This window comes from Kineosporia sp. A_224, assembly GCF_002198655.1.
Taxonomy (GTDB): Bacteria; Actinomycetota; Actinomycetes; order Actinomycetales; family Kineosporiaceae; genus R-H-3.
The window spans coordinates 1-57671 of sequence record NZ_MWLN01000217.1 but is presented as its reverse complement, the minus strand read 5'-3'; the positions used below and the strand labels follow the sequence as shown (position 1 = coordinate 57671).

Below are 57671 nucleotides of genomic sequence, written 5' to 3'. Positions count from 1 at the left end.
CACCCGGAGGAGGGTCCCCGGCGCCGTCGTGCTCGGTGTCGGCGGCGGGGAGCCGGCGCCCGGGTCGCCCCCGGACGCCGCTGCGTCGGTCGTGCCCGTCAGCCCGCGACGCGGGCTGCGAGGGCGTCGCCGATCTCCGCCGTCGACCGGGCTACTCGGCCCTGCGCGCGCTCGGCGAGATCGGCGGCGACGGCCTGCTCGACGCGCGCCGCGGCCTTGTCGAGGCCGAGGTGCTCGAGGAGCATCGCGACGGAGAGCACCGTCGCCGTCGGGTCCGCCTTGCCCTGCCCGGCGATGTCGGGCGCGGAGCCGTGGACGGGCTCGAACATGCTCGGCGCCGTCCGGTCCGGGTTGATGTTGCCGGACGCCGCGAGCCCGATGCCGCCGCAGACCGCGGCGGCGAGGTCGGTGACGATGTCACCGAAGAGGTTGTCGGTGACGATGACGTCGAAGCGCGCCGGGTCGGTGACCATGAAGATCGTCGCGGCGTCGACGTGCTGGTAGTTCGTCGTCACCTCGGGGAACTCGGCCCCGACGGCCTCGACGGTGCGCCGCCACAGGTGCCCGGCGTGCGTGAGGACGTTGTGCTTGTGCACGAGGGTCAGCGTGCGGCGCGGGCGGTTCGCCGCCCGGCGGAAGGCGTCGCGGACGACGCGCTCGACGCCGAACGCGGTGTTGACGCTGACCTCGGTCGCGATCTCCTGCGGGGTGCCGACCCGGATCGCGCCGCCGTTGCCGACGTACGGGCCCTCGGTGCCCTCACGGACGACGACGAAGTCGATGTCGCCCGGGTTCGCGAGCGGGCCCGCGACACCGGGGTAGAGCCGCCCCGGGCGCAGGTTGACGTAGTGGTCGAGCTCGAAGCGCAGGCGCAGCAGCAGGCCACGCTCGAGGACGCCGCTCGGCACGCCGGGGTCGCCGATGGCGCCGAGCAGGATCGCGTCGTGCCCGCGGATCTCGGCGAGCGCGGCGTCCGGCAGCGTCTCCCCCGTCGCGTGCCAGCGCTTCGCGCCGAGGTCGTACTCGGTCGTGGTGAGCGAGACCTCGCCGGCCGTGGCGGTCTGCAGGACCTTGAGGCCCTCGGCGACGACCTCCGGACCGATCCCGTCGCCGGCGACGACGGCGAGGTTGACCGACTGCTGGGGCGACTGCGACATGGTTCCAACCCTACTCTCGGCGTCCCGCATCTCGGGAACGCTGTCTCGCGATGTGGGATGTCAGGCGTAGGCGACGGCACCGGCACGGCGCGGGTCCGCGGCTGCGGTGAGGGTGCCGTCGGGGTCGCGGAGCACCGCGCCGACGCCGCCGAAGTACATCGACGCCGGCTCGTGCTCGCGCCGGGCCATGCCGGCCGTCGCGTCGCCGTCCGGGAGCAGGACGCCGGGCTCGTGGTGCAGCGTCTCGGCGCCGGCGGCGTCGCGGCCGACGTGCAGCCGCGGCCGGTCGACAGCCGTCTGCAGGTCGGCGCCGCCGTGGGCGAACGCGGCCGTCACCTGGAGCAGCGCCGTGGTGATCCGGTCGGCGCCCGGGCTGCCGATCGCCAGCGCGGCGCCGTCCGCGCGCCGCGCGACGGTGGGGGCCATGTTCGACGCGAGCCGCTCCCCCGGCGCCAGGCTGTGCAGCCCGCCGCGGTTCAGCTCGTGCTCGCCGAGGCAGTTGTTGAGCCAGATCCCGGTGCCGGGCACGGCGATCCCGGCGCCGTAGCCGCATGAGGCGGTGACCGCGCACGCGAGGCCGTCGGCGTCGACCGCCGAGACGTGCGCGGTCGACGGCGCGACGCCGAGCCAGGCCTGGCCCTGGGCGAGGACGTCGTCGAGGAGCGCCTGGCCGGCGCTCGCCCGGTCGGGGGCGACGTCCAGCTCGTGCGCCCGGTGCCGCAGGACGGCGCGGACGACGCGCACGAGGTGGTCGACGTCGTCCGGGCCCCAGCCGCCGGAGGGCGTCGGGAGCGGCCGGTCACCGAGGAGCAGGAGCATGGCCGCGAGGACCGGGCCACCGATGGCGGGCGGCGGGTTCGTCGCGAGCCGCCACGCCCCGACCTCGACGGCCAGCGCGGGCCGCACGAGCGGCTCGAACGCGGCGAGGTCCGCCTCGGTGACGAGCCCGCCGTGCTCGGCCATGTCCGCCGCGAGGAGCTTGGCGACGTCCCCGGTGTAGAAGGCGGCGGTGCTCTCCTCGGCCACGCGGTCGAGGAAGTCCGCGAGGTCGGGGATGTGCACCGTCTCCCCGACCCGGACCGGGGAGCCGTCGGGGTGGTGCAGCGCGGCGCGGACGTCGGGGTCGACGCCGAAGAGCGTCTCCCGGACGTAGCCGAAGTAGTAGTCGGACGCCGCACCCATGGGGAAGCCGGCGCGGGCCGCGTCGGTCGCCGGCTCGACGACGACCCGCCACGGCACGCGGCCGAACATCGTGTGCGCCCGTTCGACGGCCGCGAGGACGCCGGGGGTGGCGACCGAGCCGTGGCCGACGGTCATCGCGGTGTGGCCGCCGTACTCGGTGACGAGCTCGCGGACGCCACGGCCGAAGGCCTCGGGCGGCAGCCCGCGGCCGGGCATCTCGACGTAGCCGTCGATCGTCACGGGCGGGCCGTCCGGCGGGCCGACGGTGACGAACGCGCCACCGCCGAGCGAGACGATCCCCGGCTCGGTGACGAGCGCGACCATCATCGCGGCGAGCGCGGTGTCGACGGCGTTGCCGCCCTCGGCGGCGACCCGGGCGCCCGCCTGCGCGGCGAGCGGGCTGGGGCCGGCGACGCCGACCCTCGGCCGCGCGTCAGGGCTGCCGGTCACGGTCTCGTCAGGTCCGACCACCCGGGCATCCTCCCACCGGCGGGCGGCCCGGACGCGCCGGACGCGACGGCCGGCGGCGACGTCCGCGCCGGACGCGGCCCGGGCCGGGGCCGGCGACCGCCCGGCGTCCGGGTCAGCGGCTCTCGCCCTGGTCCCGCCGGTCCATCGACTCCTGCACGGCGCGGCGGGCGTCCGTCTCGTCCATCGGTTCTCCTCGGTCGACGGCGGGCAGCCGGAACCGTTGCGCTGCAACGGGTCCGGGTGGTCCTCGGCGTCGCCGTCGGTCGACGGCCTGCCGGTGTGGCGCCGCCCAGCCGGTGTCCCGTGGTCGGGGCCGGCCGCCGGCAGACGCACGGACGACGGGATCGTGTCGTCCGTCATCCACGGTAACCCCGGCCGCACCCGCCGCCGGGTGCGTCTCACATCGCGGGACCGCCGTCCGGCATGTGGCAACAGAGCGTGCCACCGGACGCAGCAGCGCCGCCCGCCGGTGGCCGGTGGGCGGCGCTGCTCGTCCGCGGGCCAGGGGTCGCCTGGCGCCGGCCGGCACGCGGGGTGGCGCACCGGCCGGGCGGAGCATGGACGGGTCCGGCGTCCGGCCACCCCGCACGGCGGCCGGACGTCGTCCCTCCGTCGGGCCGCCACGGGGCGGCGGCCCTGGTCCTCGGGCGGTCAGTCGTCGAGGGACACGAGGCGGGCCGAGGAGGCCCCGATCTCGCGGGCGATCTCGTCGACGACCGTGGCCGGGGCGGCCGAGTCGAGCGTGAGCACGGAGACGGCGACGCCGCCCTCGGCCGCCCGGCCGACCTGCATCGCGGCGATGTTCACGCCGGCGTCGCCGAGGAGGCGGCCGAGCGCGCCGATGATGCCGGGCCGGTCGGTGTAGCGCAGCACGAGCATGTTCTCCGCGAGCGGCACCTCGAGGTCGAGACCGTCGATGGCCACGAGCTTCTCGACCTGCTTCGGGCCGGTCAGCGTGCCCGCGACCGAGACCCGCGTGCCGTCGGCGAGGCTGCCCGAGAGGGTGACGACGTTGCGGTACTCGGGGCTCTCCGGGTCGGTGAGGAGCCGGACCTCGACGCCACGCTCGGCCGCGAGGACCGGGGCGTTGACGTAGGAGACCTGGCTCTCGACGACGTCGCGGAACATGCCCTTGAGCGCCGCGAGCCGCAGGACCGACACGTCGTTCGCGGTGATCTCGCCGCGGACCTCGACGTCGAGCTGGACCGGCACGCTGCCCGCGATCGCGGTGAAGACCCGGCCGAGCTTCTCGGCGAGCGGGATCCCCGGGCGGACGTCCTCGGCGATGACGCCGCCGGAGACGTTCACGGCGTCCGGCACGAGCTCGCCGGACAGCGCCAGCCGCACCGACCTCGCCACGGCGATGCCGGCCTTCTCCTGGGCCTCGTCGGTCGAGGCACCGAGGTGCGGCAGCGCGACGACGTTGTCCAGCTCGAAGAGCGGGGAGTCCGTGCAGGGCTCCTTCGCGTAGACGTCGAGGCCGGCGCCGGCGAGGCGGCCCTCCTTGAGCGCGGCGAAGAGCGCGGCCTCGTCGACGATCCCGCCGCGGGCGGCGTTGACGAGGACGGCGGTCGGCTTGACCCGGCGCAGCTGCTCCTCGCCGATGAGGCCGACGGTCTCCGGGGTCTTGGGCAGGTGGACGGTGATGAAGTCCGCCTCGGTGAGGAGCTCGTCGAGGCCGACGAGCCGCACGCCCATCTGGCCGGCGCGCGCGCTGCTCACGTAGGGGTCATAGGCGACGACCTTCGTGCCGAACGCCATGAGCCGCTGCGCGACGAGGACGCCGATCCGGCCGAGGCCGACGACGCCGACGGTCTTCTCGTAGACCTCGATGCCGGTGTACTTCGAGCGGGCCCACTTGCCGTCCTTGAGGGCGGCGCTCGCCTGCGGCACGTTGCGGGCGACGGCGAACAGCAGCGCGATCGCGAGCTCGGCGGCCGAGACGATGTTCGACGTCGGCGCGTTGACGACCATGACGCCGGCCTGCGTGGAGGCCTTGACGTCGACGTTGTCGAGGCCGACCCCGGCCCGGGCGACGACCTTGAGGTTCTTCGCCGCGGCGAGCGCCTCGGCGTCGACCTTGGTCGCGGAGCGGATGAGGATCGCATCGACGTCGGCGATCGCGGCGAGGAGCTGACCTCGGTCGGAGCCGTCGCAGGAGCGGATCTCGAAGTCGGGGCCAAGGGCCTCGACGGTGGCCGGCGAGAGCTCCTCGGCGATGAGCACGACGGGCTTGGTCACGACGTCCCTCTCAGGTCTGCCTGTGGCCCGCGGGTGGCTGCGGACCTGACGTCGAGTCTAGGCAGGCTTGTGAACGCCTTCACGAACGTCCACGATGTGGAACGGACGGTCCGGGCGCCGGACTTCGCCCGCAACTGTGCAGGTCAGCGGCCCGCCGCCGACCGTTGAAGGCCCCCGCCGCCGGCTCAGCCCTCCTCGGCCTGCGCCCGCTCGCGCCGTTCCCGCTCGGCCTTGGCCGACGCGGACTCCCCCTCCACGACGAGCGGGCGCAACCGCGCCCAGCCGAGGAAGAAGACGCCGAGAGCGGCCATCCCGAGACCCAGCCACAGGTTCATGTCGAGCCCGTCGGCCTTGCTGTCGTCGACGAAGGGGCTCGCGACCACGAGGACGACGCCGTACAGCGAGAACAGCGCGCCGATGAGGTACCGCAGGTCGAACAGCCCGCCCGAGGCGTCGTTCGCGTCGTTCGCGCCGCCGGACGTCCCGTCGTGCTCAGCCATGATGCGCTCCGCTCAGAGGAAGATGATCGACAGGACGACGGTGACCCCGAGCGCGCCGTACCCGAGCAGCGCGGGCGACTCCCACCAGCTCCGGACCGCGGTCGCGGAGGCGATGTCCGGGGAGTCCGGGTCCGGGTTGCCCCAGACCAGCCCCCGGAGCTGGTCCAGCGGCTTGGCCGGCGTCACGACCGTCACCAGGGCCATGACGACCCAGGCGACGAGCACCGCCGCGATCGCGCCGTAGAAGTTGATCATCTGCGCGTTCTCGGGCTGCGCGAGGTCCTGCCCCGCGTGGAAGTACGCGATCCCCGGGCCGATCTGCTGGAACGTGACGGCGGCCGCGATGCCCGCGAGCTGGCCGAAGACGCCCGCCCACGGCGAGGCCCGCTTCCAGAAGAGCGCGAGGATGAACACCGCGAACAGCGGGGCGTTGAAGTACGAGAACAGCGTCTGGATGTAGTTCATGATGTTGTTGAACTGCGCGGCGATGAACGCCGTGCCGACGCCGATGCCGATCCCGACGACCGTGCTGACCCGGCCGACCTGCAGGTAGTAGTGGTCCTCGCGGTTCTTCACCACGTACGGCCGCCAGATGTCGTACGTGAACACCGTGTTGAAGCCGCTCACGTTGGCCGCCATGCCGGCCATGAAGGCCGCGAGCAGGCCGGTGATGGCCACGCCGAGGACGCCGTTCGGGAGCAGGTCCCGCATGAGGGCGGGGATCGCGTCGTTGTAGTTGGCGTCCTTGCCCTTCATCGCCGGGACGATCGCGAGCGCGATGAGGCCCGGGACGATCGTCAGCGCCGGGATGAAGATCTTCGGGATCGCGCCGATGAGCGGGGTCCTGCGGGCGGCGGAGAGGTCCTTGGCGGACAGCGCGCGCTGCACCTCCGCGAAGTTCGTCGTCCAGTAGCCGAAGGACAGTGCGAAGCCGAGGCCGAAGACGATGCCGACCCAGTCCCCCAACGGGTTCGACCAGCCGCCGACGCCGGTGCCGGTCCACGTCGAGAAGAACCCGGGGTCGTCGATCTTCGCCTGCAGGCCGCTCCACCCGCCGGTCTTGTGCAGGCCGATGACGACGAGCGGGATGAGCCCGGCGAGGATGACGAAGAACTGGAGCACCTCGTTGTAGACCGCGCCCGACAGGCCCCCGAGCGTGATGTACGTGAGGACGAACAGCGCCGAGACGATGACGGAGACGAGCTGCGACCACCCGAGCAGCTGCTCGATGACGATGGAGAGCGCGAAGAGGTTGACACCCGCGGTGAGCAGCTGCGCGACGGCGAAGCTCACGGCGTTGACGAAGTGGCTCGAGGTGTTGAACCGCCGACGCATGTACTCGGGCACGGAGTGCACGCGCGTCGAGTAGTAGAACGGCATCATGAACAGCCCGAGGAAGACCATCGCCGGGACGGCGCCGATCCAGTAGAAGTGCACCGTCGAGATGCCGTACTGGGCACCGTTCGCGGCCATCCCCAGGATCTCGATCGCCCCGAGGTTCGCCGAGATGAACGCCAGCCCGGTGACCCAGGCCGGCAGCGCCCGCCCGGAGAGGAAGAAGTCCTCGCTCGTCGCGATGGACCTGCGCGCCATGACACCGATGCCGATGACGACGGTGAAGTAGACCGCGAGGATCGCGTAGTCGAGGCCGTTGACGTCGAGTCGTAGGTTGCCGCCGCCGGTCGTGGCCGCTGCGAGAAGCATGTCTCCGCCTTCCCGCACCGCGGACGGAGCAGGTCGAACATCACTAATGGAGCAAAAGATGACCAGCGGGACGGACGCTAAACCTGTCCCCGGGAGTCCGCGTTTCGACGTGCCCCTGTCGAGCCGCTGGTCGCCGTCGCCTCCGCAGCCGGGGCGACCGGCACCGCCCGACGGGTCCGTGGCCGATGATCTCCGCGGGTAGGGTGCGCAAGATCGACATCGGCGGACGGCGAGGAGACCACGATGAGCGCAGGGACCAGCTGGAGCCCGGTCAGGGTGCAGGACTCGGCCCGGTCGCTGGCCCTGTTCCTGGCCGCCGTGGCGGTGCTGGGCTGGGTCTGGTTCGTGGTCGCGATCCGCGGCCTGAGCTTCTCCGACGGCCAGCTGTACGCCGGCGGCGTCCCGGTGGCGCTCGCGTTCGCGATCGCCGTCTTCGGGACGGTCTTCTCCGCGGCGATGACCGTCGTCGCGTGGGTCGCCGCCGTCGCGGGCGAGGCCGTCGTCCGCATCGACCAGGACGCGGCACAACGCCTCGCCGACCGGCCCTGATCGCCGTCCGTCGACCGGAGGGCGCTCCCGACCGCTCCTGCGGCGGAGACGCGGTGACCATGCCGGCGTTGGTGGTCGTCGACGGCCGCCGCCGGCGTCCACGATGCGGACCCGCTGTACCGCAGGACGTCACAAGAGCGCTCCGACGCGCGACACGCCGGGTGTCGGCGGCGTTGGTGCGTTCTGCGGTCCGTCCGTCTCAGAGGACGGACGGCGGGCGGAGGTGAGCGTCGGGGCGGACCGCCGGCGCCGCGAACGCCGCGACGCGCAGGGCCCGCGCGCGACGACGGCCGCCCCGGGGGTCCGGGACGGCCGTCGGTCGTGCAGGTGCGGTGTCGTGCTGCCCGCGGGTCAGCGGGCGGCGGTGCCCTCGACGTAGTCGCCGTCGGTCGACTTGACCCAGCTCATGAGCTTGCGGAGCTCGCGGCCGGTCGCCTCGATCGGGTGCTGCTCGCCCTCGGCGCGCAGGCGCTTGAACTCCGGGGCCCCGGCGTCCTGGTCGTCGATGAACCGCTGGGCGAACGCGCCGGACTTGATGTCGGCGAGGACGGCCTGCATGTTCTCCTTGACGTGCGCGTCGATGACCCGAGGGCCGGAGACGTAGTCGCCGTACTCGGCGGTGTCCGAGACGCTCCAGCGCTGCTTCGCGATGCCGCCCTCGTACATGAGGTCGACGATGAGCTTGAGCTCGTGGAGGCACTCGAAGTACGCGACCTCGGGCTGGTAGCCGGCCTCGATGAGGGTCTCGAAGCCGTACTGGACGAGCTTGCTCGCGCCGCCGCAGAGCACGGCCTGCTCGCCGAAGAGGTCGGTCTCGCACTCCTCGGTGAAGGTCGTCTTGATGCCGCCGGCCCGCAGGCCGCCGATGCCCTTGGCGTACGAGAGCGCGAGCTCCCAGGCTTTGCCGGTCTCGTCGTTCTCGACGGCGACGAGCACCGGGACGCCCCGGCCGTCGACGAACTCGCGGCGCACGAGGTGGCCCGGGCCCTTCGGGGCGACCATGGCGACGTCGACGCCCGCGGGCGGGGTGATGTACCCGAAGCGGATGTTGAAGCCGTGGCCGAAGAACAGCGCGTCGCCGTCCACGAGGTTCGGCGCGATGGCCTCGGTGTAGACGTGGCGCTGCACGTGGTCGGGCGTCAGGAGCATGATGACGTCCGCCTCCTCCGCAGCCTGGGCGGGCGTGACGACCCGCAGGCCCTGCGCCTCGGCCTTGGCACGGCTCTTGCTGCCCTCGGGCAGACCGACCCGGACGTCGACACCCGAGTCGCGCAGGCTCAGCGAGTGCGCGTGGCCCTGGCTGCCGTAGCCGATGACGGCCACGTTGCGTCCCTGGATGACGGACAGGTCGGCGTCGGCGTCGTAGAACATCTCGGCCACTGTGGTGCATCTCCTTCGAAGAGGTGGAGCGTTCGCAGGCGACCCTAGCGGCCGCCCGTCGGGGCGTGGATCAGACAGGTCCGACGAATCGGTCGGGATCAGGCGGAGCGCAGCGCGCGGTCGGTGATCGAGCGCGAGCCCCGGCCGACGGCGACCATCCCGGACTGGACGAGCTCCCGGATCCCGAACGGCTCGAGCACCTTGAGCAGCGCCTCGAGCTTCTCGGAGTTGCCCGTCGCCTCGATCGTCACGGCGTCCGGGGCGACGTCGATGACCTTGGCGCGGAACAGCTCGACCGTCTCCAGGACGTGCGTGCGGGTCTGGAGGTCGGCCTTGACCTTGACGAGCATGAGCTCGCGCTGCACCGACGAGGTCGGCTCGAGCTCGACGATCTTGATGACGCTGATGAGCTTGTTGAGCTGCTTGGTGACCTGCTCGAGCGGCAGCTCGTCGACGTCGACGACGACGGTCATCCGGGAGACCGCCGCCACCTCCGTCGGGCCGACGGCGAGCGAGTGGATGTTGAAGCCGCGGCGGGCGAACAGGCCCGCGACGCGGGCGAGGATGCCGGGCCGGTTCTCGACGAGCACCGAGAGGGTGTGCTTGCTCATGACAGGGGTCCTAGTCCTTCGACGGCTGCGGTGGGTGTCGGGGAGGCGGTGGCCGCCGGGTCAGTCCTCGCGGTCCCACGTCGGGGACATGCCGCGCGCGACCTGGATGTCGTCGTTGCTCACGCCGGCGGGGACCATCGGCCACACCATCGCGTCGCGGTGGACGACGAAGTCGACGACGACGGGGACGTCGTTGATGCCCATGGCCTTCTCGATCGTCGCGTCGACGTCCTCGGGCCGCTCGCAGCGCAGGCCGACGCAGCCGTACGCGTCGGCGAGCTTGACGAAGTCCGGGATCCGCTCGCCCTTGTGGGACGTGTGCAGGTCGGTGTTCGAGTACCGCTCGTTGTAGAAGAGCGTCTGCCACTGGCGGACCATGCCGAGGCTCGAGTTGTTGATGACCGCGACCTTGATCGGGATGTCGTTGATCGTGCAGGTCGCGAGCTCCTGGTTGGTCATCTGGAAGCAGCCGTCGCCGTCGATCGACCAGACGGTCTTGTCCGGCTGCCCGACCTTGGCTCCCATCGCGGCCGGCACCGAGAAGCCCATCGTGCCCAGGCCGCCGGAGTTGATCCAGGTGTTCGGGTGCTCGTACTGGATGAACTGCGCGGCCCACATCTGGTGCTGGCCGACGCCCGCGACGTAGAGCGACTCCGGCCCGGAGATCTGGCCGATCCGCTGGATGACGTGCTGCGGCGAGATCTCGCCGGGCGGCGGAGCGGTGTAGCCGAGCGGGTAGCGGGTGCGCAGCGAGTCGAGCTCGGCCCACCAGGCGCCGAGGTCGGGCAGGCGGCCGGCCGCGTTCTCGGCCTGGACGGCGACGACGAGCTCGGAGATGACCTCCTTGGCGTCCCCGACGATCGGGACGTCGGCCACCCGGTTCTTCGAGATCTCCGCGGGGTCGATGTCCGCGTGGACGATCGTCGCGCCGGGCGCGAACGACGACAGCTTGCCGGTGACCCGGTCGTCGAACCGCGCCCCGAGGCTGATGATGAGGTCGGCCTTCTGCAGTGCCGTCACCGCGGCGACGGTGCCGTGCATGCCGGGCATGCCGAGATGCTGCGGGTGCGAGTCCGGCAGCGAGCCGCGGGCCATGAGCGTCGTGACGACGGGCGCCCCGGTGAGGTCGACGAGCCGGCGCAGCTCCTCGCTCGCGCGGGCCCGGATGACGCCGCCGCCCACGTACAGCACGGGCCGCTTGGACTCCACGAGCAGCCGCGCGGCCTCGCGCACCTGCTTGCCGTGCGGGCGCGCGACCGGCCGGTACCCGGGCAGGTCGATCCGGTCGGGCCACTGGAAGCGGGAGACCGCCTGGAGGGCGTCCTTGGAGACGTCGACGAGCACCGGGCCGGGCCGGCCGGTGCCGGCGATGTGGAACGCCTCGGCGATGGCGCGCGGGATGTCCGCGGGGTCCGTCACGAGGAAGTTGTGCTTGGTGATCGGCATCGTGATGCCGGAGATGTCCGCCTCCTGGAAGGCGTCCGTGCCGATCGACGAGCTCGGCACCTGGCCGGTGATCGCGACCATCGGCACCGAGTCCATGTAGGCGTCGGCGATCGGCGTGACGAGGTTCGTCGCGCCCGGGCCGGACGTCGCCATGCAGACCCCGACGCGGCCGGTCGCGTACGCGTAGCCCTCGGCCGCGTGCCCGCCGCCCTGCTCGTGGCGGACGAGGATGTGACGGACGGACGGCGAGTCCATGAGCGGGTCGTAGAGCGGGAGGATCGCACCGCCCGGGATGCCGAAGACCACGTCGACGCCCACCGCCTCGAGGGAGCGGACGAGGCTCGCGGCCCCCGTCATCGACTCCCCGTCGTGCGCGTGCGCGCCCGGCGTGCTCGTCGTCCCGGCATCGTTGCCGCTGCGGTGGCCTGACATCTCGGCCCTCTCCTGTCCCCGTCGTGTCGACGGTCCTGGCTGGCTGACCCGGGCCGGAGTCCCGGCCCGGTCTCCCGGTTCGTGTCACCCGCCGCCCGTGCGGGCGGCGAGGTGGTCGGTGCCCCTCCGGGAGCGTTCGACCCCCGGAGACGAAAAGACCCCTCGGCCCACGAATGGGCATGCGAGGGGTCGCGCGCTCGGCGGGGTCGTGAGGACCTCAGCCGGCGCGCCGTCCGAGTACGAGGGCAAGACGCACACGCTCACACTCTCCGGCGGCACCGGTCGTGTCAATCGGCCGGCGCGCCGGTCTCGCCATCCGAGACGACCCGCGGGGGCAGGACGACGCCCGCCACACCGCCCGTGCCGCCGGTCGACCGGGGCGCCTCGCCGACCGGTCCGGAGGCCCCGAACCGGCGGCCGCCCAGGGAGATCCCCTGGGTCTGCGGAGCGGTCCGGACGTCGCCCGCGGCCGTGGCGTGCGCGGCGCCCGGCACGAGCGGCCCGGAGCCTTCGACGGGGCCGCCGGACGCGGCGGCCAGGGCCGAGTCGGTGACGTCGACGACGTGCGGCGCGGCCGCGCGGACGCCGTTCGCCGGGGTGGGCACGGCCGGTGCACCCGCCGCGGTCGGCACGGACGGCGAGAACGGCACGGACGGCGCAGGCGGCGCGACGGCGGCCGGGGCGCCGTTGAGGTGCCGCCCGCCGGACAGGTCGAGCGGCGCGGCGGACAGGACGTCCAGCAGCTCGTCCTCGCGCAGCGGCGGGTACAGGGCGAAGCCCTGCCCGGCCCAGGCGCCCAGGTCGCGCACGAGGCGCGCGGCGTCGAGGTTCTCCAGCCCCTCCGCGACGACGACGAGACCGAGCGCGCGGGCGACGCCGACGACCGAGCGGGCCAGCGTCGTCGCCCGCGGGTCGGTGCCGATGCCGTCGAGGAGCGTCCGGTCGAGCTTGATCGCCCGCACCGGCATCGTCTTGAGGTAGCTCAGCGACGAGTAGCCGGTGCCGAAGTCGTCGATGACGAACTGGACGCCGTCCCGGCGCAGGTCCTCGATGACGTCCCGGACCGGGTCCTCCTCGCCGACGAGCTGGCCCTCGGTGATCTCGACGACGAGCCGGGCGGGCTCGAGCGTGGAGTCGGCGAGCGCCCGGCGCACGGTGCTCACGAAGTCGGCCTCGGACATCTGCCGCACCGACATGTTCACGGTGACGAAGAGCTCGTGCCCGAGGGCCCGCCACAGCGCCGCGCGCTGCGTCGCCTGCCGCAGCACCCACTGGCCCAGCTCGGTGATCTCACCGGTGTCCTCGGCGACCTCGACGAGCTCGGCGGGGCTGACGAACCCGGACATGGCCGCGAGCGCCCCCGGCTCGTCGTGGCCGCCCTCGACCCGCACGAGCGCCTCGACACCGACGACGACGCCGTCCGACAGTCGGACGAGGGGCTGGTAGGCCAGCGCGAGCCGGCCGGTGTCGAGGGCCTGCCGCAGGCCGATCGCGATGTCGACGCGGCGCAGGGCGCGCTGCGAGACGTCCGGGTCCCAGCGCGCGACCTTCGCCCGGCCGGCGGCCTTGGCCTCGAACATCGCGAGGTCGCCGCGGTGCAGGAGCTCGGCCGCCGGGGTGTCCGCGAGCTCGACCGCGGAGCCGGCGCCGAGCGCCGGGAGCGGCTGCGCGTCGTCCGTGCCGGAGATGCCGATGCTGATGCCGAGCCGCACGGTCCGGTCCCCGACGAGGAAGGTCGGGCGCATCGCGGCGACGAGCCGCTCCCCCGCACCGACCGCCTCCCGGCCGTGCACCCCGCGCAGGGCGACGACGAACTCGTCGCCGCCGATCCGGCCCAGGACGCCCTCGTCGGCGGGCATCCCGCGCACCGCGGTCTCGAGCCGGCGCGCGACCTCGACGAGGACGGCGTCGCCGGCGAGGTGCCCGAACCGGTCGTTGACCGCCTTGTAGCCGTCGAGGTCGCAGTACAGGACGCTCACGGCCGCCCCGCTCGCGAGCCACGTCGCGACGGTGTCGAGGACGACGCCGCGGTTGACCAGGCCGGTCATCCGGTCGTGCCGGGCGAGGAGCTGGAGCCGCTCGCGCAGGAGCACGGCGTCGGTGACGTCGGAGACGACCGCCACCGCGCCGCCGTCGACGACCCGCAGGCGCATCTCGGCGGTGCCGTCGGCGGGGGCGGCGAGCCGCAGCTCGACCTTCGCCGTCGCGCGCCGCCGGTGGACGACGTCCCGCACCGCGTCACGGACGGCGGGCCGGTCGTCGAGGACGGCGATCTCGGCGACGTCGCGGCCCTCGAGGTGCTCGGGACGGCGGGCCAGGAGCCGCTCGACGGCAGCGTTGGCGGCGACGACCCGGCCGCCGGAGTCGAGCCCGAGGATGACGTCCTGGGCGTTCTCCACGAGCGCCTCGAGACGCTGCCGGGACAGCTCGAGGTCGGACAGCAGCTGGGTGCCGGCCCGGACGGCGAAGGCCTGGACGCCCACCACCGAGCAGCCGACGACGGCGACGAGCATCCCCGTCACGGCCCCCGCACGGCCGAGCGCCACCTGGATCCCCACCGCGGTCGCGGCGACCGCGAGGAGCGCGTACGGCAGGACGAGGGCCGCGAACGTCGGGCGCGTGCGGTCGGTCTGCGGGCTGTCGCGTGCGTAGGGCACGAACGCGACGAGGAGGAACCCGCCGCCCGCGAGCAGCATCGTGGGCACGACGGGTACCTGCGCCGGCACCGAGTCGACGAGCCCGGCGAGCAGGAGCAGGGCGAGGCCGCCGGCGGCGACGGTCGCCCGCCGGGTGTGCCGGGCCTCGAGGGTGTGCCCGCGGGCCGTGACCGACATCCGCAGGACGGCGGCGAGCAGGCCCGCGAGCACCGTCGCGACGAGGACGGCGGCCGCGCGTGCCGGGACCGACGCACCGGGCTGCGAGAGCACGGCCCAGACGATCGTCACGGCGCTGGACCCGACGAGCAGGCCCTCGGCGAAGGAGTCGCCGACACCGCCCCGGGGCAGCACGGTCCGCACGATGCCGACGGTGCCGACGCAGCCGAGCAGTGCGGCGACGAGCAGCAGGAGGTGCCCGGCCAGCGGCATGACGTAGGCGCCCGGGTCCGTCGTGAGGACGAGCGGGTAGGCGGCGGCGCACAGCGCCGCGGCACTCGCGACGGCGGCGGCGGCCCGTCGCGGGAAGACCCTCGGACGGCGCGCCTCGGCCAGCCACGACGCCGCGGCGAGCACCGCGCACGTCGCGGCGAGGACGGTCGTCGCCACCGCGATCACGCGGGGAGACTAGCCTCCCGCCGCCTGCGCCTGCGCGGCTTCCCTGCGCGGGACCGGCGCCGCGGGGTCCGGCGAGGCCGCGCCGCGGGCCGGGGGGAAGCCCAGGGACGCCGCCGGGACGGGTCGCTGGAGGTGGAAACCCTGGGCGCGACGGCACCCGAGGGCGGCGAGCGCCCGGGCCTGCTCGGCGGTCTCGACCCCCTCGGCGACGACCGCGAGGCCGAGGTCGGCCGCGAGCCGGAGCACGGCCCGGACGAGGGCGTCGTCCTCGGCCCGGACACCGAGCCCGGCGACGAACCGGCGGTCGATCTTGAGCTCGTCGACGGGCAGCTGCGCGAGGTACCCGAGCGAGGAGAACCCGGTGCCGAAGTCGTCGAGGGAGACGTGGACGCCGAGCGCGCGCAGGCTCTGCAGGCGGGCCCCGGTCCGGGTCATGTCGTCGATCGCGGTCTGCTCGGTGACCTCGAGCGTCAGCCGCGCCGGGTCGACGCCGCTGTCCTCGAGGGCCTCCACCACGCTCGCCGGGAACGCCGGGTCGGCGAGCTGCCGGCCCGCGACGTTCACCGAGACCCCGGCGACCCGGTCGCCGCAACCGGCGAGCCAGCCGAGGGCCTGCCCGAGCACCCAGCGGCCGAGGGGGACGATCTGGCCTGTCTCCTCGGCGACGGAGAGGAAGTCGCGCGGCGTCCGGTGGCCGCCGGGGGCCTCCCAGCGCACGAGCGCCTCGAAGCCCACCCAGTTCCGGTCGGTGAGGTCGACGATCGGCTGGACGTGCAGGGCGAGCCCGGTGCCGGTGCCGAGCGCGGTGTCGAGCGCGGTGACGAGCCGGGACCGCTCGACGACCTCGGTCCGCATCCTCGGCTCGAACGCCACGGCCCGGGCACCGCCCGCCGCCTTGGCGGCGTACATCGCGAGGTCGGCGTCGCCGAGGAGGGACTCGGCGCTGCCGCCGGCCCCGACCGCGACCCCGATGCTCGCGTCGGTCCCGGCGGCGCGCGGGTCCCGCTCCCGGCCGGCCAGCCGCAACGACCGCAGCACCGCGGCGGCCAGCTCGAGGCCGGCCGCGGCCGTCCCGCCCGCGCCGAGGACGGCGAACTCGTCGCCGCCCAGGCGCGCGACGACGTCGTCCGGCCCCGCGGCCCGCTCCAGGGCCGCAGCGACGTCGCGCAGCAGCCGGTCGCCGACGGCGTGCCCGGCGGTGTCGTTGACGGACTTGAAGCCGTCCAGGTCGACGAAGAGCACGACGGCCGGGCCGGCCGCCAGCCGCTCGTCGACCAGGGCGAGGAAGGCGGCGCGGCTCGTCACCCCGGTCAGCGAGTCGGTGCGCGCCTGCCGGCGCACCTCGGCGGCCATCCGCTCCTGGACGGTGGTGTCCCGCAGCGAGATCGTCAGGCCCGGGGTCGCACCGCCGTCACGGAGGCTGACGACGGACTCGGTGTGCCGCCACGTGCCGTCCACGTGCTGCAGGCGCGCGCGGACGACGACGCTGTCTGTGCGGTGCTCGAGCAGCGGCGCGAACGTCTCGCCCGCGCCGTCGAGGGTGTCGTCGTCGGGATGCGCCCGTTCGGCGAGCCGGCCGCCGACGAGCTCGCGCGGGGACACCCCGAGCAGGTCCCGCACGGCCTCGCTGGCGAACTCGACGCGACCGTCCGGCGCGACCTGCAGCAGCGCGTCCCTGCTGTCCGCGAGCAGGTCGTCGAGCCGGCGGGCCTGCAACGCCACCGCGGCCCACAGTGCGAGGTTCTGCCGGTGGACGACCCCGATCTGGAGGGCCAGCGCGGCGAGCAGCACCGCGGTCGCCCCCACGGTCACGACGTCGTGCCGGGCGACCAGGGCGAGCGCGACCGCGGGCGCGCACAGCACCTGCGACAGCCGGCCCGGCCCGACGGGCCGGGAGCCCTCGGGCTCCGCCCGCCAGAGCGGACCACCGACCCGCCCGGCGGCCGCGAGCAGCACCAGGACGGCGACCCAGCCGCCCGTCCCGCTGCCCGGGTACCCGGTGAGGACCCAGGCGGCGTCCGAGGCGGCCGTCCCGACGGCTGCGACGACGACGAGCACCGACGGCACCCGGACGCCGGCACCGGCACGGACGCCCAGGCCGGTGACCAGGCTCGCCGCGACGAGGTCGCCGGGCAGCCACAGCAGCGCCGGGTGGACGCCGTCCCAGTCGCCCGTCGAGGCCGGGCTGCTGCGCAGGACGATCCAGAACACGACGAACGCGGCCAGCCCGACGGCGGAGCCGTCCAGGAGGAGCATCGCCCAGCCCCGCACGCCGCGCCGGGCGCCGCGCGCCAGCAGGACCGCGGCGAGGGTGACGACGAGGGCGGCCCCGCGCAGCCAGCCCCACACCAGGGGCGCGGACCACCCCGACGCCGCACCGAGCAGGGCCAGGACCCACAGCGCGGTCGCGCCCGCCAGGCAGGCCCAGGTCCGGCGGGCGTCCAGTGCGGCGTCCCGCGCCGCACGGACCTGCGCCGCGACGGCGAGCGTCCCGACGACCGCGACGGGCAGGGCGAGCCGGTCCAGCGGGACCAGCTTCGCCGTGACCACCCCGACGGACGCGGCGACGGCCACCCAGCCGAGCACCCGGCCGGCCACCGGCAGTGCGGTGGCGGTACGCGTCGCCGGCGTCAGGAGCACGGCCGGATGATTGCTCACCGTGACGACTGACACGCCGTGCGTCGACAAAGGTGAGCCGATCGGATGACCCCGGCAGGCCTGGCCGGTCCTGCGGGCGGGTCCGGCCCGGCGCTACCGCCGGCTGACCCGCCCGCCGGCGGACCCGCGGCTCAGCCGCAGACCGCCCCGCCCGACGCCGAGCCGACGAGCTTGGCGTACTTCGCGAGGACGCCCCGCGTGTAGCGCGCCGGGAGCGGCTCCCAGCCGACCCGGCGCTTCGCGAGCACCTCGTCGTCGACGAGCAGGTCGACGGTGCCCTGCGCGACGTCGAGCCGGATCCGGTCGCCGTCCTCGACGAAGGCGATCGGGCCGCCGTCCACGGCCTCGGGCGCGACGTGGCCGACGCACAGACCGGTCGTGCCGCCGGAGAACCGGCCGTCGGTGACCAGCAGGACGTCCTTGCCGAGCCCGGCGCCCTTGATCGCCCCGGTGATGGCGAGCATCTCGCGCATCCCCGGGCCACCCTTGGGGCCCTCGTAGCGGATGACGACGACGTCGCCGGCGGTGATCGTGCCGTCCTCGAGGGCGTCGAGGGCGGCGCGCTCGCGGTCGAAGACCCGGGCGGTGCCCTCGAAGACGTCCGAGTCGAAGCCGGCGCTCTTGACGACGGCGCCGTCGGGGGCGAAGGACCCGGACAGCACCGTGATGCCGCCCGAGCGGTGGATCGGCTCGGACAGCGCCCGGACGACCTTGCCGTCGAGGTCCGGCGGGGCGATTTCGGCGAGGTTCTCCGCCATCGTCCTGCCCGTCACGGTGAGGACGTCGCCGTGCAGCAGGCCGGCGTCGAGCAGCGCCTTCATGACGACGGGCACACCGCCCACGCGGTCGACGTCCGTCATGACGTAGCGGCCGAACGGCTTGACGTCGGCGAGGTGCGGGACCTTGTTGCCGATGCGCGTGAAGTCGGCGAGCGTCAGCTCGACCTCCGCCTCGTTCGCGATCGCCAGCAGGTGCAGGACGGCGTTCGTCGAGCCGCCGAACGCCATGACGACGGCGATCGCGTTCTCGAAGGCCTCGCGGGTGAGGATCTGCCGGGCCGTGATGCCCTGCCGGAGCAGGTTGACGACGGCCTCGCCGGACCTGCGGGCGTACCCGTCGCGCCGGCGGTCGGTCGCGGGCGGCGCGGCGCTGCCCGGCAGCGACATGCCGAGGGCCTCGGCGGCGCTGGCCATCGTGTTCGCGGTGTACATGCCGCCGCAGGCACCCTCGCCGGGGCAGATCGCCCGCTCGATGATGTCGACGTCCTCGCGGCTCATGAGCCCGCGGGCGCACGCACCGACGGCCTCGAAGGCGTCGATGATCGTGACTTCCTTCTCCGTGCCGTCGGTGAGCTTGGCCAGGCCCGGGAGGATCGAGCCCGCGTAGAGGAAGACGCTCGCGAGGTCGAGCCGCGCGGCGGCCATGAGCATCCCGGGCAGGGACTTGTCGCAGCCGGCGAGCAGCACCGAGCCGTCGAGGCGCTCGGCCTGCATGACGGTCTCGACACTGTCGGCGATGATCTCGCGGCTCACGAGGGAGAAGTGCATCCCCTCGTGGCCCATGGAGATCCCGTCGCTGACGCTGATCGTCCCGAACTCCAGGGGGTACCCGCCCGCGGCGTGGACGCCGTCCTTGCTCGCCTTCGCGAGCCGGTCCAGCGACAGGTTGCAGGGGGTGATCTCGTTCCACGAGCTGGCCACGCCGATCTGCGGCTTGACCCAGTCCGCGTCACCCATGCCGACGGCGCGGAGCATGCCGCGCGAGGCGGCCTTCTCGAGGCCGTCCGTCACGTCGCGGCTGCGGGGCTTGAGGTCCGGTGTCGTCTCGGTCACGTCGCGAGTCTAGGACGGCGCGACCGGTGCCCGGCGCGCGGTCCGCCACCCGGCGGGGCGCACGGCCGCGGGAACCGCGCGGCAGGCCGCAACACCGCCGAAACACACCCGAGACACGACGGGGCGGCTGCACGCGCACGATGGGCTGGTCGGTCCCGGTCAGGGCGGTCGGCCGCCGTCGGGCGGAGAGGGTGGTGCCGGGTGACGAGGCCGCCGCTCACGGGGTTCTCCGTCATGGTGCTCGGCGCGGCCGCCGGTGACGCCGTCGTCGACGCGTTCGTCGCGGCCGGCGCCCGGACCACCACCTCGCCGGACCAGCGCCCGGCCGGCGCCGCACCGGGCCCGCGGTGGGACGTCGACGCCGTCGTGGTCGGCAACCTCGTCGGCGCACGGATCCTCGTCGACGCGTGCCGGGCCGCACCGCCCGGCGGCGCCCCGGCGCTGCGGCCGGACGACGTCGTCGTCGCCTGCACGGACGCCGCGTCGGTGCGGCACCTCGTCGGTGCCGGTCTCGTCCCGCTGGTCGCGGTCGGCCCGGACGCCGGCCCGGACGCCGGTCCCGACGCCGGCCCCGACGCCGGCACGGTGGCCGGCGCGGTGGCCGAGCACCTGCTCGCGACCCGGCTGCGCCGCGTCCGCACGCACGCCGGGCTCCTCGAGGTGCGCGGTCACGAGGTCCGGCTGGACGGTGCCGCGCTGCCGCTCTCGCCGGTCCCGATGGCGCTGCTCCGGGCGCTGTCCCGCTCCCCCGGCGAGGTCGTCGACCGGCACCGGCTGCTCGCGACGATGCACGGCGCGAGCGACCTGCACGCCGTCGAGGTCGCCGTCGCCCGGCTGCGGGCCGGGATCGGTCGCGCCGGTGTCGTCGAGACCGTCGTCAAGCGCGGCTACCGGCTCGCCGTCGTCGACCGCTGATGCTCGCGCCGAGTACCGGTCCGCGGGCCTGGAAGGCCGCCGGAAGGTCCCCGCGGCGAGCATGAGCGGCACGGTCCGGCGGCATGATGGCGTGGTGACCGCCGCGCCCCCCGACCTCCGGCCCGTGCTCGTGGGCTGCGGGCACGGCACCCGGGACGCCGCCGGCCGCCGGGCGGTCGCACGGCTGCGGCTCGACGTCGCGGCGCTGCGGCCCGGGCTCGAGGTCGTCGCGGCGAGCGTCGACGTCCAGAAGCCGGCACTGCCGGACGTCGTCGCCCGGCTGGCCGCCGCCGGCCGCCGGTGCGTCGTCGTCCCGCTGCTGCTCTCGGCCGGGTACCACGTGCACACCGACGTCGCGCAGGCCGTGGCGGCGTCCGGCGGGCTCGCCGTCGCCGCCGGGGCCCTCGGGCGGGACGACGCGCTCGTCGAGGTGCTCGCGGACCGCTTGCGGGAGAAGGGCTTCCACGCCGGCGCCGACGCGGCCGGGCCGGGCGAGGCGCTCGTGCTCGCCGCCGCCGGGTCGAGCGACCCGCGCGCCCTGGCCGACGTCGAGCAGGTCGGATCACTTCTCGCGCAACGGGTCGGCGCACCGGTGACCGCCGCGTACCTGTCCGCCGCGCAGCCGCGGGTGGCCGACGCCGTCGACGCGCTGCGTTCCGTCGGCCGGCGGGTGACGGTGGCGAGCTACCTGCTCTCCCCCGGTTTCTTCGCCGAGCGGCTGGCCCGGCTCGGTGACCCGGACGTCCGCCCAGACGTCCGGGTCACCGCCCCCCTCGCCCCGCATCCCCTGCTCGCGGGGCTCGCCCTGCGCCGGTACGACGCCGCCGTCGCGGCAGCCGGCTGGGCGCAGGTCAGCTGACCGGGCCGTCCACCTGGAGCCCGAACGGGTCGGCCTGCGGGGCGAACAGCCACGGCTGCGCGGTCGTGGCCCCGTCGCCGTCGCGCAGGACGACGACCGACTCCGGCGTGATCCGCTCCAGCGCCGCGGCCGGTGCCTCCAGCTCGACGAAGCCGTCCCGGTCGGGCCGCCCGGTCGCGAGCACCTCACCGTCCGCGGTCGTACGGACCTCGGCGGTCGCGGCGCCGGGGGCGTGGACGAACCAGCGCGTCGACCCGATCCCGTTCGGAGGCAGGTCCTCGACGACCGCGGGCGTGGTGCGGGCCGCCCCGCGCGGCACGACGACACCCTGGTCGGCGACCGTGGACGACGTCCCGCCGTCGTCTCCGACGAGCACCCGGGTCTGCACCTGGGTGCCGTCCGAGAGGGTCACCGCGAGCAGCCCGAGCCGGCCGCCGCGGACGGCGCGGCACCACAGCGCCTCGAAGGACCGCGGACCGGCCGCAGGGTCGGGGTCGCGGGCGTCGACGACGGTGGAGACGGCGTCGGTGACCTCCTGTGCCGTCAGCGCACCCCGGCACGGGGCGGACGCCACGACCGACCCGACCGTCGCCCGGTCCGGCGCGAAGGCCGGCCGGGACGAGTCGAGCACCTGGACGCCGTCGAGCACCGGCTCCTCGCCCCGCCGCTGCGTCCGCACCGTGATCGCGGTCGCGGCGGCGCGCTCACGGCGGGCGGTCGCGACGCCGCCGACCGCGCGCAGCGCCGTGAACCGGCGCGACGGTGCCGCGGCGTCGTCGTAGTCCGCCTCCCAGGAGACGGCCACCGCGGTGTCGGTGCGGGTCAGGACCAGCAGGTCGGTCGAGCCGTCCGCGGCCTGGAGGGCGACGGTCACCCGGTCGCCGCTGAACTGCGGGGCACCGTCTTCCACGAGTGCGACCCCCTGGGCCGTGGGCCACTGCTGCGGCGGGCCGTCGTCGGCACGGACGACGACGAGCCTGTTGTCCCGGGTCGCGGGGACACCCGTGGCGCCGCCGACGACACCGACGCCGACCGGCCGGCCGCCGAGGTCACCGGCGTACAGCAGGCCGGCCACGACACCCTCGCGGTCCATCGCGGTCCGCAGACCCGCGACGAACGCCTTGTCCCCGGCACGCTCGCCGCGGGTCGGCCAGCTCCCGATGTCCGTGGTGACCTGGACGTCGCGCGGGTCCGCGGGTGCCGCGCGGTCCGCCCGCAGGAAGGGCAGACCGCCCGTCGCCGACCCGACCACGCCCGCCAGGGCCACCGACGCCGCGACCGCGAGGGCCGCCGTCCGCCGCCGGACCCGGGACCGCCGGACGGCTCGGGTCGTGCGGGCCCACGGGTCCGCGGCCGCCGGGACGGCGTCGGCGCCGCGCCGGAAGGCGCCGCGCAGGGCCTGCTCGAGGTCGTCGTCACCGAGCGGGCGCGGGGTGAGGTCCGTGGTCATGCCGGGCTCCCGTTGGTCGTCGGGGCGGTCGTTCGGGAGGTGGCGGGCAGCGCGCCGAGCTCGGCGCGCAGCCGGTCGAGGGCCTTGCTCGTCTGGCTCTTCACGGTGCCGACGCTGATCCCCAGCGCAGCGGCGACGTCGGCCTCGGGCAGGTCCTCGAAGTAGCGCAGGACGAGGACGGCGCGCATCCGCGGCGGCAGCGTCCGGCAGGCCCGGAGCAGCTCGTCGCGCTGGTCGACGGTCGTCGTGTCGTCCGGGGCGCCCGGGCGGGCGGGCTCGGGCGGGGCGTCGGTGAGGTGGTGCGAGATCCGCGTGCGGCGCCAGATCGAGGTGTTGAGGTTGACCATGACCCGCCGCGCGTAGACGTAGGGGGCGTCGCTCCGCTCGATCCGGGTCCAGTGCCGGTGGACCCGCACGAGGGTCGACTGGACGAGGTCCTCGGCGTCCCCGCGGTCCCCGGTAAGCAGGTACGCCGTCCGGGCCAGCGCGTGCCACTGGCCGACGACGAACTCCCGGAAGTCCGCCTCGTCGCTCGCGTCCATCGTCGTCCTCCCCGCCGGTCGCGGCCGGCCCCCTGTGCCGCGACCGTACGGCCGCTGCACCACCACAGAGCACCGGTTCCGCACCCGAGGTTGCCTCGCGCATCGATCTTCTTTCCGGGTGATCAGTACCTTTCGGGTTGTATGACTCGTTTGCGGCTTTAGGCTCCCGGAACGGCAGTGCCGCCGACGACGGGAGCCACCGCATGCTGTCCACCGCCCTGCAGGCCGCGACCACCGCACCCGTACCGCTCGCCGAGGTCTTCGGCTCCGAGGTCGTCGGGACCGCCCTGCTCACCCTCCTCGGCTGCGGCGTCGTCGCGAACGTCGTCCTCACCAAGACCCTCGGCAACGCCGGCGGCTGGCTGCTCGTCAACGTCGGCTGGGGCTTCGCGGTGCTCGCGGGTGTCTACGCGGCGTTCAGGTCCGGAGCCCACATCAACCCCGCCGTCACGGTGGGGATCCTCACCAGCGGCGCGGACGAGTACGCCCCCGGTGTCGCCGTCACGGCGGGCTCGACGTTCACCTACCTCACCGCCCAGATGCTCGGCGCGTTCCTCGGGGCCGTCGCCGCGTGGCTGGCGTACAAGAAGCACTTCGACGAGCACACGGGCGCCGACGAGGTCTCCGACGGCACGGACGGGACGACGATCGACCTGCGCGACGGGTCGTCGCCACGCGGCCGCGGCGCCGGGTCCGAGAGCGGCGGGGGCCGGACGTCGTCCGACTGGCCGCTGCGCGCGGGCGCGTCCGGCGGGTCCGGCGGGTCCGGCGGCTCCGGCTCCGGACGGCGGGCGGCGGGGCTCGACGAGCGCGAGACGCTCACGACGACGTCCCGCGTGGAGACGGTCACGGCCGAGCGCGACCGCTCCCAGGGAGAACCGACGGGCGCCCCGCGGAGCACCCCGGCGGGTGCCGCCGACAAGCTCGGCGTCTTCTGCACAGGGCCGGCCATCCCGGCCCCGGCGTGGAACGTCCTCACCGAGGTCATCGGCACCTTCGCGCTCGTCCTCGTCGTGCTGCTGTTCGGCAGGACGCCGTCCGGCCTCGGCCCGGCCGCCGTCGCCTTCCTCGTCGTCGGCATCGGCGCGAGCCTCGGCGGCCCGACCGGGTACGCCATCAACCCGGCGCGCGACCTCGGCCCGCGGATCGCGCACGCCCTGCTGCCGATCGCCGGCAAGGGGGGCAGCAACTGGGGCTACGCCTGGGTGCCGATCGTCGGCCCGGTCCTCGGAGCCGTCCTCGCCGGGCTGCTCTTCCGCGTGCTCACATGACGCCGTCCCGGCCCGCCGTCCGACCCGTTCCGCAATAGGCTCACGAGCACTCCGCTCACCGGTTCGACGTCAGCTGCTCGAGCCGACCGCCCGACCACCGAGAGGACGAGGATGTCCGACTACGTCGCCGCCATCGACCAGGGAACGACGAGCACCCGCTGCATGCTCTTCGACCGGGCCGGGACCGTCGTCTCGGTCGACCAGATGGAGCACCAGCAGATCTTCCCGCGCGCCGGGTGGGTCGAGCACGACCCGACGGAGATCTGGAACAACACCCGCGAGGTCGTCGCCGGGGCGCTCGCGAAGGCCAACGTGACCGCGACGGACATCGCCGCGGTCGGCATCACGAACCAGCGCGAGACCGCCGTCGTCTGGGACCGGACGACGGGCAAGCCGGTCTACAACGCGGTCGTCTGGCAGGACACCCGCACGCAGAAGATCTGCGACTCGCTCGGGGCGCTCGGCGGCGGGGCGGACCGCTACAAGGACACCGTCGGCCTGCCGCTCGCGACGTACTTCTCCGGGCCGAAGGTGCGCTGGATCCTCGACACCGTCGACGGCGCCCGGGAGGCGGCCGAGCGCGGCGACCTGCTCTTCGGCAACACCGACACGTGGCTGCTGTGGAACATGACCGGCGGCGTCGACGGCGGCCGGCACGTGACCGACGTGACGAACGCGTCGCGGACGATGCTCATGGACCTCGGGACGCTCGACTGGAGCGAGGACATCGCCGCCGAGATGGGCATCCCGATGTCGATGCTCCCGGAGATCAGGTCGTCGTCCGAGGAGTACGGCAAGGGCCGCCGCGGCGGGTTCCTCGAGGGCGTCCCGATCGCGGGCGACCTCGGCGACCAGCAGGCCGCGACGTTCGGCCAGGTCTGCTTCGACGTCGGGATGGCGAAGAACACCTACGGAACCGGCAACTTCCTGCTCCTCAACACCGGGACCGAGCGGGTCAAGAGCGAGAACGGCCTGCTGACGACGGTCTGCTACCGGATCGGCGACGCGGCGCCGGTCTACGCGCTCGAGGGCTCGATCGCGGTCACCGGCTCGCTCATCCAGTGGCTGCGCGACAACCTCGGCATGATCACGTCGGCGCCCGAGATCGAGACGCTCGCGCGGTCGGTCGAGGACAACGGCGGCGCGTACTTCGTGCCGGCGTTCTCGGGCCTGTTCGCGCCCTACTGGCGCTCGGACGCCCGCGGCGCGCTCGTCGGCCTGACCCGCTACGTGAACAAGGGCCACATCGCCCGGGCCGCGCTCGAGGCGACGGCGTTCCAGACCCGGGAGGTCGTCGACGCGATGCGCGCCGACTCGGGGGTCGAGCTCACCGAGCTCAAGGTGGACGGAGGCATGGTCGTCAACGAGACGCTCATGCAGTTCCAGTCGGACATCCTCGGGGTGCCGGTCGTGCGCCCGAAGGTCAACGAGACGACGGCGCTCGGCGCCGCGTACGCCGCGGGTCTGGCCGTCGGGTACTGGAGCGGCGAGGACGACCTGCGCAAGAACTGGTCCGAGGGCGGGCGCTGGGAGCCGGACATGGAGGACGGCGTCCGCGACAAGAAGTACCGGCAGTGGAAGAAGGCCGTCACCCGGACGTTCGACTGGGTGGACGACGACACGGACTGAGGGTCCGCGGTCGAGCCGCCGGCGCCCTGGTGCTGGGGTGACCGACTGAGGTGACCGAATCGATGGCCGTATGGCCGAAGGGGTTGCGACCCCTACGGTGATGCGGTCATCGGTTCGGTCATCAGCGTGTGAGCGTGAGTTCTGGCGCGGGACGTACATCGGTACGACCTCGTCCCGTCCCCCGCCCCACGGAACGTCCCACCGTCCACAGACCGCGCCGCGGCCCGCGCAGCGGGCGAACTCCTCGGGCCAGGCTTTCGGCATGGACCTTCCCGCGGCCCTCGCCGCCGTCGTCGCCGCGCAGGACGGGCTCGTGCACCGGCGTCAGCTCGACGAGCACGGAGTCAGTGCCGAGACGCTGCGCTGGGCGGTCGGTCGCCGCTGGCAGGTGGTGCTGCCCGGTGTCTTCGCGACGTTCACCGGCCGGCTCGACGCGCGGCAGCGTCTCGTCGCCGGCGCCCTGTTCGCCGGCCCGGAGGCAGCGCTGGCCGCGGCGAGCGCCGCCCGGTGGCACGGCCTGACCAGCCTGCCGAGGGCTCACCACCTGCAGTTCCTCGTACCGAGCCGGCTGGCCGCACGACGCCAGGGGCCGGTCGTGCTGCGCCGTACCGATCGGCCCGACGAGCACGCGTGGAACCGGCCCCCGCTGCAGGTCTGCTCGCCCGCCCGGGCGGTGGCGGACGCCGTCCGCGACCTGCGCAACCAGGACGAGGCCACCGCGCTCGTCGTCGAGGCGGTGCAGCGCGGGGTGCTGGGCCTGCAGGCCCTGCGCCACGAGCTCGAGGAGGGGCCGCGACGGTGGAGCCACCTGCTCCGGAACGCCGTCGCCGCCGCGGAGCTCGGCATCTGGTCGGTCCCCGAGAACGACCTCGCGCAGCTCGTGGCGCGCAGCACGTCGCTGCCTCCCATGTGGTCGAACCCGACCGTCCACGGCCCGGACGGCACCCGGCTCCCCACACCCGACGGCTGGCTCGACGACGTGGCACTGGCGATCCAGGTGCACTCGGTCCGTTGGCACGCGATGGGCTCGGACTGGGAGGGCACCGTGCAGAACGACGGGATCTACGCCGAGTACGCGGTCCCCGTCCTGGCGTTCACACCGCAGCGCATCGCGACCGACGCCCGGTGGGTCGTCGAGCGGATCGAGCGGGTGCACGCCGCTCTGCAGGACCGGGGGCGACCTCCGGTGACGGCGACGCCACGGACGCCGCTGCTGGTCCGGGGATGAGGGCCGTCCGGTCCCTCAGCCGAAGTGACCTGACTCGTAGCCGCGGCGCGCGTCCTCGTCCGCGCGGACGGCCACGACCTGGTCCGGGACCAGAAGGCGCTCCACGAGGTCCCGCAGACCCCGCGGGAGCAGGCCGGTGGCGGCACCGAGCGCTCTGACCCGCCCGGGCACGAACACCTCGAACCGCGGACGCTCGACGGTGGCCACAACAGCGGCAGCGACGTCGGCCGGTCTCAGCATCGGGACACCGCCTGGCTTCGTGCCTGCTGCCAGCGCCGTGTCGACGACGGTCGGCAGCACGACGCAGATGTCGACGCCCGTGCCGCGCAGCTCCCGGCGGACCCCCTTGAGGTAGCCGTGGATGCCGTGCTTCGTCGCCGCGTACGTGGACTCCCCCGGCGGAGACACGATGCTCGCCGCCGACGCGACGGTGAGGATGCAGCCCCGGCCACGGGCGACCATCCCGGGAGCGGCGAGCCGGACACCACGCATGGCGCCGAGGAGGTTCACGTCGACCTGACGGCGCGCGACGTGCTCCGGCTCGTCGCCGAAAGGGCCGACCCACATGACGCCCGCGTTGTTCACGAGCACGTCGAGCGGTCCGATCCTGGTCTCCACCTCGTCGAGGAACGCGCTGAACGAGGCCGTATCGGTGACGTCGAGCTCGATGCCGAGGGCCCGACCGCCCAGTCCGTGCGCCGCCGACCGGGCCGCTGCGCCGTCGAGGTCGCCGATCGCCACGGACGCGCCGGCGCGGGCGAACCGGGTCGCGGTCTCGAGGCCGATGCCGTTCGCTGCACCCGTGATCGCCACGACCAGTCCCGAGACCGACCGTCGTCGTCGCACCGCGACCTCCTTTGTCCAGCGCACCATCGCCCCGGTGCCACGCCCGACCGTCCGGCCCTGCTGTGCGAACGCGTGCGCTCGTCGGCGCAGTCTGGCGGAGAGGCTGCACGAGGGAAAGCCCGGCTCCCGAACCGCGGGGCCCTCGTGCGCCCGAACTGATCACCGAGCCGATGACCGAGCCGATGACCGAATGACCGAACGGGGTCCTACCCCTGCGGTGATGCAGTCATCGGTTCGGTCACGCACGAACGGACCGCCGGACCCGCCCGTCAGCCGCCCGCGATGTTCGGCAGCACGACGACCTCGGCGCCGTCCGGCACCGGGGTGTCCTGGCCGAGCAGCGCACGGCAGTCGTCGCCGGCGACGAAGACGTTGACGTGCCGGCGCAGCGTGCCGCGTTCGTCGCGCAGGCGGCGCTCGAGGCGGGGGTGGGCCGCGGCGAGGGCGTCGAGGACGTTCCCGACCGTCACCGCGGCCGCACCGGCCGGAGCCGTCGGGACGGAGACCGTCACCGTCGAGCGGCCGTCCGCCTCGTCGCGCAGGGCGGCGGGGAGCACGACGACGACGGACCGCTCCGGCGGCGGCCCAGCACCGGTCGACCCTTGCACCGCAACGGGTCCGGGGTCCGTCATGCCACCACCGCGGCCCGCACCGAGAGGATGTCGGGCAGGTGCGTGGCGACCTCGACGAAGGTCGTGCCCTCGTCGGTGCTCGCCCAGACGCAGCCGTCGCGGGTGCCGAAGGTGAGCAGCGGCGCGGCGTCGTCGCCGGTACCGACGACGTCGGCGGCGTCGCGCAGCACCGAGGTCCACGACCCGTCGGGCAGGTCGGTGCCGACCTCGGACCAGGTGCGGCCGCCGTCCCGGGTGCGGTGCAGGCGCAGCCGGCCGCCGGGCGGGACCCGCCGGCCGTCCGCCTCGAGCGGGAGCACCCACACCGTGCCGGAGCGCTGCGGGTGGGCGAGCATGACGAAGCCGAAGTCGCTCGGCAGGCCATCGGCGATGGACGTCCACGTCGCCCCCGCGTCGTCCGAGCGGTAGACGCCGTGGTGGTTCTGCGCGTAGAGCACGGCCGGGCCGGCGGCGTCGGCGGCGACCTTGTGCACGCACTGGCCGTACTCCGGGTAGGGGTCGGGCAGGAAGTACGCCGAGATGCCCTTGTTGCTCGGGAGCCAGGTGCCGCCGCCGTCGCGGGTGACGTAGACGCCGCCGCTGCTCATCGCGACGAGCACCCGGCCGTCGTCCTGCGGGTCGGTGACGACGGTGTGGACGGCGGCCCCACCGAAGCCGGGCGCCCACGGCCGGTGCGGGTGGTCCCACAGGCCGCGGACGAGCGAGAACGTCTCGCCCGCGTCGTCGCTGCGCCAGAGCGAGGTCGGCTCGCACCCGGCCCAGACGACGCCCGGCCGCGCCGGGTCGCCCTGGAGCTGCCAGACCCGCTCGAGCGCCGTTTCGGTGTCGTCCGGGAACACGACGGAACCGGCCTCCGCCTCGGCCCAGGTCTCCCCCAGGTCGTCGGAGTGCGAGACGCCCGGCCCCCAGTGCTCGCTGCGGACGCCGGCCAGCAGCCGGGGCGCACCACCCCCGCCGGGCGCGGCGACGAAGCCGACCGCCGCCACCTCCTGCATGAGGAACTGCGGGCCCTCGACCTTCCAGGCCGCGCCGTCCGCGCTGCGGGCGAGGAAGAGCCCCTTGCGGGTTCCGATGGCGAGTACGAGTGTCATGGGTCACATCCAAGTCCTGGGTACCGACAGATCGCCAGAGCGACGGGCCGGGAGAAGCCCCGACCGGTCGCTCGTGTGCACCCTGTGACCGCCTCAGCGCCCCGGACTCACCGGCCGCCCCGATCCCGGGGTCACGGCGTCGTCGGCGGCTGCAGGCCGGCGCCGGCGGCGTCGGGCTGCACGACCTTCGTCGTGGCGACCGTCGCCCCGTCGCCGTCGAGGAACCGCACGGACTGCGCGCCCTCGAGGGTGAGGACCCCCGGGCCACCGCCGGGCAGGTCCACCCGGTGCGTCGCGCCGTCCGTCGTCGTCACCTGCGCCGCCACGGCGTCTGACGGCCCGACGAGCACGACGTGCTGCGGCCCGTTCGTCGTGTACGCGCCGTCGGCGAGCGCCACCGCCTCCTGGAACACCCAGGCCAACGCGGGGGTGGCGGCCGCCCCGTAGGTCGTCACCGCGACCGGCTGGCCGAAACCACCCTGCATCACGGCCGTGTACACGTCCTGGACGGCGACGAGCACCCGCCCGCCGGACGGCGCCGTGACCTCGACGACGTCGAGCGTCGTCCCGTCCACGGTCCCGCTCCAGACGAGCCGGCGCTTCGACGTCGTGACATCCAACGCCGATGCGTACTGCGCCGCGGCGAGCGACCCGGCGAGCCGCTCGGCCGCTGGCGCCGACGACACCACCCGTGCAGGCACGGACCCGGTGCGCACGGCGGGAGTCGCGCCTCGGACGAGCACCGCCTGCTCGGCGTCCGACTCTCCGCCCCACCCGCGTTCGCCGACGGCGACGACGTCCCGCCCCGCGGTCCGCAGGAACACCCGTCCGGACCCGGCAGGCAGGACCAGCTCCCAGACACCCGGCTCGGTCGCCCGGACGGGGGCAGCGGGCCACGACACCGTGCCGTCGGCGGCGATCCTGACCGGCCCGACCTGCTCGACGTCCCGCGCCGGGCCGAGCACGAGCGCCGCGCCCCTCGTCGTCGGGCCGGCCGGGACGCTGCCCGGGCCGAACGTCTCCGACACGAGGTCCTGCGGTCCGTCGCTGCGGCCCTGCTCCATCGCCGCCACCGCGGCACCCTTCTCCCCGAGGTACCAGAGCTGTGCGCGTGCCTCGATCGCGCCCCACCGCAGCGGCGTCTCGACGACCGCGACCCGGAAGTCCCCGAGGTCCCCGGCGTAGATGACGTCGACCCGGTCCGCAGACGGCGCGCGCCAGCGCTCGCCGCCGGACTCGGCCTGGTCGAACGTCGCGACCTTCTCGCGCAGCGCCCTCAGCCAGGCCGCGTCCCCGGCGAGGGACCCCCGCGTCGGGCCGTTCGCGAGTGCCGAGGCTGCGGGCGACGTGATGGGGACGACGGGCGCCCAGGACGGCACCGGCACGACCCCGAGCTGGACGGCGGCCAGCACCGCCGCCACGCCGCCGAGGGCCCCCAGCCCCTTGCCCGCCCGGGCCACCCGGCGACGGCGCCGCACCCGGCGCAGCCCGCGGTCGATCTGCGCCCGGTCCGGCGGCCGGCTGGACACCCGGTCGGCGACGTCGCCGAGCACCTCACGGACCATCGTCAGCTCGTCCATCACCGCTCCTCGTTCGTCATCGGGTCGGGCGTCCGCGGGCCGGCAGCACCCGGCAGCCCGACGGCCTCGCGCAGCGCCGACCGCCCGGCGAGCCGGTCGACGGCCCGCGACAGCTGGCTCTTCACCGCCCCGGTCGAGCAGCCGAGCAGGGCGGCCGTCTCGGCCTCCGACAGGTCCTCCCAGACCCGCAGGACGACGACCGCCCGCATCCGCGGCGGCAGCGAGCGCAGCTCGCGCCAGACCGCCTCCCGCGCTGCCGACGCCTCGGTCGGGTCCGGCGCGGGCGCCTCGACCCGGCTCGTCAGCTCGGCCTCGCGCACCCGGCGCCGCAGCATCCGGCCGCGGGACACCGCACGCCGCGCGATCGCCGTCCGGACGTAGACCTCCGGCCGCTCCGCCCGGACGTGCCGCCAGCGCCGCCAGGTGCCCTCGAGGGCCACCTGGACGAGATCCTCGGCGTGCCCGAGGTCGCCCGTCAGCAGGTACGCGTACCGGACCAGCGCCGACCAGCGCGACTGGACGAACGCATGGAAGTCACCGTCGTCCGCGCCCTCGACGTCCACGTCGGGCACCACCTCGGCCGCCACGTCGGGCACCGCCCACCCCCACCGCGTACCTCACCCGGACCGCCGGCCGGACGGGCCCGCCGTCCGGGCCCACCTCTCAAGACGCCGACCCGCCGCAGCACGTTGAGACGACTTCAGCGCGGCGGACCACCCACGACGTTCGCGAGCGGCTCCCCGGCGGCCCACCGCTCGAGCTGGGCGCGCAGCAGCTTCCTCGCCCGGGGCGGGAAGGCCGCCGTGTCGCCGCCGACGTGCGGGCTGATGAGGACGCCGGGCAGCCGCCACAGCGGGTGGTCGGCGGGCAGCGGCTCGGGGTCGGTGACGTCGAGCGCCGCCGCGATCCGGCCCGTCGACACCTCGGCGACGAGCGCGTCGGTGTCGACGACGCCGCCCCGTGCGACGTTGACGAGCAGCGCGCCGTCCGGCATCGCCGCGAGGAACGCCCCGTCGACGAGCCCGCGCGTGGAGTCGTTGAGCGGCACGACGAGGACGACGACGTCGTGGTCGGGCAGCAGCGCCGGCAGCTCGTCGACGCCGTGGACGTGCCCGCGGTCGTCGTCCCGGGCCCGGCTCGCGACCCGGGTCAGGTGCACCTCGAACGGCGCGAACCGGTCGACGACCGCGCTGCCGACGCTGCCGGTGCCGATGACGAGCACCCGCCGGTCGGCGAGCGCGGGCCGGTAGCCGGACAGCCACTCCCCGCGGACCTGGGCGCGGGCGAAGTCGCCGATCCCGCGCAGCGCCGCGATCGCGAGGCCGACGGCGAGCTCGGCCGTCGAGGCGTCGTGGACGCCCGCCGCGTTGCAGAGGGTCACGCCGTCCGGCAGGTGCGCGAGCACGTTGTCGTAGCCGGCGGTGAGCGTCTGGACGACCTCGAGCCCCTCGATGGACGCCAGCCGCGGGATCGCGCGCGAGGAGTCGAGGTACGGCAGGACGACGAGCGACGGCGCCCGGTCGTCGAGCCCGTCCGGCAGGTCACCCTCGACCGGCCACAGGACGACGTCGAGCGGGGCCTGCCCGTCGGGCCACAGCCCTTCCCACCGCTCGTCGGGGACGGTCACGACCTTGCGGGCATCGCTGGCATCAGGCACCGCCGCAGGCTACCGAGCCGGGCGGACGACGCGCCCCCGGCCCGCCACCGACCCGGACGGCGGCTTGACAGCGTGCTTGACAGAGAATCTGTTTCTGTAAAGTTACTGCCGAGTATTGAGTCAACACCCGTTGGTGTAGTGCAATGCGTCCATGACCCTCGCGCACGACCACGACCACGACGTCGTCGTCATCGGCTCCGGGTTCGGGGGCAGCGTCAGCGCGCTGCGCCTGGCCGAGAAGGGCTACGACGTCCTCGTCCTGGAGTCCGGGCGCCGCTTCGAGGACGCCGACTTCGCCAAGACGTCCTGGGACGTCCGCAAGTACCTGTGGGCGCCGAGGCTGGGGTGCACCGGGATCCAGCGGATCCACCTGCTGCGCGACGTCCTCATCCTCGCCGGGGCCGGCGTCGGCGGCGGTTCGCTCGTCTACGCGAACACCCTCTACGAGCCCCCGGCGCCGTTCTTCACCGACCCGCAGTGGGCCGACGTCACCGACTGGCACGCCGAGCTGCGGCCGCACTACGCCGTCGCGAAGCGGATGCTCGGCGTCGTCGAGGAGAACCCGGTGTGGGGCCCGGTCGAGGAGATGATGAAGGAGACCGCCGAGGCGATGGGCCGCGGCCACACCTTCCGCAAGACACCCGTCGGCGTCTTCTTCGGCCGGGACGACGCGCAGGAGCCGGACGTCACCGTGCCCGACCCGTACTTCGGCGGGGCCGGACCGGCCCGGACCGGCTGCACCGAGTGCGGCAACTGCATGGTCGGCTGCCGGGTCGGCGCGAAGAACACCCTCGTGAAGAACTACCTCGCCCTCGCCGAGGGCCTCGGCGTCCGGGTCGAGGCGCTGCGCACGGTCGTCGACGTCTGCCCGGTCGACCCCCGCGACCCGGCCGCCGGCTGGCGGGTGACGAGCGAGCGCACCGGCGCGTGGGTCCGCAAGGACCGGCGCACGGTGACGTGCGCGCAGGTCGTCGTCTCGGCCGGGACCTGGGGCACGCAGACCCTGCTGCACAACCTCAAGCAGGACGGCACGCTGCCTGCGATCTCCGACCGGCTCGGCACCCTGACCCGCACGAACAGCGAGGCGCTGCTCGGCACGATGACCCGCTGGGTGCCGAAGGAGGACCTCACCCGGGGTCTGGCGATCACGGCGTCCTTCCACCCGGACGACAGCACTCACGTCGAGAACTGCCGCTACGGCAAGGGGTCCAACACCATGGGCGCCCTCGTCATGCTCATGGCGGACGGCGGCCCGCCCGACGCGGCGGACCCCGGCAAGCGCTCGTTCCGCTGGCGCGGGCTGCTCGCCGAGCTGCGCCGGAACCCGTTCGTCGTCCGTTTCCTCCTGCCGCCGCTGGCCTGGAAGTTCTCCCAGCGCGCGATCATCGGCCTCGTCATGCAGCCGGTCGACAACTCGATCACGGTCAAGCCGGCGAAGCGGCGGCTCGGCCGCGGCTGGCGGCTGTCGTCCGGCCCGGGCCACGGGACGCCGAGCCCGCGCTGGATCCCGACCGGGCACCGGACGATGCGCATCCTCGGCGGGATCCTCTCCGCCCGGACCGGGATGGCGACCGCGACCGGCGCCCCGATGACCGACCTCGTCGACATCCCCATGACGGCGCACTTCATCGGCGGCTGCGCGATCGGCTCGACCCCCGAGCGCGGCGTCCTCGACCCGTACCAGCGGGTCTGGGGCTACCCGACGCTGCACGTCGTCGACGGCTCGGCGCTGTCGGCGAACCTCGGCGTCAACCCGTCGCTGAGCATCACGGCGATGTCCGAGCGGGCGATGTCGCTGTGGCCGCGCAAGGGCGATGCCGACCCGCGGCCGGAGCAGGCCCAGGGCTACGCCAGGCTCGAGCCCGTCCCCGCGCTGCGCGAGGCCGTGCCCGCGAGCGTGCGCGAGCGCTGGCGGCTCGACCTGCAGCCGGCCGACCCGCAGCCGGCCGGGTCCGGGTCGGGCGGGTCTCGGCGCGCGGACCCGGTGGCCGCCGTCGTACCGTCGAACGGTGCCTCAGCCGACCACTGACCAGTCCGGACGCCGCCCCGCGCGGCCCGCGTCCGCCGTCCCCGCGCGGGCCCTGGCCCCTGCCCTCGCCCTGACGCTGGCCCTCGCCGGCTGCTCGGGGGCGTCGTCCGGCGGGTCCGATCCGGGGTCGGCCCCCGCGCCGTCCCCGACGGCGACGTCCACCGCCCCGGCGCCCGCGCCGTCCGCGGCCGGCGAACCGGCGGTGCCGGTGCTCGCCGGGGACGTCGCCACCGGGCTGTCCGTGCCGTGGGGCGTCGCGTTCCTCGCCGACGGCTCGGCCCTCGTCGCCGAGCGCACGACGGGGGACGTCGTCCGCGTCCGGCCGGGCGCGGCCCCGGTCGCCGTCGGCCGGGTGCCCGGCGTCGCCGACCTCGGCGAGGGCGGGCTGCTGGGGCTGGCGCTCGCCCCCGGCGACGAGAAGACGCTCTACGCCTACCTGACGACCCGGGACGACAACCGGATCGTCGCGATGGCCCTCGACCCCGACCCGCGCGAGGCGGGCCGCGGCCTCGGCGCACCCCGCGTGCTGCTGTCCGGCATCACGAACGCCGGGCGGCACAACGGCGGGCGGATCGTCGTCGGCCCCGACGGCATGCTGTGGGCCGGGGTGGGCGACGCGGGCGACACCTCGCTCTCCCAGCGCCGGGACTCCCTCAGCGGGAAGATCCTGCGGATCGCGCTCGACGGCTCGGTGCCGGCCGACAACCCGTTCCCCGGGTCGCCGGTCTGGTCGCTCGGGCACCGCAACGTCCAGGGCCTCGCCTTCGACTCCGCGGGCCGGCTCTGGGCGACCGAGTTCGGCCAGAACACCTGGGACGAGCTCAACCTCGTCGAGAAGGGCCGCAACTACGGCTGGCCCGAGGTCGAGGGCAAGGAGGGCAGGGCCGGGTTCGTCGACCCGCAGGTCGTCTGGCGCACCTCGGACGCGTCCCCGAGCGGCCTGGCGATCGTCGACGACGTCGCCTACGTCGCCGCACTGCGCGGAGCCAAGGTCTGGGTCGTGCCGCTGACGGACGGCCGGGCCGGCGAACCCGTCGCGGCCCTCGACGGCGTGCTCGGCCGGATCCGCACCGTCGAGAAGGCGCCCGACGGCACCCTGTGGCTCACGACGTCCAACACCGACGGCCGCGGCGACCCGAAGGCCGGCGACGACCGCGTCGTCCGCGCGACGCTCACGCAGGCCGGCTGACCCGTCCGCGCCCGGCGCGTCGCGCGGTTCCGGTGGAAGACCGGGGGCCTGTCGTGATGTTGTCCTGCCCATGGCCGACGCACGCACCGGGCGCCCGCGCACGACGGACGCCACCCACAAGGTCACGACGCTGGAGCTGTTCTTCGACCTCGTCTTCGTCTTCGCGCTGACCCAGGTCACCGCGCTGCTCGCGGGCTCCCCGGACGCCGAGGGGGCGCTGCGCGGGGTGCTCGTCCTGGGCATCCTCTGGTGGTCCTGGACCGGGTTCGCCTGGCTCGGGAACGTCGTGCGGGCCGACGAGGGCGGCGTCCGGATCGCGCTCGTCGCCGTCATGGGCGCCATGCTCGTCGCGAGCATGGCGATCCCCGAGGCGTTCTCGGACAGCGGGGACGCCACCCTCTCCGGGCCGCTCGTCTTCGCCGCCGCCTACTTCGCGGTCCGGGCGCTCCACGTGCTGCTGTTCGCCCTGGTGTCCCGGGACGACCCCGCGCTGCGGGCCACCGTCGTCCGGTTCACCGTGCCGTTCGCCGTCGGCACCGGCACCCTCGTCGCCGCGTCGTTCACCTCCGGCGCGCTCCAGACGACCCTGTGGGCCCTCGCGCTCGGCCTGGACTACCTGCTCGTCTACCTCATCGGCCCCGGCGGCTGGCGGGTGGACTCCCCCGGGCACTTCACCGAGCGGCACGGGCTCGTCATCATCATCGCGCTCGGCGAGTCGATCGTCGCGATCGGCGTCGGTGCGGGCGGTCTCCCCCTCACGTGGCCGATCGTCATCGGGGCCAACCTCGCCCTCGTCGTGCTCGTCAGCCTGTGGTGGATGTACTTCGACGTCGTCGCGCTCGTCGCCGAGCGCCGGCTGGCGGCCGCCGAGGGCGTCGAGCGGGTCGCACTGGCCCGGGACTCGTACACCTACCTGCACTTCCCGATGGTCGTCGGCATCGTCTTCCTCGCCCTCGGTCTCAAGAAGGCCCTCGGCTACGTCGGCGAGGACGCCGGCAAGGGTCTCGAGGTGCTCACCGGCGGCAAGGGCCTGCACGGCATGCCACTCTGGTCGCTCTACGGCGGGGTGGCGCTGTACCTGCTCGCGCACGTCGCGTTCAGGCTGCGCAACATCGGCTCGCTGAACCGGCAGCGACTGGCGCTCGCCGCCCTGCTGCTGGCGCTCGTGCCCGTCGTCGGGGGGCTGTCGGCGACGCTCCAGGTCGCCGTCCTCGCCCTCGGGGTCCTCGTCGTCGTCGGCTACGAGACCCTGTGGTTCCGCGAGTGGCGGGAGGCCGTGCGTCACGAGGGCTGACCGGGCCCGCCAGATGGGCCGGCCCGGCTCAGGCGCTGCGCCGGCCGAGCCCCGGGCTGCCGGGCGGGACGACGGCCACGGGGCGGGCGGCCGCCGCGACGAGCTCGGCGGCCGGGACGGCGCCGCCGTACATCGAGCCCTGGCCGAAGCCTGCGCCGAGCCGGGTGACGAGCTCGGACACGACGGAGGAGCCGATCCCCTCGACGACGACCTGGACGCCGAGGCTGCGGCCGAGGTCGAGGACGGCGGTGGTGATGGCCCGGGCCTGCGGCTCCTCGACGAGCGAGGCGGTCAGGGACCGGTCGATCTTCAGCACGTGCACGGGCAGCCGGCGCAGGTAGCCGAGCGCCGAGTAGCCGGTGCCGAAGTCGTCGATCGCGATCGTCACCCCCGAGTCGGCGAGCCGGCGCAGGGTCCGGACGGCGGGCGAGTCCTCCTCGATGAAGACCGCCTCGGTCACCTCGACGACGAGCGCCGCAGGCGGGACACCGTGCGCGGACAGCGCCTCCGCGACGACCTGGTGGAAGCCCGGGACCCGCAGCTGGAGCGGTGACACGTTGCAGCTGACCCGGATCCCGAGCCCGTGCAGGTCGTGCCGCGCCACCTCCGCGAGGGTGCGGTGCAGGACGAGCTCGCCGAGGGCGACGACGAGGCCGGACTCCTCCGCCACCGGGATGAACTCGCCCGGGTCGACGACGCCGAGCACGGGGTCGGTCCAGCGGGCGAGCGCCTCGGCGCCGCTGATCCGGTCGCGGTTGAGGTCGACGATCGGCTGGAAGGCGACCTCGACGCGCTCCTGCGAGATCGCGGCCCGCAGCCGCTCCTCGACGAGCAGCCGGCGGTGCCGCACCCGGGCGGCCTCGGCGTCGAAGACCTCGACCCGGTCCCGGCCCAGCCGCTTGGCCGTCCGGAGCGCGGCCCCGGCGGACGACAGCGCCGCGAGCGGGTCGGACGACTCGAGCGCGGAGCCGGGCGCGACCCCGGGCCCGGCGACCGCGGCGATGCCCACGCTCGCCGAGACGCTGAGCCGGTCCACCCCGGGGACGTCGCCCGCGGCCTGCCGGACCGCCGCCACGAGCCGCCCGCCGAGCGTCTGCGCGGTCCGCACGTCCGCCGCGACGAGGACGGCGAACTCGTCGCCGCCGGCCCGGCTCACGAGCGAGCCCGGCGGCACGGCGGCTCCGATCCGGTGGGCAGCGGCCTCGAGGAGCCGGTCCCCGGTCGGGTGGCCGAGGACCGCGTTGACCTCCTTGAAGCCGTCGAGGTCCACGGACAGCAACGACCACTCCTCCTGCGGGCTGACGGCCGCGAGCCGCAGCTCCAGGGTGCGCCGGTTCGGCAGCCCGGTGAGGGGGTCCGTCGTCGCCTCCTCGTGGAGCCGCTCGACGAGCCGGCTGCGCATCCGGGTGTTGAGCCACTCCCGGCCGGCCAGGACGAACAGCGCGACGACGACGAACCACAGCGACACCGGGTCGGCCTGGAGCGTCGTGGAGACGATGACGAGGACGACGCCGAGCGCGAGGAGGCCGAGCGCGGTGTACGTCGTCACCACGACGACGCGGGCGTCCGGCTCGAGCTCGGCCGCGGTGCCCGCACGGGCCCGGGAGCCCCTGGCGTCCTCCGGCCGGTAACGGAGCAGGCCCAGGGCCAGGAGCGGCCAGGCCAGGCACCACAGCATCGCGCCCTGCCAGGGCCACGCCTCCCCGTGGAGGATCGTGTGGAGGGTCACGAGGTCGCCGACGGTGTAGCAGCCGACCCCGACGGACACGAGCAGCATGTTGCGGTCGAGGTCCCGGATCCCGATGAGGAACGACAGGGCCGTGACACCGACGTCCGCGAGCATGACGACGACCGCCGTCACGGTGTCGGGTCGCAGGGCCACCCGGCCGTCGGTCGAGAAGATGTGCAGGAACGCGAACTGCCAGACGAGCAGGGCGGCCGTCACCGAGATGAGGGCGGAGTCGACCGGCAGCCGCCAGCGCGCGGCCGGGTCCGACTGCGGACGGCGCCCGGCGCCGCGCCGCGGGATGAGCAGCGCCCCGACGAACGCCAGCGGCGCCGCGAGCAGGGACAGCAGGTCACCGGCGGTGGGGAACGACGGCGTCCCGTTGATCGCGATGATCCCCTGGACCGCCTGCCCGACCCCCCAGACGGTGACCGCCCAGCCGAGCCAGCGGCGGAACGCCTGGTGCGGCCCGGCGCCCCACGAGCGGACGAGGAGCACCGGACCGCTGAGCAGGGCGGTGAGCCCTGCCGTCGAGGTGCCGACCGGCGTCGCGAGCGGCGACCCGGCCAGGCCGAGCAGGCCGACCAGGGCCGCCGCGACGACGGCGAGCGGGACGAGCGCGAGCGGTGCGGAGGCGAGCGGTACCAGCACGCTGACCCGGCGAAGGGTCACGCTGGTCGGCCACGCCACAGAATCCCCCACCTCTCCCGGCGGGGCCCGCGGGGATCAGCTCGTCGTCACGTCCGTCGTGCTGTCAGCGGGGGCCAACCGCTCGGTCAAGAGAGCCTTGACCTTAGCGGCATCGGCCTGGCCACGCATCTGCTTCATGACGGCACCCACGAGCGCGCCGACCGCCGCGACCTTGCCGCTGCGCACCTTGTCCGCAACGTCCGGGTTGTCGGCGATCGCCTGGTCGACGGCGGCCCCCAGCGCGCCGTCGTCCGACACGACCCGCAGGCCCCGGCTCTCGACCACGTCGGCCGGCTCGCCCTCGCCGGCGAGGACGCCCTCGAGCACCTGCCGGGCGAGCGAGTCGGTGAGCGTGCCCGCGTCGACGAGCCCCTGGAGGGCCGCGACCTGGGCCGGGGTCACGGGCATCGCCGCGAGCTCCACGCCGTCCGCGTTGGCCCGGCGGGCCAGCTCGCCGCTCCACCACTTGCGGGCCGCGGCCGGGGCCGCGCCGGCGGCGACGGTCGCCTCGACGAGCTCGACCGCGCCGGCGTTGACGAGGTCGCGCATCTCGAGGTCGGCGAAGCCCCAGTCGGCCTGCAGGCGCCGGCGGCGCTGCGGCGGCGGCTCGGGGAGCGTGCCGCGCAGCTCGTCGACCCAGGCCGGGTCCGGCGACATCGGCACGAGGTCGGGCTCGGGGAAGTAGCGGTAGTCCTCGGCGTCCGACTTCTCCCGGCCGGACGTCGTGATGCCGGTGTCCTCGTGCCAGTGCCGGGTCTCCTGGACGATCCTCAGGCCGGCGGCGAGCCGCGCGGCGTGCCGCGTCATCTCGTACCGGACGGCGCGCTCGACGCTGCGCAGCGAGTTGACGTTCTTCGTCTCGCTGCGGGTGCCGAGCGGGACGGCGCGCTGCTCGGCCGACCCGGGCGCGGTGCCCGGGACCTTCGCGCGCAGCGAGAGGTTCGCGTCGCAGCGGAGCGACCCCTGCTCCATGCGGACGTCGCTGACGCCGAGGGCGCGCAGCAGGTCGCGCAGGGCCGAGACGTACGCGCGCGCGATCTCCGGCGCCCGCTCCCCCGCACCCTCGACCGGCTTGGTGACGATCTCGATGAGCGGGATGCCGGCGCGGTTGTAGTCGACGAGCGAGTGGTCGGCGCCGTGGATCCGCCCGGTGGAGCCGCCGACGTGCGTCGACTTGCCCGTGTCCTCCTCCATGTGGGCGCGCTCGATCTCGACCCGGAAGGTGCTGCCGTCGTCCAGCTCGACGTCGAGGAAGCCGTTGAACGCGATCGGCTCGTCGTACTGCGACGTCTGGAAGTTCTTCGGCATGTCCGGGTAGAAGTAGTTCTTCCGCGCGAAGCGGCACCACGTCGCGATCTCGCAGTTCAGCGCGAGGCCGATCCGGATCGCCGACTCCAGCCCGCGGGCGTTGAGCACCGGTAGCGCACCGGGCAGGCCGAGGCACACCGGGCACACCTGGGTGTTCGGCTCGGCGCCGAACCCGGTCGGGCAGCCGCAGAACATCTTCGTCGCCGTGTTGAGCTCGACGTGCACCTCGAGCCCGAGGACGGGGTCGTAGGCCGCGACGACGTCGTCGTAGGCCAGCACGGCCTCGGTGGTGTCGGTGACGGTCATCGGGTCGCTCCGTTCGCCGCGGTCGCCAGTGCTGCCGAGAGGTCCGGGACGCGGTCGAGGACCGACCCGCCCCAGCGCGCGGTGAGGATCGCCTCGAGCGCGCCGCCGACCCGGTAGAGCCGGTCGTCGGCACCCGCGGGCGCGAGGATCTGCAGCCCGACGGGCAGCCCGTCCTCGTCCGCGAGGCCGCTGGGCAGCGACATCCCGGGGACGCCCGCGAGGTTCGCCGGGATCGTCGCGACGTCCTGCAGGTACATCGCGAGCGGGTTCTCGAGCTTGTCCCCGAGCGGGAACGCCGTCGTCGGCGAGGTCGGCGAGACGAGGACGTCCGCCTGGCCGAAGGCCGCCGCGAAGTCGCGCTGGATGAGCGTGCGGACCTTCTGAGCGCTGCCGTAGTAGGCGTCGTAGTAGCCGGACGACAGCGCGTACGTGCCGAGGATGATCCGGCGCTTGACCTCGTCGCCGAAGCCGGCCGCCCGGGTCGCGCCCATGACCTGCTCGGCCGTCGGGGCCGCGACGCCGCCGGGCTCGACGCGCAGGCCGTACCGCATGGCGTCGAACTTCGCGAGGTTGCTGCTCGCCTCGCTCGGGAGGATCAGGTAGTACGCCGCGAGCGCCACGGCGAAGCTCGGGCAGCTCACCTCGACGACCTTGGCGCCGGCCTCGGTGAGCACCGCGAGCGACTCCTCGAAGCGGCGCAGGACGCCGGCCTGGTAGCCGTCGCCGGACAGCTCGCGGACGACGCCCACGGTCACGCCGTCGAGCGAGCCGGTCGCACCGGCCCGGGCGGCGGCGACGACGTCCGGGTACTCGCCCGTCAGCGACGTCGAGTCCATCGGGTCGTGCCCGGCCATGACCTGGTGGAGCAGCGCGGTGTCGAGGACCGTCCGGGCGCACGGCCCGGCCTGGTCGAGGCTGCTCGCGAGCGCGACGAGGCCGTACCGGCTCACGGCGCCGTACGTCGGCTTGACGCCGACGGTGCCGGTGACCGACGCGGGCTGCCGGATCGAGCCGCCGGTGTCGGTCCCCGTCGCGAGCGGGGTCTCGAACGCCGCGAGCGACGCCGCGGAGCCGCCACCGGAGCCGCCGGGGATCCGGTCGAGGTCCCACGGGTTGCGGGTCGGGCCGTACGCCGAGTGCTCCGTCGAGGAGCCCATGGCGAACTCGTCCATGTTCGTCTTGCCGAGCACGACCATCCGGGCCGCCCGGATGTTCGCGACGACGGTGGCGTCGTACGGCGGCACCCAGCCCTGGAGGATCCGGCTGCCGCAGGTCGTCGGCAGGCCGCGGGTCGCCATGACGTCCTTGACGGCGATCGGCACGCCGGCCAGCACCGGGAGGGTCTGCCCCGCGGCGCGGGCGTCGTCGACCGCCTTCGCGTCGGCGAGCGCGTTCTCCGCGCAGACGTGGAGGAACGCGTGCACGGCCTTGCCGGTCGCGACCCCGTCGGCGTCGCGGGTGCCGTCGACGGCGGCGATCCGGTCGAGGTGCGCCTGCGCGACCTCGACGGCCGAGACCTCGCGGGCCGCGAGCGCCTGCGCGAGGCCGGCCGCGGTGGCCCGGGTCAGGTCGGCCGGGAGCGTCGTGCCGGTCATCAGTCCTCCTCGAGGATGCGCGGGACGCGGAACCGGCCGGCCTCGGCGGCGGGCGCACCGGAGAGCGCCTCCTCCTGCGTGAGGCAGGGCCGGGGCTCGTCGGGGCGGGTCACGTTCGTCAGCGGCATCGGGTGGCTCGTCGCGGGGACGTCCTCACCCGCGACCTGGGTGACCGTCGCCACCGCGTCGAGGATGACGTCGAGCTGGGCGGCGAGCCGGTCGAGCTCGTCGGGCTGCAGGTCGATCCTGGCCAGCATCGCGAGGTGGGAGACCTCCTCGCGCGAGATGGCGGACATGCACTCTCCCGAGTAACGGTTGGGGGGCTGCGGCGGCGACGCCGCATGACACCGCGAGTCTAGAACCCGCAAGGGGGTCGCTCCGTCCGCGTCCCCCGCCGAACGACCGCTACACCCCGCAGTGCAGTGATCGCGCAGCGTCCGCGCACAACCGGTCGTTCGGACGACGATCTCGGTGAACCTGGGATGACCTGGGGGCGAACGTCCTATTCTCGCCGGTCAGGAGGGGGTCCGGTGGTTGCCCGTCGGGGGTGGTGGTCGGGCTCCGGGGAATCCGGAGAACAGGACGTGACGACGACAGGCACGGAGCAGCCCGCGCAGGCGGGGGCAGGCGCCACGGCGCCCGCCTCGGCCGAGGCGCTCACGCGCAAGCAGCTGCGCGGGTCGAGCCTGCTCCTGGTCGGCAAGGCGATGGCGATGGCCGTCACCTTCACGATCCAGGTGATGATCGTCAACCACCTGACGAAGAACGACTACGGCGCCTTCGCGTTCGCCCTCACGTTCGTCACGCTCGGCCAGACGCTCAGCTCCTTCGGTCTCGACCGCGCGGTGACGCGGTTCCTGCCGATCTACAGCGAGCGCGGCGAGTGGGGCAAGGTCTTCGGCACGCTCTTCCTCGTCTTCGGCTGCGTCGCGACGTTCGGCGCCCTCGTCGTGACCGTCGTCCACCTCACGTCGGGGAGCGTGGAGTCGGGCCTGCTCGGCGGCCAGGGCTCCGACCGGGTGCTCGCCGTCCAGCTGCTGCTCGTGCTGGCGTTCATGGCCCCGATCGAGGCGCTGGACGACCTCATCGAGGGCGTCACCGCGGTGTTCGCGAGCGCCAAGGTCATCTTCTTCCGCAAGTACGTGCTCGCCCCGGCGCTGCGGCTGTCGGTCGTGCTGAGCCTCGTGCTGACGGACGGCGACGCGCACCACCTCGCGGTCGGGTACGTCGTCGCGAGCATCCTCGGCTTCCTGATCTACGTGTCGGCGCTGCTGCGGGTCCTGCGCAAGACCGGGATCCTCGCCCGGTTCCGCCGCGGCGAGGTCGTCGTGCCGCGCCGCGAGATCCTCGGCTTCACGCTGCCGCTGCTGTCGTCCGACCTCGTCATGATCGTCATGACGACGGCCGACACGTTCCTGCTCGCGCGGTACGGCGGCACCGAGGACGTCGCGGCGTACAAGGCCGTCGTGCCGCTCGCGCTGCTCAACTCGTTCGTGCTGCAGAGCTTCACGCTGCTCTTCACGCCGTCCGCGAGCCGGCTGTACGCGCGGGGCGACACCGAGGGGATCAACGCCCTGTACTGGCGGACCGCGCTGTGGGTCGCGCTCCTGACGTTCCCGGTCTTCGCCGTGACGTTCTCGCTCGCGCAGCCGGTGACCGAGCTGCTCTTCGGCGAGCGCTACGCGAGCTCGTGGACGATCCTCGCGATCCTCGCGGTGGGCTACTACTTCAACGCGGCGCTCGGGTTCAACGGGCTGACGCTCAAGGTCTACGGCCGGCTCAGGTACATCGTCGGCATCAACGTCGTGGCCGCCGCGGCGTGCGTGACGTTCAACATGCTGCTCATCCCGCGGTACGGCCCGCTCGGCGCGGCGATCGGCACGTGCTCGGCGCTCGTCCTGCACAACGTGCTGAAGCAGGCGGGCCTGCTGCTCGGCACCGGCGTCTCGCTCTTCGACGGCGGCTATCTCATGTCGTACGTCTCGATCGTGACCGGGGCCGGCCTGCTGTTCGCGCTCGCCTGGCTGCTGCCCGACGACTTCGGCCTCACGAGCCCGACGATCTGGGTCACCCTCGTCGCCACCGTGGTCGTGGTCCTCGCCCTGTTCGTGCTGAACAGGCGCCGGCTGGCCATCGACGAGACGTTCCCGGCGATCCTCAAGGTGCCGGTCCTCGGCCGGCTGCTGTCGAGCTGACCGCCGATGGTTCTCGAGGTCACCCGCGCGGCGAGGTACGTGCCCGGCACCAACCTGCGCTCGGTGGCGACCGGGGCCAGCTGGCTCTACGCGCTGCCGACGCTCGACCTCTCCTGCGTCGTCTGCCTCGGCACACCCGGCTCGACCACGCTGACCGGCCTCGCCGGCCGGGCCGGGCGCGTCGTCGTCGTCGAGCCGGACACCCGCGAGCGACGCCGGGCGACCGCCTGGGTGGGCCGGCACGCCGCGGACGGCCCACCCAGGCNGGGTGGGCCGGCACGCCGCGGACGGCCGGGTCGAGGTCGCCGCGTCGGCGGCCGCGGTGCCCGACGGTGCCGCGGCGCTCGTGGTCCTCGGGCGGGCGGCGGCTCGCCGCGTGGCGGTGGACGGCGGCCGCGGGGCCGGGCGCCCCGACGGCCCCCTCGCCCAGCTGCGGCGGCTGCTCGCCCCCGGCGGCGTCGTCCACGCCGACCTCGGCGTCGGCCCGGCGCCGCACGGGCTCGAGGCCGCGCTCGCCGGGGTCGCCGGCGGGGTCCGGCGGACCTGGGTCACGCCGTCGCGCGGCGAGGTCCGGACGGCAGCCCCCGACGGCGACGACGCGGCGACGACCTTCCTCCTCGAGCAGGGGATGTCCGGCCGCTCCGTCGACCTCGCCGACCTCAAGCGCATGCTGCGCCGCCGGCTCACCGAGCGGGCCGAGGGCGCCGGCCCCGCCCCCGCGGGTCCGGCCACGGGACCGCCCGCCGCGAGCGGGCCCGCGACGACCTCACCGACGACGCCGGCCATCACGCCCGTGGTCACGACGGCGGTCACGACGGCGGTCACAGCCGCACCCGTCCCGTTGCGGCCGCCGGGCGGGCGCCGGCTCGGTGCCCTGCGCGGCCCGGCCCAGCGCTCCCTCGAGGGAGTGCAGCGGCTCGTCGACCGGGCCGAGCGCGTCGTCGTCGGCAGCGGTCCGCTCGGCCGGATCGGACGCCGGCACACGCTCGTCGGGGCACCGCCGGACGTCCTCGGCGACGGGCCGCCGCGCTACCTCGTGGACGTCGCGGCCGCCGCGGGCGTCGACGTGCGCGGGATGCGCTGGGGGCTGGCCGCCCCGGGCGAGTACGGCAGCCGCAAGGTCCTCGTCCTGCTCTTCGGCCCGCGCCCGGACGACCCGCTGTCCTGCGTCGTCAAGCTGACCCGGGACCCGGTGCTCAACCCCCGGCTGGACAACGAGTTCGCCGGCCTGCGGCTGCTCGCCGAGCGCGACGTCGCGAACGTGCCGCGGGCGGTCTTCCACGGCCGGCACGCGGGCCTGACCCTGCTCGGGCAGAGCGCGATGGACGGCCGTGCGTTCGACGCCGTCACCTCGCGCGCCGCCGACTGCCCGCAGCTCCTCGACGCCGTCGACTGGCTGACCGCCCTCGGCTCCCGGACGGTGGCCCGCGGCACGGCCCCGGACGCCGTCCGTGAGGCCGCCGTCGACCTCACCGAGCGGTTCTGCACCCTCTACGGCTCGGACGCCGCCGAGCGCGCCGCCCTGCTGGGGCACGCCGAGGCGCTCGGGGCGCAGCCGGTGCCGGTCGTCGTCCAGCACGGCGACCTCGGCACGTGGAACCTGCGCGTCGACGCGGCGGGCCGGACCGTCGTCCTCGACTGGGAGGCGATCGAGCCCGCCGGGCTGCCCCTGCTCGACCTGTTCTACCTGGTCCGGACCTTCGCACTGCTCTCCGCCGGCCCCGGCCGCGACCACGACCGGGGCTTCCGGCGGGACCTGCTCGAGCCGGGCCCGCTGCACACGACCCTCGCCGGGACGACCCGCCGCTACTGCGAGGCCGTCGGCGTGCCCGCGGCCGCCGTCGAGCCGCTGTTCGCACTGACCTGGGTGCACCGCGCGGTCAAGGAGGCGACCCGGCTGCGGCCCGGCCGGCTCCAGCACGGGCAGTACGTCAACGCGCTCCGGGCGACGCTCGCCCGGCCGGAGGCCGCGCGAGCCCTCGCCGGCCGCACCGTCTCCGCCGGCTGACCCGCCTCAGCTCTCCTCGGTGTCCGGCGGGCGGACGGCGTCCGGGCCGCCCGCGAGCAGCGCGACGAACCCTGCCTCGTCGAGGATCGGCACCCCGAGCTTCTCGGCGTTCTCCGCCTTGCTGCCGGCGTTCTCGCCGACGACGACGAAGTGCGTCTTCTTCGACACGCTGCCGGACGCCTTGCCGCCGCGCGACAGGATCGCCTCCTTCGCGCCGTCCCGGCTGAAACCTTCGAGCGAACCGGTGACGACGACGGTGACGCCCTCGAGGGTCCGCGGCGTCGAGGTGTCGGCCTCGTCCTGCATCCGCACCCCGGCCGCGGCCCACGTGTCGACGACCTCGACGTGCCAGTCGACCGTGAACCAGTCCTTGATCGACTCGGCGATGACCGTGCCGACCCCGTCGACGGCCGCGAGCTCGGCGACCTCCGCCTCCCGGATCCGGGCGAGCGACCCCATCGCCTGGGCGAGCGAGCGCGCCGCGCTCGGCCCGACGTGCCGGATCGACAGCGCGACGAGCACCCGCCACAGCGGCCGGGACTTCGCCTCCTCGAGGTTGGCGAGCAGCTTGGCGCCGTTCGCGCTGAGGCCGCCGTCCTTGCGGGTGTACTGCGGCACCCCGAGCAGCTTCTCGGCGTCGAGGTCGAACAGGGTGCCCTCGTCGGCGAGGACGCCGGACTGCAGCAGGGCGACGGCGCCCTCGTAGCCGAGCGCCTCGATGTCGAACGCGCCGCGGCCGGCGAGGTGGAACAGCCGCTCGCGCAGCTGGGCCGGGCAGGTACGGGCGTTCGGGCAGCGGATGTCGGCGTCGCCCTCCTTCTCGTACGCCAGCTCCGTGCCGCACTCGGGGCAGTGCGTCGGCATGACGAACTCGCGCTCGGTGCCGTCGCGGGCCTCGACGACCGGGCCGACGATCTCGGGGATGACGTCGCCTGCCTTGCGCAGCACGACGGTGTCCCCGATGAGCACGCCCTTGCGCCGGACCTCGCTCGCGTTGTGCAGCGTCGCGTTCTCGACGGTCGAGCCGGAGACGAGGACCGGCTCCATGACCCCGTACGGCGTGACCCGGCCCGTGCGGCCGACCCCGACCCGGATGTCGAGGAGCCGGGTGTTGACCTCCTCCGGCGGGTACTTGTACGCGATCGCCCAGCGCGGCGCCCGGCTCGTCGACCCGAGCCGGCGCTGCAGGCCGACGTCGTCGACCTTGACGACGACGCCGTCGATCTCGTGCACCTGGTCGTGCCGGTGCTCCCCCGTGCTCGCGACGTACCCGACGACCTCGTCGACGGAGCGCACCACGCGGTAGGAGTCGCTCGTCGGCAGCCCCCAGGCCCGCAGCAGGTCGTAGGCGTGCGACTGGCTGAGGATGTCGAAGCCGCGACGGGCCCCGATGCCGTGCACGAGCATCCGCAGCGGCCGGGTCGCGGTGACCCGCGGGTCCTTCTGCCGCAGCGACCCGGCGGCGGCGTTGCGCGGGTTGGCGAACGGCGCCCGGCCGGCCTCGACGAGGCTCGCGTTGAGGTCGGCGAACGCCGCCGTCGGGAAGAAGATCTCGCCCCGGACCTCGACGAGCTCCGGGTGCGGCACCTCCCCCGCGGAGAGCACCTGCGGGACGCCCTCGATCGTGCGGACGTTGAGGGTGACGTCCTCCCCCGTGCGCCCGTCGCCGCGCGTCGCCGCCCGGACCAGGCGACCGTTCTCGTAGAGCAGGTTGATCGCCAGGCCGTCGATCTTGAGCTCGCACAGCCACGCCGGCTGCTCGCCCTCGGGGAGCCCGGAGTCGCGGATCGCCCGGTCCGCCCAGGCCCGCAGCTCGTCGGCGCTGAACGCGTTGTCGAGGCTGAGCATCCGCTCGAGGTGGTCGACCGGCTCGAACTCCGTCGACCATGTGCCGCCGACGTTCTGGGTCGGCGAGTCCGGCGTCCGCAGGCCCGGGTGCGCCGTCTCCAGTGCCTCGAGCTCGCGCAGCAGCACGTCGTACTCGGCGTCCGAGACCGTCGGGGCGTCCCGGACGTAGTACGCGAACTGGTGCCCGCGGATCTGCTCGGCGAGGTCGGCCCAGCGGTGGCGCGCGTCGTCCGGCACCGGTGCCTGCGCCGCCCCGGCCGCCCCTGCCGGGACCGCCTCCGCCGCGACGTCGCTGTCCTCGCTCACCTGGCTCACGGCGGTCATCCTGCCCGATGCCGGTGACAGTCTCAGGTCGGCGCCCGGACGGCGGATCAGGATGCGGCGCCGCCGGGCCGATCATCGATCGGTGAGCACGTTCACGACACGCCTCGACAAGGTCGTCGACGCCCTGGGTGCGACCGCGCACGGCCTCGGCTGGGCGCTCTACCTGGCCGAGTGCGTCGTGAGCGCGCTCGCCGTCCTCGCCGGGGTCGTCGTCGCCGCCCGGTGGACGCCGTGGGGCTGGACGCTCGCCGCCCTCGCCGCCGGCTGGCTCGTCGGGCTGCTGCGGCACTGGTGGAAACCGCTCGTCTACGGGCCGGTCTTCTACTGGTCGTGGTACTGACGGCAGCGGACCCACGGCGGCGCTCAGCCGAGGCGGGGCTCGCCGCGGTAGGTGCCGAAGGACCAGAAGTTGCCCTCGGGGTCGGCGTAGGCGACCTCGCGGGAGCCGTAGTCGGTCTCCCGCGGGCCGTACAGCGTCTTCGCACCGGCTGCCGTCGCCCGCGCATGGAGCGCGTCGACGTCGTCGGTGACGACGTAGACGCCGGCGGTCCCGGGCGGCCGCGACCAGTCGTCGTCCGCGCCGCGGTCCCCCGCGGAGCCGAGCATGACCCCGCCGCCGGCCGGCCAGGTGAGCTGGGCGTGGAAGACCTGGTCGCCGTCCGCGAAGACCGCGGTCTCCTCGAAGCCGAAGGCTGTCACGAGGAAGGCGATCGCGGCCCGTGCGTCGGTGCACCGCAGGGTGGGCCAGACCGTCGGGGCAGGGGCAGGGTTCGTGGCTTCGCTCATGGCCTCAGCCTGCCGGGTCGCCGGGGTGCGGTACTTGGACGTTTCGGAGCTCCTCGGCGAGCCACACGGACGGCGCGCACCCGGCGAGCGCGCGGAACTCGCGGTCCAGGTGCGGCTGGTCGTAGTAGCCGTGCGCGACGGCCGCGTCGGCGAGCCGGGGCGTGCCGGCGCCGTCCGCGGCACCGGCCTGCAGGGCCCGCCGGACCCGGTCGAACCGGACGACGCGCGCCGCCTGCTTCGGCGACAGACCGACGTCGAGCCCGAACCGGTGCGCGAGGTGGCGGGGCGTCCAGCCGACGGCCTCGGCGAGCGCGGCGACGTCCGTCCGGCCGCCGGACTCCTGGAGCAGCCGCCACGCGTGCCGGACCTGCCGCGGGGGCAGCGGGTCGCGCGGGCCGGCCGCGAGGCGGCGCAGCAGGGCGGCGTCGAGGGCGGCGAACCGTGCGGCCCACGTGCGCGGCGCGCGGACGGCGTCGAGCAGGTCGCCCGTGCCGGCCCGGCCCACGACGGCGTCGACGCCCAGGTCCCGCATGGCGAGCTCGCCGGCCGGTACCCCGAGCAGCGCCCGGGCGCCGAACGGGGTGAGCGCCACCTGGACGCCGGACTGCCGCCCGTCGTGCCGGATCGTCGCCGGCGCCGTGTGCAGCCCGCCGACGAGGGCGTCGAACCGGCCGCCGGGCTGCGCCGGGTCCGGGTGCGCGGCCATGTCGAGCGGGTCGTCGAGGGTGAGGATGAGCGTCAGGTGCGGCGACGGCAGCCCGCGGTGCAGCGCGGGGGCGACACCGCGCTCGCGGTACCCCACGTAGTGCGCGACGAACGGGCGCAGGGCGGGGTGCGGCAGCGCACCCGCCCCCTCGCTCACCGCGCCGTCCACGGGACCACTGTGCCCGGGCGCGGGGCGCGGCGTCACCCCCGGGGAGCGGCGTCACCCCCGGGGAGCGGCGTCACCCCCGCGGAGCGGGTCCGGCGTGCGGCCGGCCCCGCCCGGGACGACGACGCCGCTCTCGTAGGCGAGGACGACGGCCTGCACGCGGTCGCGCAGGCCGAGCTTGGCGAGCACCCGACCGACGTGCGTCTTGACCGTCTCCTCGCCGACGACGAGCCGGGCCGCGATCTCGGCGTTCGACAGCCCCTCGGCGACGAGCACGAGCACCTCCCGCTCGCGCGGCGTGAGCACGTCGAGCACGGCGGACACCGGCCGGGCCGGGGAGCCGCCGGGCCCGGGCAACGCGGCGAACGCGGCGACCAGGCGGCGGGTCACCGACGGCGCGAGCAGCGCCTCGCCGGCCGCGACCACCCGGACCGCCTCGACGAGCGCGGCCGGAGTGCAGTCCTTGAGCAGGAACCCGCTGGCGCCGGCGCGCAGCCCGGCGAAGACGTACTCGTCGAGGTCGAACGTGGTCAGCACGAGCACCCGGGGCGACCCGGCGGCCCCCTCCGCCGCCGGGTCGCCGCCGGTGATCCGCCGAGTCGCCTCGATGCCGTCCAGGACCGGCATCCGGACGTCCATGAGGACGACGTCGGGCACCAGCCGGCGGGCGGCGTCCACAGCCTGCTCGCCGTCCGCGGCGTCGCCGACGACCTCGATCCCCTCGTGCGCGGCGAGGATCGCGGCGAAGCCGACCCGGACGACCGGCTGGTCGTCGACGACGAGCACCCGGATCACGCGGACGCCTCGCTCGGACGGCGCAGCGGCAGCAGGGCGACGACGACGAACCGGCCGTCCGCCGGCCCCGCGGTGAACGTCCCGCCGACCGCGTCGACCCGCTCCCGCAGCCCGACCAGTCCCAGCCCCGGGCGGCCGTCGGCGACGGAGCCCGCCGCCGGTGGGGTCGACACCGGGGTCGACACCGCGACCCGCAGCGTGCCGTCGTCCGTCGTCAGGCCCACCGTGACCTCCTGGCCCGGCGCGTGCCGCCGGGCGTTGCTCAGCGCCTCGCGGACCACGGCGTGCGCCGCGATCCCGGTGGCGGCAGGGACGTCCGCGACGTCGACCAGCCGCTCGAGGGCAGCCCGGTCGAACGCGACCCGGGCCCCTGCGTGCCGGGCCGCCGCGACGAGCCCGGCGACGTCGGCCAGGGTCGGCTGCGGTGCCCGCTCGGCCCCCTCGCCGTCGGGGCGGCCGAGCACCCCGAGGACGTCGCGCAGCTCGTCGAGCGCGCGGCGGGACGTGGTCGCGATCTCGCCGAAGGCGTCCCGGGCGGCGGCCGGCAGGTCGGGGACGACGTACGGCGCCGACTCCGCCCGGACCGTGACGAGCGAGACATGGTGCGCGACGACGTCGTGCAGCTCGCGGGCGATCCGGCTCCGCTCCGCGGTGGCCGCCTCGCGGCTCACGGCGCTCTCGAGCCGGTCCCGGTCGGCGAGCCAGCGGGTGACCAGCCACGCCCCGGTGACCGCGAGGACGGGCAGCACGACGGCGACCGGCAGCCCCTGGGCCAGCACCGCCCGGAGCGCCTCCGCCGGGCCGAACCCGACGTCGTCGCCGAGCAGGCGGGGCAGGTTGAGGTCCCTCACCATCCCGGTGGTCTCGTCGGCGGTCGCCAGCGCCGCGGTCACGACCGTGGCGGCGACCAGGACCGGCGCTGCCCGCCGGAACACGGCGCCGGTCCCGGCCGCGGCGCCCGGCCGGGCGGTCAGGGCGCGGGCGAGCACGAACAGCGACGCCGTCGTGGTCGCGGTGAGCGTGGGCAGGGACAGGAGCGAGCCGTACAGGGCGTACCCGACGAGCAGCCCGTGCGCCCCGGCGGCGACGGCGAAGCCCGTCCGCGGGAACCACGGCGACAGCGCCGCCGCCGCCAGGGACACGCAGAGCAGCCCGAGCGCGAGGGCGGCGCCGGTGGACGACAGCAGGGTCTCCCGGTCGGTCGACAGCCCGAGCCACGGCCCGGAGAACAGCGAGGCGTACCGCAGGGCGGTGACCCCGACGACGCACGCGACGACGAGCGCCTCGGGCGCGGTGACGGCCGGCGACCGCCCGAGGAAGGTCCAGGCGGGCGCCGCCTCGGGGACGGGACGCCGCGGCACCGCGAGGCCCACGAGCACGGCGAGCAGCCCGGGGACCGCGTACAACCAGGCCGTGTCCGGCAGGCCGGGCAGCGGGATCTCCAGGTTGTCCCACTGGTTCGTCGGCGGGAGCAGCGCGCCGAGTCCGAAGAGCGCGACGAGCGTGCCGAGGCCGGCCGCTCCCCCGCGGCGGTCGGCCCGGGCGACGAGGACGAAGGCCCAGACGGCGGCGACGAAGGTGCCTGCCGGGACGACCGCGGTCGCGCCGCTCACCGCCAGCCCGGCGGCCGCCAGCCCGGCCGCGGGGCGCGGCGCCCAGCCGGCGAGACCGAGCGCCGAGCAGGCCAGCACGAGCCCGGCGACCCGGAGCGGCGCGACGGGGAAGCTCTGGACCCGGGCCGCGATCCCGAGCGTGACGACGAGCAGGACGAAGGCGCCGACGCTGGCGCGGGCCACGGCGCGGGCCGGCAGCCGCCGGTGCAGCCGGCCGCGCCACCCGCCGTACGGCGGGGGTGCGGGAGCGCTCTGCGCGCTCCTTGGCAGGGGTCCGGTTCCGGCGGAAGCCACAGCAGACGATGTCATGATCCGCAGCCTTCCCGCGGGGACCACCCGTCGTCGTCACCCGTGCCGGGGATCTTCCGGGTGCCCCCGGGGAGGGACGGGACGCGCGCCACGACGGACGACCGGCCCGCCCCGGGTGCGGGACGGGCCGGTCAGGTGCCGGGTCACGGGGATGTCCCCGGCACCGGTCTCAGGCGGGCGGCTGCCCCTGCGACGGCGCGGGCCCGTCCGCGTCACCCTGCTGCGGTGCGACGAACCCGGGCTGCACGGACTGCACCTGCGGCACAGGCTGCGCCGGCGGCTGAGGTGCGTACTGCTGGACCGGCTGCTGCGGGTACTGCTGGCCGACCGGGGGCTGCGGCGCGTACTGCTGGCCGACCGGGGGCTGGTACTGCTGCGGCGCGTACTGCTGCTGGGGTTGCTGCGGCTGCGCGTACTGCGGCTGTCCCTGCTGCGGGTACTGCGGCTGCTGGTACTGCGGCTGGGCCGTCGGCTGTTGCGTGTACTGCTGCGGCGGGTACTGCTGCTGGCCGTACTGCGGCTGCGCGTAGGGCTGCTGGGGCTGCTGCCCCGCCTGCGCGAACTGCTGGCCCTGCGGGGCGTACCCCTGCGCCGCACCGACGAGCTGCTGCGGTGCCGCCTGGACCGGTGCCTGCCCGGCCGGGCCGCCGCCGCGCCCCTTGCGTCCGCGACGCAGGAGCAGCACGAGCAGCGCGACGCCCAGCAGGACGACGACCCCGACGACCCCGGCGACGAGCAGGAAGCCCATGCCGCTCGGTGTCCGGTCCTGGCCCGAGCTGATCGCCGTCTGCGACTTGGTGACGAACTCCTGCGCGTACGGGTGGCCCGGGTACAGGTTCGCGACCTGCTGGAACTGGGGCAGCGCCCGCTCGTAGTAGTGCTGGTAGTACGACTCGAGCGCGGTGTTGTACATCGTCGTCGTGTCGCTCGCCGTCGGCTTGATGTTGCTCTGGTTGAGCTTCTCGGTGACGACGCTGATCGGCAGCACCCACTGCTGGCCCTCGACGGTCTGCCCGGTGCCCGGGTCGATCGAGCCCGCCACGAGGATGCCGACGACGTCGCCCGCCTCGTCCATGACCGGGCCGCCGCTGTTGCCGTGCCCGGCGGGCGCCTGGGTCTGGAAGTACGGCACCCCGGCGGTGTTCGACTTCACCGCGCTGATCGGGCCCTCGGTGACGGCCGGCTGCACCTCGGAGTCGGCGGACATCCCGGCGTAGAACGTCGACGCGCCGGTGTACCCGGCGACGTAGAGCGTCGAGCCGGCGGTGACGTCCGCGTCCTTGCCGACGGGCAGCGTGGGCAGGTGGGTCTGACCGTCGACCTTGAGGACGGCGACGTCCTTGCCCGGGTACGCCTCGCCCTTCGAGATCACCTCGACCGGCACGCCCTTCTGCCCCTTGCCGAAGCCCGGCAGCGCGACGCCGATCTGCGCGCTCAGCTGCTGCTGGACGCCCCCGAGCTCGAGGTACTTGGCGTCCCAGGCCTCGATGCCCTTGGCGAGCTTGGCGACCTGCTTGTCGGTGAACTTCATGCCGCCGCCGGACTGCAGCTCCTTGACGTCCTGCTCGACGAAGGTGTCGAGCGCGGACGCCGCGAACGCCTGGACGAGCTCGTCCTGCGGGGTGTCGACGACGTGCGCGGCGGTGACCATGTAGCCGTCGGGGGTGACGACCCACCCGGTCCCGACGTAGCCGACCGACGCCTTCGTCGTCCGCATCGTCTTGCTGGGCTTGAAGTACGTCGTCGTGTTCTCGGCGATCTCGTCGACGAGCGCGTCGACGACGGCGGCCTCGGTGCTGTCGACCGCACCGACGAGCACCTGGGCCTCCAGCCGGGTCACGAGGCGCTGCAGCGCGACGTCGTCGACGACGACCTCCGGGACGGCGACCTCGGCGGTGTAGTAGTTCGAGATGAGCTGGATCCCCGGGTAGGCCCGGTCCGCGATCCGCGTGGACTGCTTGACGCCGGGCGCCTTCTCGGTCGCCGAGGCGGGTGCCACGGTGCCGAGCAGCACCGAGGCTGCGACCAGGGCCACGGCGCCGGCGCGCCGACGGTGGTGAGGGGTTCGTTGTCCGGACACGGTGCGCTCCTGCTCTCCGGACCGGCTGCGCGACCGAGGGCCCCGCGCGTCAGGCCGGTCGGCCGTCGTGGTAGCGCGAGCGTACGGACGCGGCGGCGTCTTTCGTTGCCGCGCAACGGTTTTGTGGTGCTACCACCACCTCGACGGGGGTGCTGCGACGGCGCATGCACCCGGGAGCGTCCCGGGGCTGTAGTGCCACCACCACCATCCGGCGACGATGCGACCGGCCCGAACGGCCCGGCCGGCCGGGTCAGTCCGCGGCGGCGCGCTCGGCGAGCGCCTCCCAGCCCGCCAGGCCNCGCTACCACGACGGCCGACCGGCCTGACGCGCGGGCCGCGGCCGGGGTCGTCCCGGCGAGCCCGCACGCGGGGGTGAGGACGACGGACGCCGCGTGCTCCGGCCCGAGGCCGATCCGGCGCCAGCGGGCCCAGACGACGTCGGCGAGGGCACCTGCGGACGACGTCGGGGCGGCGAGGTCGGCGCCGGCACCCACGACGCCGGCCCACAGCGCGGTCCCGCGGTCGACGGCCTCGCCGAGCGCCTCCCAGCCCGCCAGGCCCAGGCGCGGCAGGTCGATCGCCAGCGCGTCGGCGGTGGTCCGGGCGAGGACGGCGAGCGGCACGTCGTCCGCGCAGCAGTGCAGGGCCGTCGCCACGGCCCCGGCACCGGTCGCGGCGGCGAGGACGACGTCCAGCGCCTCGACGGCGGTGCTCTCCTCGACGGCGCGCAGCCGGCCGAAGCCGCTCGCGGTGGGCAGCCGGCCGAGCAGGACCGCGGGCAGCGACGGCTCGTCGACCTGGACGACGACCTCGGCCCCCGGGACGAGCCGGCGCACCTCGGCGACGTGCCGGGACACCCCTTCGGCGAGGCTCGCGGTGATGTCGCGGGCGGCGCCGGGGTCGACGACGGCCCGTTCGAGACGCTGCAGGTGGAGCGACGCGGCGAGCGTCCACGGGCCGGCGACCTGGACCTTGAGCGGCCCCACGTACCCGTCGGCGACCTCGGCGAGGACGTCGAGGTCCTCCCGGAGGTAGCCCTGGGCCCGGCTCAGGTCCCGGCCGGGGTGGTCGACGAGCCGCCAGCCGGACGGCTGCAGGTCCACGGGCATGTCCACGAGCAGGACCGCGCCCCGGCCGATGATCTCCGAGCCGGCCCCGCGACCGGGCAGCTCGGGCAGGTAGGGCAGGTGCGGCGGCTCGCCGAGCTCGCCGAACGTCGTCCGCATCGTGTCCAGGACGTCGCCGCCCGGCCAGCTCCCGACCCCCGTCGCCCGCCCGGGCACCGCATCCAGCACGCTGCGAGCCTATGCGCTCCGCGCCCCGCCCGCGGACGCAGCGGCGTGAGGGCGCTGCGCCGGCTCGCGCGCGCCACAGCTTCGCCGTAACTCGCCGACACGCCGGAGCCGGCTCGGTGTGTCGCCGGGTAACGGCGGTCCTGTGGCGCGTGCCCTGCTCTGCCATCACCAGCGAGCCGGCCCGGCGACCATCGAAATGTCGTGGCACGCAGCGCCGGGGACGGGGAGCATCGGGGGATGCCACCGGTCGACCCCGCCCCGTCCCCCGCCGTGGA

Annotated in this window: 41 protein-coding genes and 2 pseudogenes; 13 read left to right on the top strand and 30 right to left on the bottom strand. The window is 74.9% G+C overall.

What is annotated here, in order from left to right:
- Positions 1-98 precede the first annotated feature (98 nt).
- The 5 genes from EDJALFJO_RS27945 to EDJALFJO_RS27925 all read right to left on the bottom strand — a co-directional run bounded on the left by EDJALFJO_RS27945 (position 99) and on the right by EDJALFJO_RS27925 (position 7255).
- Complete coding sequence (locus EDJALFJO_RS27945) at positions 99-1157, bottom strand: 3-isopropylmalate dehydrogenase (protein WP_088289600.1); 1059 nt, start codon at positions 1155-1157, stop codon at positions 99-101.
- A gap of 60 nt (positions 1158-1217) precedes the next feature.
- Positions 1218-2810, bottom strand: coding sequence for a gamma-glutamyltransferase (locus tag EDJALFJO_RS27940; RefSeq protein WP_198950720.1), 1593 nt, complete (start codon positions 2808-2810; stop codon positions 1218-1220).
- A gap of 651 nt (positions 2811-3461) precedes the next feature.
- Positions 3462-5051 carry a phosphoglycerate dehydrogenase gene (gene serA, locus EDJALFJO_RS27935; RefSeq protein WP_088289599.1) on the bottom strand — a complete coding sequence of 530 codons (1590 nt, stop codon included), beginning with the start codon at positions 5049-5051 and terminating at the stop codon, positions 3462-3464.
- 185 nt (positions 5052-5236) lie between these two features.
- On the bottom strand, positions 5237-5551 hold the full coding sequence (locus tag EDJALFJO_RS27930) for a hypothetical protein (RefSeq protein ID WP_198950719.1): 315 nt from the start codon (positions 5549-5551) through the stop codon (positions 5237-5239).
- Between the two features lie 12 nt (positions 5552-5563).
- Positions 5564-7255, bottom strand: coding sequence for a sodium:solute symporter family protein (locus EDJALFJO_RS27925; protein WP_088289598.1), 1692 nt, complete (start codon positions 7253-7255; stop codon positions 5564-5566).
- 243 nt (positions 7256-7498) lie between these two features.
- On the opposite strand from EDJALFJO_RS27925, the gene EDJALFJO_RS27920 reads away from it, so the two are divergent.
- Entirely contained in the window at positions 7499-7804 is a 306-nt protein-coding gene (locus EDJALFJO_RS27920) for a hypothetical protein (protein ID WP_143448831.1), read from the top strand.
- A 351-nt stretch (positions 7805-8155) separates the two neighbouring features.
- Here EDJALFJO_RS27920 and ilvC read toward each other — a convergent pair whose 3' ends face one another.
- From ilvC to ilvD, 6 genes are all read right to left on the bottom strand, one after another.
- On the bottom strand, positions 8156-9184 hold the full coding sequence (gene ilvC, locus EDJALFJO_RS27915; RefSeq protein ID WP_088289596.1) for a ketol-acid reductoisomerase: 1029 nt from the start codon (positions 9182-9184) through the stop codon (positions 8156-8158).
- Positions 9185-9282: 98 nt separating this feature from the next.
- Complete coding sequence (gene ilvN, locus EDJALFJO_RS27910; protein ID WP_088289595.1) at positions 9283-9795, bottom strand: acetolactate synthase small subunit; 513 nt, start codon at positions 9793-9795, stop codon at positions 9283-9285.
- Positions 9796-9855: 60 nt separating this feature from the next.
- Complete coding sequence (locus EDJALFJO_RS27905; RefSeq protein ID WP_369812585.1) at positions 9856-11598, bottom strand: acetolactate synthase large subunit; 1743 nt, start codon at positions 11596-11598, stop codon at positions 9856-9858.
- A gap of 362 nt (positions 11599-11960) precedes the next feature.
- Complete coding sequence (locus EDJALFJO_RS27900) at positions 11961-14945, bottom strand: bifunctional diguanylate cyclase/phosphodiesterase (protein ID WP_088289593.1); 2985 nt, start codon at positions 14943-14945, stop codon at positions 11961-11963.
- Between the two features lie 9 nt (positions 14946-14954).
- Positions 14955-17585, bottom strand: a complete 2631-nt coding sequence (locus tag EDJALFJO_RS27895; RefSeq protein WP_088289592.1) for a bifunctional diguanylate cyclase/phosphodiesterase — start codon at positions 17583-17585, stop codon at positions 14955-14957.
- Positions 17586-17734: 149 nt separating this feature from the next.
- Positions 17735-19435 carry a dihydroxy-acid dehydratase gene (gene ilvD, locus EDJALFJO_RS27890; protein WP_088289591.1) on the bottom strand — a complete coding sequence of 567 codons (1701 nt, stop codon included), beginning with the start codon at positions 19433-19435 and terminating at the stop codon, positions 17735-17737.
- Between the two features lie 201 nt (positions 19436-19636).
- Here ilvD and EDJALFJO_RS27885 point away from each other — a divergent pair, with 201 nt between their 5' ends.
- Entirely contained in the window at positions 19637-20350 is a 714-nt protein-coding gene (locus EDJALFJO_RS27885) for a winged helix-turn-helix domain-containing protein (RefSeq protein ID WP_198950718.1), read from the top strand.
- 94 nt (positions 20351-20444) lie between these two features.
- Positions 20445-21209, top strand: coding sequence for a sirohydrochlorin chelatase (locus tag EDJALFJO_RS27880; RefSeq protein ID WP_198950717.1), 765 nt, complete (start codon positions 20445-20447; stop codon positions 21207-21209).
- Here EDJALFJO_RS27880 and EDJALFJO_RS27875 read toward each other — a convergent pair.
- Both EDJALFJO_RS27875 and EDJALFJO_RS27870 read right to left on the bottom strand, forming a co-directional pair.
- Positions 21202-22659 carry a hypothetical protein gene (locus EDJALFJO_RS27875; protein ID WP_088289588.1) on the bottom strand — a complete coding sequence of 486 codons (1458 nt, stop codon included), beginning with the start codon at positions 22657-22659 and terminating at the stop codon, positions 21202-21204. The two genes, EDJALFJO_RS27880 and EDJALFJO_RS27875, sit on opposite strands and share 8 nt — an antisense overlap.
- Positions 22656-23201 carry a SigE family RNA polymerase sigma factor gene (locus tag EDJALFJO_RS27870; RefSeq protein WP_088289587.1) on the bottom strand — a complete coding sequence of 182 codons (546 nt, stop codon included), beginning with the start codon at positions 23199-23201 and terminating at the stop codon, positions 22656-22658. Before EDJALFJO_RS27870 ends, EDJALFJO_RS27875 begins: the two co-directional genes overlap by 4 nt.
- Before the next feature lie 203 nt (positions 23202-23404).
- Here EDJALFJO_RS27870 and EDJALFJO_RS36590 point away from each other — a divergent pair.
- From EDJALFJO_RS36590 to EDJALFJO_RS27850, 4 genes and pseudogenes are all read left to right on the top strand, one after another.
- A pseudogene (locus EDJALFJO_RS36590) lies at positions 23405-23803 on the top strand (aquaporin); the annotation flags it as partial.
- Between the two features lie 312 nt (positions 23804-24115).
- Positions 24116-24472, top strand: a pseudogene (locus EDJALFJO_RS36585) (MIP/aquaporin family protein); the annotation flags it as partial.
- A gap of 111 nt (positions 24473-24583) precedes the next feature.
- The gene (glpK, locus tag EDJALFJO_RS27855; RefSeq protein WP_088289586.1) at positions 24584-26101 is read left to right on the top strand and encodes a glycerol kinase GlpK; all 1518 of its coding nucleotides are present in this window, start codon (positions 24584-24586) and stop codon (positions 26099-26101) included.
- 262 nt (positions 26102-26363) lie between these two features.
- A complete protein-coding gene (locus EDJALFJO_RS27850; RefSeq protein WP_088289585.1) occupies positions 26364-27329 on the top strand; it encodes a hypothetical protein in 966 nt (321 codons plus the stop codon).
- A gap of 15 nt (positions 27330-27344) precedes the next feature.
- Here the strand turns inward: EDJALFJO_RS27850 and EDJALFJO_RS27845 are convergent, their stop codons facing one another.
- The 6 genes from EDJALFJO_RS27845 to EDJALFJO_RS27820 all read right to left on the bottom strand — a co-directional run bounded on the left by EDJALFJO_RS27845 (position 27345) and on the right by EDJALFJO_RS27820 (position 33135).
- Positions 27345-28175 (bottom strand): SDR family oxidoreductase, encoded by an 831-nt coding sequence (locus EDJALFJO_RS27845; protein ID WP_233150082.1) that lies wholly within the window; start codon positions 28173-28175, stop codon positions 27345-27347.
- Between the two features lie 269 nt (positions 28176-28444).
- On the bottom strand, positions 28445-28807 hold the full coding sequence (locus EDJALFJO_RS27840; protein WP_088289583.1) for a MoaD/ThiS family protein: 363 nt from the start codon (positions 28805-28807) through the stop codon (positions 28445-28447).
- On the bottom strand, positions 28804-29898 hold the full coding sequence (locus tag EDJALFJO_RS27835) for a sialidase family protein (RefSeq protein WP_088289582.1): 1095 nt from the start codon (positions 29896-29898) through the stop codon (positions 28804-28806). The genes EDJALFJO_RS27840 and EDJALFJO_RS27835 overlap by 4 nt, the downstream gene beginning before the upstream one ends.
- 131 nt (positions 29899-30029) lie before the next feature.
- Entirely contained in the window at positions 30030-31478 is a 1449-nt protein-coding gene (locus EDJALFJO_RS27830) for a hypothetical protein (RefSeq protein ID WP_088289581.1), read from the bottom strand.
- Positions 31478-32065, bottom strand: a complete 588-nt coding sequence (locus EDJALFJO_RS27825; protein ID WP_233150081.1) for a SigE family RNA polymerase sigma factor — start codon at positions 32063-32065, stop codon at positions 31478-31480. The genes EDJALFJO_RS27830 and EDJALFJO_RS27825 overlap by 1 nt, the downstream gene beginning before the upstream one ends.
- Positions 32066-32178: 113 nt before the next feature.
- Positions 32179-33135 carry a 2-hydroxyacid dehydrogenase gene (locus EDJALFJO_RS27820; RefSeq protein WP_233150080.1) on the bottom strand — a complete coding sequence of 319 codons (957 nt, stop codon included), beginning with the start codon at positions 33133-33135 and terminating at the stop codon, positions 32179-32181.
- A 151-nt stretch (positions 33136-33286) separates the two neighbouring features.
- Between EDJALFJO_RS27820 and EDJALFJO_RS27815 the strand changes: the two genes are divergently transcribed.
- From EDJALFJO_RS27815 to EDJALFJO_RS27805, 3 genes are all read left to right on the top strand, one after another.
- Positions 33287-35164, top strand: coding sequence for a GMC oxidoreductase (locus EDJALFJO_RS27815; protein ID WP_088289580.1), 1878 nt, complete (start codon positions 33287-33289; stop codon positions 35162-35164).
- A gap of 52 nt (positions 35165-35216) precedes the next feature.
- Positions 35217-36353 (top strand): sorbosone dehydrogenase family protein, encoded by a 1137-nt coding sequence (locus tag EDJALFJO_RS27810; RefSeq protein WP_369812584.1) that lies wholly within the window; start codon positions 35217-35219, stop codon positions 36351-36353.
- 70 nt (positions 36354-36423) lie between these two features.
- Positions 36424-37647, top strand: a complete 1224-nt coding sequence (locus tag EDJALFJO_RS27805) for a low temperature requirement protein A (RefSeq protein ID WP_088289578.1) — start codon at positions 36424-36426, stop codon at positions 37645-37647.
- Between the two features lie 28 nt (positions 37648-37675).
- On the opposite strand, the gene EDJALFJO_RS27800 is transcribed toward EDJALFJO_RS27805, so the two are convergent.
- Genes EDJALFJO_RS27800 through gatC form a run of 4 tightly spaced genes read right to left on the bottom strand, consistent with a single transcriptional unit; the run spans position 37676 to position 43568 of the window.
- Positions 37676-40063, bottom strand: coding sequence for a bifunctional diguanylate cyclase/phosphodiesterase (locus EDJALFJO_RS27800; RefSeq protein WP_088289577.1), 2388 nt, complete (start codon positions 40061-40063; stop codon positions 37676-37678).
- Between the two features lie 36 nt (positions 40064-40099).
- The gene (gene gatB, locus EDJALFJO_RS27795) at positions 40100-41677 is read right to left on the bottom strand and encodes an Asp-tRNA(Asn)/Glu-tRNA(Gln) amidotransferase subunit GatB (protein WP_088289576.1); all 1578 of its coding nucleotides are present in this window, start codon (positions 41675-41677) and stop codon (positions 40100-40102) included.
- The gene (gene gatA / locus EDJALFJO_RS27790; RefSeq protein WP_088289575.1) at positions 41674-43272 is read right to left on the bottom strand and encodes an Asp-tRNA(Asn)/Glu-tRNA(Gln) amidotransferase subunit GatA; all 1599 of its coding nucleotides are present in this window, start codon (positions 43270-43272) and stop codon (positions 41674-41676) included. The genes gatB and gatA overlap by 4 nt, the downstream gene beginning before the upstream one ends.
- Positions 43272-43568 (bottom strand): Asp-tRNA(Asn)/Glu-tRNA(Gln) amidotransferase subunit GatC, encoded by a 297-nt coding sequence (gatC, locus tag EDJALFJO_RS27785; protein ID WP_088289574.1) that lies wholly within the window; start codon positions 43566-43568, stop codon positions 43272-43274. Before gatC ends, gatA begins: the two co-directional genes overlap by 1 nt.
- Before the next feature lie 288 nt (positions 43569-43856).
- Between gatC and EDJALFJO_RS27780 the strand changes: the two genes are divergently transcribed.
- Positions 43857-45467 (top strand): flippase, encoded by a 1611-nt coding sequence (locus tag EDJALFJO_RS27780; protein WP_158220592.1) that lies wholly within the window; start codon positions 43857-43859, stop codon positions 45465-45467.
- A gap of 628 nt (positions 45468-46095) precedes the next feature.
- Entirely contained in the window at positions 46096-47475 is a 1380-nt protein-coding gene (locus EDJALFJO_RS36580) for a phosphotransferase (RefSeq protein ID WP_369812583.1), read from the top strand.
- A gap of 6 nt (positions 47476-47481) precedes the next feature.
- On the opposite strand, the gene ligA is transcribed toward EDJALFJO_RS36580, so the two are convergent.
- The gene (ligA, locus tag EDJALFJO_RS27770) at positions 47482-49647 is read right to left on the bottom strand and encodes an NAD-dependent DNA ligase LigA (protein WP_088289571.1); all 2166 of its coding nucleotides are present in this window, start codon (positions 49645-49647) and stop codon (positions 47482-47484) included.
- A gap of 82 nt (positions 49648-49729) precedes the next feature.
- Here ligA and EDJALFJO_RS27765 point away from each other — a divergent pair, with 82 nt between their 5' ends.
- Entirely contained in the window at positions 49730-49987 is a 258-nt protein-coding gene (locus tag EDJALFJO_RS27765) for a hypothetical protein (RefSeq protein WP_088289570.1), read from the top strand.
- Between the two features lie 23 nt (positions 49988-50010).
- Here EDJALFJO_RS27765 and EDJALFJO_RS27760 read toward each other — a convergent pair whose 3' ends face one another.
- The 6 genes from EDJALFJO_RS27760 to EDJALFJO_RS35855 form a co-directional block, all read right to left on the bottom strand.
- Positions 50011-50433, bottom strand: coding sequence for a VOC family protein (locus EDJALFJO_RS27760; RefSeq protein WP_088289569.1), 423 nt, complete (start codon positions 50431-50433; stop codon positions 50011-50013).
- 4 nt (positions 50434-50437) lie between these two features.
- Positions 50438-51307 (bottom strand): AraC family transcriptional regulator, encoded by an 870-nt coding sequence (locus EDJALFJO_RS27755; RefSeq protein WP_233150078.1) that lies wholly within the window; start codon positions 51305-51307, stop codon positions 50438-50440.
- 51 nt (positions 51308-51358) lie between these two features.
- A complete protein-coding gene (locus EDJALFJO_RS27750) occupies positions 51359-52099 on the bottom strand; it encodes a response regulator transcription factor (protein WP_088289568.1) in 741 nt (246 codons plus the stop codon).
- The gene (locus EDJALFJO_RS27745) at positions 52096-53895 is read right to left on the bottom strand and encodes a histidine kinase (RefSeq protein ID WP_158220591.1); all 1800 of its coding nucleotides are present in this window, start codon (positions 53893-53895) and stop codon (positions 52096-52098) included. The genes EDJALFJO_RS27750 and EDJALFJO_RS27745 overlap by 4 nt, the downstream gene beginning before the upstream one ends.
- 295 nt (positions 53896-54190) lie before the next feature.
- Complete coding sequence (locus tag EDJALFJO_RS27740; protein ID WP_233150077.1) at positions 54191-56101, bottom strand: serine protease; 1911 nt, start codon at positions 56099-56101, stop codon at positions 54191-54193.
- A gap of 299 nt (positions 56102-56400) precedes the next feature.
- The coding region (locus EDJALFJO_RS35855) for a methionine synthase (RefSeq protein WP_143448832.1) at positions 56401-57327 on the bottom strand (927 nt) is incomplete at its 3' end.
- Positions 57328-57671 lie beyond the last annotated feature (344 nt).

Bases quoted from the DNA above. Each gene is read 5' to 3' on its own strand.
- EDJALFJO_RS27945 (WP_088289600.1), bottom strand. From the start codon at position 1,157: ATGTCGCAGTCGCCCCAGCAGTCGGTCAACCTCGCCGTCGTCGCCGGC.
- EDJALFJO_RS27930 (WP_198950719.1), bottom strand. From the start codon at position 5,551: ATGGCTGAGCACGACGGGACGTCCGGCGGCGCGAACGACGCGAACGAC.
- EDJALFJO_RS27925 (WP_088289598.1), bottom strand. From the start codon at position 7,255: ATGCTTCTCGCAGCGGCCACGACCGGCGGCGGCAACCTACGACTCGAC.
- EDJALFJO_RS27920 (WP_143448831.1), top strand. From the start codon at position 7,499: ATGAGCGCAGGGACCAGCTGGAGCCCGGTCAGGGTGCAGGACTCGGCC.
- ilvN (WP_088289595.1), bottom strand. From the start codon at position 9,795: ATGAGCAAGCACACCCTCTCGGTGCTCGTCGAGAACCGGCCCGGCATC.
- EDJALFJO_RS27905 (WP_369812585.1), bottom strand. From the start codon at position 11,598: ATGACGGGGGCCGCGAGCCTCGTCCGCTCCCTCGAGGCGGTGGGCGTC.
- EDJALFJO_RS27875 (WP_088289588.1), bottom strand. From the start codon at position 22,659: ATGACCACGGACCTCACCCCGCGCCCGCTCGGTGACGACGACCTCGAG.
- EDJALFJO_RS27870 (WP_088289587.1), bottom strand. From the start codon at position 23,201: ATGGACGCGAGCGACGAGGCGGACTTCCGGGAGTTCGTCGTCGGCCAG.
- glpK (WP_088289586.1), top strand. From the start codon at position 24,584: ATGTCCGACTACGTCGCCGCCATCGACCAGGGAACGACGAGCACCCGC.
- EDJALFJO_RS27850 (WP_088289585.1), top strand. From the start codon at position 26,364: ATGGACCTTCCCGCGGCCCTCGCCGCCGTCGTCGCCGCGCAGGACGGG.
- EDJALFJO_RS27840 (WP_088289583.1), bottom strand. From the start codon at position 28,807: ATGACGGACCCCGGACCCGTTGCGGTGCAAGGGTCGACCGGTGCTGGG.
- EDJALFJO_RS27835 (WP_088289582.1), bottom strand. From the start codon at position 29,898: ATGACACTCGTACTCGCCATCGGAACCCGCAAGGGGCTCTTCCTCGCC.
- EDJALFJO_RS27830 (WP_088289581.1), bottom strand. From the start codon at position 31,478: ATGGACGAGCTGACGATGGTCCGTGAGGTGCTCGGCGACGTCGCCGAC.
- EDJALFJO_RS27815 (WP_088289580.1), top strand. From the start codon at position 33,287: ATGACCCTCGCGCACGACCACGACCACGACGTCGTCGTCATCGGCTCC.
- EDJALFJO_RS27805 (WP_088289578.1), top strand. From the start codon at position 36,424: ATGGCCGACGCACGCACCGGGCGCCCGCGCACGACGGACGCCACCCAC.
- gatB (WP_088289576.1), bottom strand. From the start codon at position 41,677: ATGACCGTCACCGACACCACCGAGGCCGTGCTGGCCTACGACGACGTC.
- gatA (WP_088289575.1), bottom strand. From the start codon at position 43,272: ATGACCGGCACGACGCTCCCGGCCGACCTGACCCGGGCCACCGCGGCC.
- gatC (WP_088289574.1), bottom strand. From the start codon at position 43,568: ATGTCCGCCATCTCGCGCGAGGAGGTCTCCCACCTCGCGATGCTGGCC.
- EDJALFJO_RS36580 (WP_369812583.1), top strand. From the start codon at position 46,096: ATGTCCGGCCGCTCCGTCGACCTCGCCGACCTCAAGCGCATGCTGCGC.
- ligA (WP_088289571.1), bottom strand. From the start codon at position 49,647: ATGACCGCCGTGAGCCAGGTGAGCGAGGACAGCGACGTCGCGGCGGAG.
- EDJALFJO_RS27760 (WP_088289569.1), bottom strand. From the start codon at position 50,433: ATGAGCGAAGCCACGAACCCTGCCCCTGCCCCGACGGTCTGGCCCACC.